The 55,492-nt window shown below is 31.4% G+C and carries 55 protein-coding genes and 1 pseudogene (1 of these 56 only partly in view); 26 read left to right on the top strand and 30 right to left on the bottom strand.

The features are described 5' to 3' along the window. Positions 1-204: 204 nt before the first annotated feature. Positions 205-1,117 (bottom strand): annotated as a pseudogene (locus tag DKT72_RS10215) (IS982 family transposase). Positions 1,118-1,262: 145 nt separating this feature from the next. Here DKT72_RS10215 and DKT72_RS18240 point away from each other — a divergent pair. Next, positions 1,263-1,442, top strand: coding sequence for a helix-turn-helix domain-containing protein (locus DKT72_RS18240; protein WP_220628112.1), 180 nt, complete (start codon positions 1,263-1,265; stop codon positions 1,440-1,442). Between the two features lie 484 nt (positions 1,443-1,926). On the opposite strand, the gene DKT72_RS10195 is transcribed toward DKT72_RS18240, so the two are convergent. The 4 genes from DKT72_RS10195 to DKT72_RS10180 all read right to left on the bottom strand — a co-directional run bounded on the left by DKT72_RS10195 (position 1,927) and on the right by DKT72_RS10180 (position 7,333). Continuing rightward, complete coding sequence (locus DKT72_RS10195) at positions 1,927-2,442, bottom strand: gamma carbonic anhydrase family protein (RefSeq protein WP_111308628.1); 516 nt, start codon at positions 2,440-2,442, stop codon at positions 1,927-1,929. A gap of 98 nt (positions 2,443-2,540) precedes the next feature. After that, entirely contained in the window at positions 2,541-3,275 is a 735-nt protein-coding gene (locus tag DKT72_RS10190) for a LytR/AlgR family response regulator transcription factor (RefSeq protein ID WP_111308627.1), read from the bottom strand. Positions 3,276-3,385: 110 nt separating this feature from the next. Further along, positions 3,386-5,053, bottom strand: coding sequence for a leucine-rich repeat domain-containing protein (locus DKT72_RS10185; RefSeq protein WP_111308626.1), 1,668 nt, complete (start codon positions 5,051-5,053; stop codon positions 3,386-3,388). Between the two features lie 111 nt (positions 5,054-5,164). Continuing rightward, a complete protein-coding gene (locus DKT72_RS10180; protein WP_111308625.1) occupies positions 5,165-7,333 on the bottom strand; it encodes a tetratricopeptide repeat-containing sensor histidine kinase in 2,169 nt (722 codons plus the stop codon). 296 nt (positions 7,334-7,629) lie between these two features. Between DKT72_RS10180 and DKT72_RS10175 the strand changes: the two genes are divergently transcribed. Beyond that, positions 7,630-8,346 carry an SIMPL domain-containing protein gene (locus tag DKT72_RS10175; RefSeq protein ID WP_111308624.1) on the top strand — a complete coding sequence of 239 codons (717 nt, stop codon included), beginning with the start codon at positions 7,630-7,632 and terminating at the stop codon, positions 8,344-8,346. Between the two features lie 33 nt (positions 8,347-8,379). Here DKT72_RS10175 and DKT72_RS10170 read toward each other — a convergent pair whose 3' ends face one another. The 13 genes from DKT72_RS10170 to DKT72_RS10110 form a co-directional block, all read right to left on the bottom strand. Further along, the gene (locus tag DKT72_RS10170; RefSeq protein ID WP_111308623.1) at positions 8,380-8,958 is read right to left on the bottom strand and encodes a PhnA domain-containing protein; all 579 of its coding nucleotides are present in this window, start codon (positions 8,956-8,958) and stop codon (positions 8,380-8,382) included. A 103-nt stretch (positions 8,959-9,061) separates the two neighbouring features. Further along, entirely contained in the window at positions 9,062-9,421 is a 360-nt protein-coding gene (locus tag DKT72_RS10165; RefSeq protein ID WP_111308622.1) for an MmcQ/YjbR family DNA-binding protein, read from the bottom strand. A gap of 11 nt (positions 9,422-9,432) precedes the next feature. Next, on the bottom strand, positions 9,433-9,834 hold the full coding sequence (locus DKT72_RS10160) for a GNAT family N-acetyltransferase (protein ID WP_111308621.1): 402 nt from the start codon (positions 9,832-9,834) through the stop codon (positions 9,433-9,435). Next, entirely contained in the window at positions 9,831-10,184 is a 354-nt protein-coding gene (locus DKT72_RS10155) for a DUF4260 domain-containing protein (RefSeq protein WP_111308620.1), read from the bottom strand. Before DKT72_RS10155 ends, DKT72_RS10160 begins: the two co-directional genes overlap by 4 nt. Before the next feature lie 27 nt (positions 10,185-10,211). Continuing rightward, positions 10,212-11,336: a radical SAM family heme chaperone HemW gene (hemW, locus tag DKT72_RS10150; protein WP_111308619.1), complete on the bottom strand. Its 1,125-nt coding sequence runs from the start codon at positions 11,334-11,336 to the stop codon at positions 10,212-10,214. A 29-nt stretch (positions 11,337-11,365) separates the two neighbouring features. Beyond that, positions 11,366-12,376, bottom strand: coding sequence for an IS1595 family transposase (locus tag DKT72_RS10145; RefSeq protein ID WP_111308618.1), 1,011 nt, complete (start codon positions 12,374-12,376; stop codon positions 11,366-11,368). A 12-nt stretch (positions 12,377-12,388) separates the two neighbouring features. Continuing rightward, on the bottom strand, positions 12,389-12,889 hold the full coding sequence (locus DKT72_RS10140; protein WP_111308617.1) for a hypothetical protein: 501 nt from the start codon (positions 12,887-12,889) through the stop codon (positions 12,389-12,391). Between the two features lie 140 nt (positions 12,890-13,029). Beyond that, positions 13,030-13,581, bottom strand: a complete 552-nt coding sequence (gene ruvC / locus DKT72_RS10135; RefSeq protein WP_111308616.1) for a crossover junction endodeoxyribonuclease RuvC — start codon at positions 13,579-13,581, stop codon at positions 13,030-13,032. Further along, positions 13,581-14,216, bottom strand: a complete 636-nt coding sequence (locus tag DKT72_RS10130; protein WP_162623291.1) for a cell envelope biogenesis protein OmpA — start codon at positions 14,214-14,216, stop codon at positions 13,581-13,583. The genes ruvC and DKT72_RS10130 overlap by 1 nt, the downstream gene beginning before the upstream one ends. A gap of 235 nt (positions 14,217-14,451) precedes the next feature. Then, on the bottom strand, positions 14,452-14,928 hold the full coding sequence (locus DKT72_RS10125; protein ID WP_111308614.1) for a hypothetical protein: 477 nt from the start codon (positions 14,926-14,928) through the stop codon (positions 14,452-14,454). A gap of 41 nt (positions 14,929-14,969) precedes the next feature. Further along, on the bottom strand, positions 14,970-16,085 hold the full coding sequence (locus DKT72_RS10120; RefSeq protein WP_235841688.1) for a tetratricopeptide repeat protein: 1,116 nt from the start codon (positions 16,083-16,085) through the stop codon (positions 14,970-14,972). Between the two features lie 56 nt (positions 16,086-16,141). Then, complete coding sequence (locus tag DKT72_RS10115; protein ID WP_235841687.1) at positions 16,142-18,205, bottom strand: M56 family metallopeptidase; 2,064 nt, start codon at positions 18,203-18,205, stop codon at positions 16,142-16,144. 2 nt (positions 18,206-18,207) lie between these two features. Beyond that, the gene (locus DKT72_RS10110) at positions 18,208-18,567 is read right to left on the bottom strand and encodes a BlaI/MecI/CopY family transcriptional regulator (protein WP_111308612.1); all 360 of its coding nucleotides are present in this window, start codon (positions 18,565-18,567) and stop codon (positions 18,208-18,210) included. A gap of 219 nt (positions 18,568-18,786) precedes the next feature. Here DKT72_RS10110 and DKT72_RS10105 point away from each other — a divergent pair, with 219 nt between their 5' ends. Next, positions 18,787-19,290: a DUF456 domain-containing protein gene (locus DKT72_RS10105; protein WP_111308611.1), complete on the top strand. Its 504-nt coding sequence runs from the start codon at positions 18,787-18,789 to the stop codon at positions 19,288-19,290. Between the two features lie 261 nt (positions 19,291-19,551). Here the strand turns inward: DKT72_RS10105 and DKT72_RS10100 are convergent, their stop codons facing one another. The 4 genes from DKT72_RS10100 to DKT72_RS10090 form a co-directional block, all read right to left on the bottom strand. After that, entirely contained in the window at positions 19,552-20,226 is a 675-nt protein-coding gene (locus tag DKT72_RS10100) for a response regulator (RefSeq protein ID WP_111308610.1), read from the bottom strand. 14 nt (positions 20,227-20,240) lie between these two features. Continuing rightward, positions 20,241-22,274, bottom strand: a complete 2,034-nt coding sequence (locus DKT72_RS10095) for a tetratricopeptide repeat-containing sensor histidine kinase (protein WP_111308609.1) — start codon at positions 22,272-22,274, stop codon at positions 20,241-20,243. 106 nt (positions 22,275-22,380) lie between these two features. Further along, positions 22,381-22,530 (bottom strand): hypothetical protein, encoded by a 150-nt coding sequence (locus DKT72_RS18235; protein WP_162623290.1) that lies wholly within the window; start codon positions 22,528-22,530, stop codon positions 22,381-22,383. 359 nt (positions 22,531-22,889) lie between these two features. Continuing rightward, the gene (locus DKT72_RS10090) at positions 22,890-23,894 is read right to left on the bottom strand and encodes a LacI family DNA-binding transcriptional regulator (protein ID WP_111308608.1); all 1,005 of its coding nucleotides are present in this window, start codon (positions 23,892-23,894) and stop codon (positions 22,890-22,892) included. 337 nt (positions 23,895-24,231) lie between these two features. Between DKT72_RS10090 and DKT72_RS10085 the strand changes: the two genes are divergently transcribed. Both DKT72_RS10085 and DKT72_RS10080 read left to right on the top strand, forming a co-directional pair. Beyond that, positions 24,232-25,143, top strand: a complete 912-nt coding sequence (locus tag DKT72_RS10085) for an SMP-30/gluconolactonase/LRE family protein (protein ID WP_111308645.1) — start codon at positions 24,232-24,234, stop codon at positions 25,141-25,143. A 53-nt stretch (positions 25,144-25,196) separates the two neighbouring features. Next, positions 25,197-26,153: a tetratricopeptide repeat protein gene (locus tag DKT72_RS10080; protein WP_111308607.1), complete on the top strand. Its 957-nt coding sequence runs from the start codon at positions 25,197-25,199 to the stop codon at positions 26,151-26,153. A 4-nt stretch (positions 26,154-26,157) separates the two neighbouring features. On the opposite strand, the gene rsmG is transcribed toward DKT72_RS10080, so the two are convergent. After that, positions 26,158-26,787 (bottom strand): 16S rRNA (guanine(527)-N(7))-methyltransferase RsmG, encoded by a 630-nt coding sequence (gene rsmG, locus DKT72_RS10075; RefSeq protein ID WP_111308606.1) that lies wholly within the window; start codon positions 26,785-26,787, stop codon positions 26,158-26,160. Between the two features lie 135 nt (positions 26,788-26,922). Here rsmG and DKT72_RS10070 point away from each other — a divergent pair, with 135 nt between their 5' ends. Next, positions 26,923-28,023 carry a fatty acid desaturase family protein gene (locus DKT72_RS10070; RefSeq protein WP_111308605.1) on the top strand — a complete coding sequence of 367 codons (1,101 nt, stop codon included), beginning with the start codon at positions 26,923-26,925 and terminating at the stop codon, positions 28,021-28,023. Between the two features lie 26 nt (positions 28,024-28,049). After that, positions 28,050-29,234, top strand: a complete 1,185-nt coding sequence (locus DKT72_RS10065) for a pyridoxal phosphate-dependent aminotransferase (RefSeq protein ID WP_111308604.1) — start codon at positions 28,050-28,052, stop codon at positions 29,232-29,234. A 170-nt stretch (positions 29,235-29,404) separates the two neighbouring features. Here the strand turns inward: DKT72_RS10065 and DKT72_RS18230 are convergent, their stop codons facing one another. The 4 genes from DKT72_RS18230 to trkA all read right to left on the bottom strand — a co-directional run bounded on the left by DKT72_RS18230 (position 29,405) and on the right by trkA (position 32,985). Further along, a complete protein-coding gene (locus DKT72_RS18230) occupies positions 29,405-29,551 on the bottom strand; it encodes a hypothetical protein (RefSeq protein WP_162623289.1) in 147 nt (48 codons plus the stop codon). Between the two features lie 211 nt (positions 29,552-29,762). Then, complete coding sequence (locus tag DKT72_RS10060; protein WP_111308603.1) at positions 29,763-29,963, bottom strand: hypothetical protein; 201 nt, start codon at positions 29,961-29,963, stop codon at positions 29,763-29,765. A gap of 154 nt (positions 29,964-30,117) precedes the next feature. Beyond that, positions 30,118-31,614 carry a TrkH family potassium uptake protein gene (locus DKT72_RS10055; RefSeq protein ID WP_111308602.1) on the bottom strand — a complete coding sequence of 499 codons (1,497 nt, stop codon included), beginning with the start codon at positions 31,612-31,614 and terminating at the stop codon, positions 30,118-30,120. Positions 31,615-31,635: 21 nt separating this feature from the next. After that, positions 31,636-32,985: a Trk system potassium transporter TrkA gene (gene trkA, locus DKT72_RS10050; RefSeq protein WP_111308601.1), complete on the bottom strand. Its 1,350-nt coding sequence runs from the start codon at positions 32,983-32,985 to the stop codon at positions 31,636-31,638. 220 nt (positions 32,986-33,205) lie between these two features. Between trkA and ubiE the strand changes: the two genes are divergently transcribed. Next, the gene (ubiE, locus tag DKT72_RS10045; RefSeq protein ID WP_111308644.1) at positions 33,206-33,931 is read left to right on the top strand and encodes a bifunctional demethylmenaquinone methyltransferase/2-methoxy-6-polyprenyl-1,4-benzoquinol methylase UbiE; all 726 of its coding nucleotides are present in this window, start codon (positions 33,206-33,208) and stop codon (positions 33,929-33,931) included. A gap of 4 nt (positions 33,932-33,935) precedes the next feature. Next, the gene (porT, locus tag DKT72_RS10040) at positions 33,936-34,661 is read left to right on the top strand and encodes a type IX secretion/gliding motility protein PorT/SprT (protein WP_111308600.1); all 726 of its coding nucleotides are present in this window, start codon (positions 33,936-33,938) and stop codon (positions 34,659-34,661) included. Positions 34,662-34,702: 41 nt separating this feature from the next. Here the strand turns inward: porT and DKT72_RS10035 are convergent, their stop codons facing one another. Further along, positions 34,703-35,437 (bottom strand): TrmH family RNA methyltransferase, encoded by a 735-nt coding sequence (locus DKT72_RS10035; protein WP_111308599.1) that lies wholly within the window; start codon positions 35,435-35,437, stop codon positions 34,703-34,705. Positions 35,438-35,697: 260 nt separating this feature from the next. Between DKT72_RS10035 and tamL the strand changes: the two genes are divergently transcribed. The 11 genes from tamL (at position 35,698) to DKT72_RS09980 (ending at position 49,366) form a co-directional block, all read left to right on the top strand. After that, complete coding sequence (gene tamL / locus DKT72_RS10030; RefSeq protein WP_111308643.1) at positions 35,698-38,232, top strand: translocation and assembly module lipoprotein TamL; 2,535 nt, start codon at positions 35,698-35,700, stop codon at positions 38,230-38,232. 127 nt (positions 38,233-38,359) lie between these two features. Beyond that, positions 38,360-39,427, top strand: coding sequence for a class II fructose-bisphosphate aldolase (gene fbaA, locus DKT72_RS10025; protein WP_111308598.1), 1,068 nt, complete (start codon positions 38,360-38,362; stop codon positions 39,425-39,427). A gap of 278 nt (positions 39,428-39,705) precedes the next feature. After that, positions 39,706-40,560: an acetyl-CoA carboxylase, carboxyltransferase subunit beta gene (gene accD, locus DKT72_RS10020; RefSeq protein ID WP_111308597.1), complete on the top strand. Its 855-nt coding sequence runs from the start codon at positions 39,706-39,708 to the stop codon at positions 40,558-40,560. Between the two features lie 148 nt (positions 40,561-40,708). Then, entirely contained in the window at positions 40,709-40,978 is a 270-nt protein-coding gene (gene rpsO / locus DKT72_RS10015; protein ID WP_111308596.1) for a 30S ribosomal protein S15, read from the top strand. Positions 40,979-41,135: 157 nt separating this feature from the next. Continuing rightward, positions 41,136-43,397 carry a polyribonucleotide nucleotidyltransferase gene (locus DKT72_RS10010; protein ID WP_111308595.1) on the top strand — a complete coding sequence of 754 codons (2,262 nt, stop codon included), beginning with the start codon at positions 41,136-41,138 and terminating at the stop codon, positions 43,395-43,397. A gap of 144 nt (positions 43,398-43,541) precedes the next feature. Continuing rightward, positions 43,542-45,059, top strand: a complete 1,518-nt coding sequence (gene gpmI, locus DKT72_RS10005; protein ID WP_111308642.1) for a 2,3-bisphosphoglycerate-independent phosphoglycerate mutase — start codon at positions 43,542-43,544, stop codon at positions 45,057-45,059. 40 nt (positions 45,060-45,099) lie between these two features. After that, positions 45,100-45,510, top strand: a complete 411-nt coding sequence (locus tag DKT72_RS10000) for a BT0820 family HAD-type phosphatase (RefSeq protein WP_111308594.1) — start codon at positions 45,100-45,102, stop codon at positions 45,508-45,510. Positions 45,511-45,599: 89 nt separating this feature from the next. Next, positions 45,600-46,418: a type I methionyl aminopeptidase gene (gene map / locus DKT72_RS09995; RefSeq protein WP_111308593.1), complete on the top strand. Its 819-nt coding sequence runs from the start codon at positions 45,600-45,602 to the stop codon at positions 46,416-46,418. An 8-nt stretch (positions 46,419-46,426) separates the two neighbouring features. Then, positions 46,427-47,209 carry a DUF3050 domain-containing protein gene (locus DKT72_RS09990; RefSeq protein WP_111308592.1) on the top strand — a complete coding sequence of 261 codons (783 nt, stop codon included), beginning with the start codon at positions 46,427-46,429 and terminating at the stop codon, positions 47,207-47,209. A gap of 5 nt (positions 47,210-47,214) precedes the next feature. Continuing rightward, positions 47,215-47,979 carry a class I SAM-dependent methyltransferase gene (locus tag DKT72_RS09985; protein WP_111308591.1) on the top strand — a complete coding sequence of 255 codons (765 nt, stop codon included), beginning with the start codon at positions 47,215-47,217 and terminating at the stop codon, positions 47,977-47,979. 109 nt (positions 47,980-48,088) lie between these two features. Next, positions 48,089-49,366 carry a DUF2254 domain-containing protein gene (locus DKT72_RS09980; RefSeq protein WP_111308590.1) on the top strand — a complete coding sequence of 426 codons (1,278 nt, stop codon included), beginning with the start codon at positions 48,089-48,091 and terminating at the stop codon, positions 49,364-49,366. 10 nt (positions 49,367-49,376) lie between these two features. Here the strand turns inward: DKT72_RS09980 and DKT72_RS09975 are convergent, their stop codons facing one another. Further along, positions 49,377-50,348, bottom strand: a complete 972-nt coding sequence (locus DKT72_RS09975) for an FAD:protein FMN transferase (protein WP_111308589.1) — start codon at positions 50,346-50,348, stop codon at positions 49,377-49,379. Between the two features lie 51 nt (positions 50,349-50,399). Beyond that, the gene (locus DKT72_RS09970) at positions 50,400-50,777 is read right to left on the bottom strand and encodes a DUF8840 domain-containing protein (RefSeq protein WP_111308588.1); all 378 of its coding nucleotides are present in this window, start codon (positions 50,775-50,777) and stop codon (positions 50,400-50,402) included. Between the two features lie 95 nt (positions 50,778-50,872). Here DKT72_RS09970 and DKT72_RS09965 point away from each other — a divergent pair, with 95 nt between their 5' ends. The 6 genes from DKT72_RS09965 to DKT72_RS09940 form a co-directional block, all read left to right on the top strand. Further along, positions 50,873-52,015: a hypothetical protein gene (locus DKT72_RS09965; RefSeq protein WP_111308587.1), complete on the top strand. Its 1,143-nt coding sequence runs from the start codon at positions 50,873-50,875 to the stop codon at positions 52,013-52,015. 67 nt (positions 52,016-52,082) lie between these two features. Beyond that, on the top strand, positions 52,083-52,856 hold the full coding sequence (locus tag DKT72_RS09960; protein ID WP_111308586.1) for a hypothetical protein: 774 nt from the start codon (positions 52,083-52,085) through the stop codon (positions 52,854-52,856). A gap of 9 nt (positions 52,857-52,865) precedes the next feature. Continuing rightward, the gene (locus DKT72_RS09955; RefSeq protein WP_111308585.1) at positions 52,866-53,303 is read left to right on the top strand and encodes a lipocalin family protein; all 438 of its coding nucleotides are present in this window, start codon (positions 52,866-52,868) and stop codon (positions 53,301-53,303) included. Between the two features lie 18 nt (positions 53,304-53,321). Continuing rightward, positions 53,322-54,380, top strand: a complete 1,059-nt coding sequence (locus DKT72_RS09950; protein ID WP_111308584.1) for a hypothetical protein — start codon at positions 53,322-53,324, stop codon at positions 54,378-54,380. A 170-nt stretch (positions 54,381-54,550) separates the two neighbouring features. Further along, complete coding sequence (locus tag DKT72_RS09945) at positions 54,551-55,057, top strand: RNA polymerase sigma factor (protein ID WP_162623288.1); 507 nt, start codon at positions 54,551-54,553, stop codon at positions 55,055-55,057. 7 nt (positions 55,058-55,064) lie between these two features. After that, positions 55,065-55,492: the 5' portion of a tetratricopeptide repeat protein gene (locus DKT72_RS09940; protein ID WP_111308582.1), read on the top strand. The gene runs 295 nt beyond the window's last position; the window shows 428 of its 723 coding nt (coding positions 1-428); its start codon is at positions 55,065-55,067; its stop codon lies off the right edge, out of view.

Genomic DNA, 55,492 nt, shown 5'->3' with positions numbered 1-55,492 from the left:
CAATTAAAATCTATAACTTTATGGTAACTTTAGAAAATTAAACAGTTCTATTCTTGGGAAGCTTACAAGGCTAAATATATGTTAAAAAAATTTACAGAAAAAAATCCACTAAATTTGTTAACTAATAAAAATAATACAACAAAACCTTATCTTGGATTTTAGTTTAAGTAGCCTATTTGAATTTTTAATTAACGTTAATAATGTTTAAGCCGCCCCTAAAGTTAGTTGCTTAGATTGAATCGGGGTTATATTTAAAGAAGGCTTCTTAGGAAAGAAACAGTAGGCTACCAAGGCAGCAATTATGTTAACCAAAAAACCTTTGACAGATCGATATCTAGTATGCTCTATTTTACAAATGTTCTTAAGTTCGTCGTTTACGGATTCAACCAAAGCCCTCTTCCTTAACAGGATAGCTTCCACATCAGAGAGGTTCTGCTTTTTCATGTTATTCCTGACTTTAGTGACAAGCTGAATGCCATCTTGAAATAAAAGCTCAGAAAGGGCCTGTGATATATAGCCTTTATCTCCGAACAATTTACCAAAGGCTTCTTTTGTCATGGACGTCATAAGCTCAATGTTCCTGTCATCCACATTACCCTTGGTAAGGTAAAAGGATAAAAGCTCTCCTTTGTCATTAATGATCATATGGAGCTTGAAGGCGAAGAACCAGCCCATTGTGGATTTTCCTTTTTCTGCTACATTCTTGAATACCCTGTTCTGTTTCTCTCTTTTGATATGACATACCCTGAGAAGGGTAGAATCAATATAATTGATCCCTCTTGATTTGCCCAGACCCCTATATTTTAAATACAACATTAAAGGCAGCAGCACTCTTTCTTGGCGTGCCGTAAAACGTTCATAACTCACTAGATCAGGGAACAGGTCATTTAAATGCTTGCAAACATATTGCAGGCAAAAATGTTTGAAGTTTGCAAACTGTCCAAAATGGAAAAGCAGATAAATGCTCATCATCTCAGAATCTGATAATTTGCCCTTTCTATTTCGCCTTTTAACCTTGGTGTCCACTAATCTTGGATGGTTTGCCATGTTTTGAGTAAATTCTTGCTGAAAAATCATCCAATTTTACAAAGAATTCTGTAACTTTATCTCTAAGCATTTGAGTGTTTTTCATACTATTAATATACTAAATATCAGTCATTAATACAAATTAAAAACACTCTTTTTCTTATCCATTATTCACGTTATTTAAGTTTTATAAAATAAAAGCTACCCCATAAATGACAAAACCAAATGTCGTTAAAATGTCAGAACTAAACCGCTATCAAACTTTTGATGATTTTCTAAATTTGATAAAAATTATTAATATGAATTCAATAGGAACTAAAATCTTAGAAATCAGAAAATCTAAAGGACTCACTCAAGAAGAATTAGTTGAACTTTCAAAAGTTAACTTAAGAACCATTCAAAGAATTGAAAAATAATGAAAATGAGCCAAGAGGCACAACATTAAATTTAATTTGTTACTGTGATGTTCTTGAAATAAATAGTGATTATTTTACCAATAAAAGAGAACCAAGCAAAGGCAAATTTATTGGTTCCTTAATAATTAACGGCATATTTCTAATTCTCTTAAATTTACTTTTGATGGCAATCATCGGGTTCTTGATTTTAGACTCGAACGCAAATATTAATAGCCGAATTGGAGCTTTCTTGTTAAGTTTTTTCATTCCTTTCTTTATTGTACTACTTTCAGAAAAATGAATGCATTTGAAAGAATGTTTAAATTCGGAACTGGTTATTTGACTTATATTATCCTGCTAATTATAGTTCAAAGGTTTGAAGAAGGGTTTCGTCTTGGATTGAGAACTGGTTTATATCTTTGTTTAATAATTTCAGTTGGAGTTTTATACTATGGAAAGATATTATTGAAATTAATAAAATAAATCCCTGCATTTGCAGAAATAGTTATTCCTTAAACCAACTTGAATATTTAATATAGTTGTTTGCTATTCTATCAATCTCACCAGAGATAAGCTCTTTGCTAATGTCTTTAACCTTTTTTGCAGGAACACCTGCATAAATACTGCCTGCTTCTACCCTTGTATTTTTTGTAACCACGGCTCCTGCTGCTATAATACTATTACTTTCAACAACACAATCGTCCATAATAATACTTCCCATACCAACAAGTACATTATCGTGAATGGTGCAACCGTGTACAATGGCATTATGACCAATAGATACGTTATTTCCAATAGTTGTTGGCGAGGTTTTATAAGTTGCATGAATAACAGCACCGTCTTGAACATTTACTTTGTTACCCATTTTAATAAAGTGTACATCACCACGAATGACGGCGTTAAACCAAACGCTGCATTGGGTTCCCATAACCACATCGCCTACAATCGTGGCATTTTCGGCTACAAAACAATCCTCTGGTATTTGAGGAGATTTTCCGTTTACTGGTTTTATTATTGGCATATTGAACTGATTATTTATTATAATTTATTGTTTATTGTCTATTTTAAATATTATGAATAGATATTAAAGATTCCTATATTGTGCCTCATGGTAAACTATTACTTAAAATAATCCAACAACTCTGATTTTTTAGAGGCAGAAACCATGATTTCCTTTCCATTACTAAGCACCACACTTCCTCCTTTTCCTTTTAAATATTTAACCACCTCGCTAACGTTGATTAAATAGGATTTATGGACACGTGCAAAATTACCACCATTTAAAGCATCTTCAAAATATTTAAGTGTTTTGCTTACTAATTTCTTTTTATTGTTGCTTAAATAAATTTCTGTGTAATTATCGTCTGCCTTACAATATAAAATATCGGACGTATTAATAACTTCAAAACCATCTTGTACCGGAATCGTAATCTTACCATTTACAGTATTTGCTTTGGGAATTAACACTTGATTTTGAAGGGCATTCTCTTTGGTTTTAATTTCGGAAACATAGTTAACGGCTTTAATAAGCTCATCAATGGATATTGGTTTCATCAAATAATAAGAAGCATGTGCGTTCAAGGCTTCCATGGCATAATGATTATAAGCTGTAACAAACACGGTTTCAAAATTAATGTCTTCAAGTTTGTCCAATAAATCGAACGCATTGCCATAAGGCATTTCAACATCAAGAAACACCAAATCCAAATTATTGTCATTTATTAAAATAAGTGCTTCATCAATATTGGAAGCTTCTCCCAGAATGCTAACGTTTGGACAGTATTTTTTTAGATAATTTTTTAGAATATCCCTACTGGTTTCTTCATCTTCTACGATGATGGCGTTTAATTTCATGCATTTAAATCTTTACCAAAGATAATCAAACTGATTTCCGTTACAGTTCAGTATGTAAACCCGTAAAAAATTAATTTTTCAGGTTTTCATACCTACTTTATTTTATTGGATCAATAAAGAATCTTCCAATTGAAATCATTAATTAATTCATTTGCAGCATCAATTAAAGTCTGTGATACTACATAATTATTATTCAAGGTATATAATTGTCCGTTAAAAATATTATTCGTTTTCACATTTGTCAACAATTGAGAATAGAAGGCTTCCATATTAGCAATATCGTTAATTTGATTGTTCGTCATGAAAATGGAAGACAGCAAGGGACTATTTGAAATGTCAATAAATTCTATAAAATTATTACTAATGCCCATAAATTCTATTTTAGAATTGAAAGATAAATCTAAATTAGTTAATTGATTATCAGTTAATTCTAAAAATATTAATTCTTTATTTGCCGATAAATCTAAATTTGTTAGCTCATTTTGCCCCAGTGATAAATCTCTTAATTTTAAGTTATAAGTCAAATCTATGCTGGATAAATTATCATTAGATAACCCTAAATTTTCTAATTCTGGATAAATTGACATATCCATATTATCAAGATTTAATTGTTTCATATAATTCAATTTCAATTTTTTGAGTTTTGTATGTAATCCTATATCTAAGCTGACAAGTTGTGGATTATTTGACAAATCTATATTCTCTAACTGCAGATTATTCGATAAGTCCATAACGGTTAACTCGTTATGATATAAATGTAAAAGTTTTAGTTGTGGATTATTAGATAAGTTTATACTACCTAATTTATTATTACCTAATAATAATTCTTTTAATAAAATGTTAGAGGATAAATCAATACTTGTTAACTTATTATCGGAACTTATTAAACTTAAATATTCTAAGGATTTATTAGAAGATACATCTAAGGAAGTCAATTGACTAGAAATTAATAAAATTCTTTCTAAAGATTCTAACTTTGACAAATCGATATCTACTAAACCTTTATTATTAATTACCACTGATTTAAGAGCATTAACATTACCCTTTATAGTCACCATATATATACCTTTCTCAGAATAGTTGTGTATTAAATCTGAAACAGGTATGTAAAAATCTTCATTTTCATCACCCCAATCAATTATATACTCATACTGGTCTGTGTAAGTATCAACATTCATAACTATACTGGTTAATTCATCTGTTTGATCAATAATAAATGTAAATTCGCCAACAGTAGCAAAATCCAAATCTGTGTATCCAAAATCCTCTAGGTTCATATTAAAGGAACTTAATACTTCAACATTTATTTCATTATTTGACGACGAACCAACTACTAGTGAAAAAGGCAAAGCATTTGTTACACTAGAGGTCAATAAAGATCCTTCTTTAGGACTAAGAAAAATAGCATTATCTAAAGCATCTAATACTATAAATTCCGTGATAGTATAAGTTCCAAAATCTAAGGAAATTGGACTACTTACATAACCATTATCTATTGCACTAATAGTTAATTTTTTTCGGTTATAAAGAATATTATTAGATGCATCTTTTATTGTAACAATTACTGTAACTGCATCATCCATTTCTTTTTGATATGCTACTTTGCTTGTTTTTTTATTTTCTAAAACATTTTTGTTTGTAACTTCTCCTACTTGAAACAAAAATGATACATCTTTTTTCTCTATTGGTTCTACTGTTGATGAAATATCCTCCTTTCCACACGAAATTAAAATAGAAAAAATTAAAAATGTGAAAATGTAATTTAGACGTTTTTTCATAATTAGTTTGTGCTTAATGTCATGCAATATACACAAAAATAATAAGTATGATTTTTTAACTATTTAAGTAGTATTAATCTACATTGAGGTAGTTATAATTTGTGAAAAAGATTAATCTTTTTTAAGCGTTACAACAACTTTGGTCCCCGTATCTTCATCATCTTGAAAATCATCAATAAACACATCTACTTTATCTTTATACATGGTATTTAAAATAGACACGCGTTTTTTAATGTTACCCATACCTTTGGAATGTTGTTTTTGCTGATTTTTAGTTTTTAATGCTTTCGATTTTTCTCTACCTATACCGTTGTCTACAATGGTTATGGTAATTTCATCCTTTTGGGTTTGTATTATTGAAATAGATAAATGTCCTTTACTTTTTTTATAACGCAACCCGTGCCAAACAGCATTTTCAATATAAGGCTGTAATAACATGGGCGGAATTACAAAATCTTCAATATTTATGTTTTCATCTATATAAACCGTATAATCAAACTTGTCTTGAAACCTAAAATGCTCCAACTTAGTATATAATTCCAACAGCTCAATTTCTTTTTTCAAGGGAATAAAATCTTCTTCACTATTCTCTAAAACGGCTCGCATCAACAAGGAAAAATCTGAAAGATATTTATTGGCAGTACGCTCATCATTGGAGGCTATGAAACTATTCACCGAATTTAATGCGTTAAAAATAAAATGGGGATTCATTTGACTTCTCAGTGTTTTTAAAGCTAACAAATTATTTGCTAACCGTTGTTGCTTGATATATTTAAACATTAAAAAAGCCGTTAGCAACAACAACAAAACGCCACCAATAAGAGAATAAATAATGAGTTGCTGCCGTTTTGTTTGTTCGGTAGTTAATTGGTATTTACTTTCAGAAAGTTCCCTGTCACTTTCCAAACTTACAATCCTATTTTGCTTTGCTATCAATTCTTTGCTAAAACGGGCTGCTTGCGAAATTTCCTGTTCTTTTTTTACATACACCTTATCCACCAAATCCACATACTCCTGATAGATGCTCAATGCTTTTTTATAATCACCAGCATCTCTGTAAACATCAGAAAGTCTTCTGGTAGCATCTTTTTGCACAATAAGATCTTCTTTTTTATCAGCCTCTACAATACTTTTTTCTAAGTAGGGAATAGCATTTACATAATCTCCTTGTAACGCATAAGCACTCCCAATTTTATAGTTTTGTTTTTGTGGTGTTAAAGCATTTTCGTTACCTAAACCTGTTTCCTTTTCTTTACCTACTTTTTCAATGTCTTTTAAGGCTTCTTTTCTTAGTTGAATTTCACCGGAATAGTTACTAATAGCATTCTGAAAATCAGCCACTTTCACTTTCTCTTCTGCCGCTCTTAGTTTATTTTCAGTATTAGCTAATTTTAATGATCTATTGAAATAATCTTTTGCAACTTCGCTATTTCCACTAGCATTATAGGCTTCACCTATTTTGGAATTTAGATCGGTGGTTTTTGCCGAAATTTTATTGGTTTCTGCAACTTTTAATCCTTCTTTATAAAAACTAATGGATGCTTTATAATTTTTGGTGAGTAAATTAACATCACCCAAACCTTCATTAAGAGAAACAAGTTGCCAATTTGAAAGATCCTTTTTTGAAATACTAGTATATGTTTGAATACTTTCTTGATAATTTTTATTGAGCTGAAAAGCCTTTGCTAGTTTCAATTTAGTTTCATTCGATGGAATATTCTGAAGACTTATTCGATAATTGGCAACCGCCAAATCATATTGTTTCCAATATATATAGATGTCACCAATAACATCATAAACTTCAGCATTTTCTTTTGCAGAACTGCTCTTTGCTAAAGCATCGGTAATAAATTGTAAACTCTTTTTCGCATCTTTTTTCAAATAGGTTTCCGCTGAATCTAGAAGTGATTTAAATAGCTCTTTGTTTTGCGATTTTGAATTCGCAATTGATTTAGATTTAGAACCTTCTATGTCGTTTGATTCAACCAAAACCATAATACGTTCATTATCTTGAATCGTGTAATAAACAGTTTCAAAATCTTGATGCTTAATAATAAGTTCATCTCCTTTTTTGGCTTCAATTTTAAACTCTCCAAAAATATCTGTAGTGGTATAAGAGCCTCCATTAACTTCAATGTTAACGTTTTTAATGGGGTTTCGACTATCTTTTTCTAAAACAGAGCCTCTTACTGTAAATTTTTCAGTATTATTTTGTGCCTGCAAAAAAGCACCAAAGCAAAGTATAAAAAAAACACTTAAGTATTTAACAAATAGTTTCATATGTAAATACGTATTGATTTTTTATTTGGCATATATTATTCGCATATGTTAATTAGTGCTTGGTGTCCATTTTCGGACATGCTTATTTCATATACAACTTAAAAACAGATAAACTTACGCACTTTACTTGGTATAATAAAATGCTGTTTTTATAATTTACTCCCATTTACAACATGGAACCATATATTCACTCATTAATAAGGATCATTCACGAACCAAACCTTTTGTTTTACTCATTGTTCTTTTTTTAAGAAAAAAGTTGTTCTTAGATTTACTTCATAAAAAAAAACCATATTATGAAAATTACAAGAACACTTTTATTCGTATCCATTTTAACATCATCTATTTCATTTTCCCAAAACGGAGAAAAAAATTTTATTGACCAACCTTATATCGAGGTTACTGGGAGCATGGAAACCGAAGTCATTCCTAATGAAATCTATTTAAATATTACGCTTAACGAAAATGACAAAAAGGGAAAAATAAGTATTGAAGACCAAGAGAACCAAATGATTTCTGTATTGAAATCGCTTGGCATTGATTTAGAAAACAACTTCTCTATTTTAGATTTTAATGGTTATTACCAAAGAAAATTTTTTTCCGAAAATCAAGTTACCAAAATCAAACATTATGAACTAATTGTAAATGACGGAAAAACACTAGGAATGGTTTATGAAGCCTTAGACCGAATTGACATCTCTAACATTTCAATTACAAAAACAGATCATTCTGATATTGAAAACATTAAAAGAGACACTAAGTTAAAAGCTTTAAAAATTGCCAAAGAAAAAGCTGTAGGTTATGCCAAAGCTATTGACCAAGGTTTAGGAAAAGCATTATTTATTCAAGAATTAAATAATGATATAGTGACACCATTTTATAAAAATAACACCTATATGCTTAATGAAGTAGTAACAGCTAGCCAAGGAATAGAAAAAGACAAGATCCAAGATTTGAATCTAAAATCAATTACTGTAAAAGCTACTGTATTGACTAGATTTGCCCTAAATTGAATAAAACAAAACCCCGAAATATCGGGGTTTTGTCTATGTTTTCTTTACATATTTGGTAATAATCACAATTTGCTGTCCATCAACTTTGCCTTCAATATAATCAGCATTTTCATGATCTAACCGTATATTTCTAACAGCCGTCCCTTGCTTGGCAACCATACTAGACCCTTTCACTTTTAAATCTTTTACCAAAACCACAGAATCTCCCGCTTCTAAAATAACACCATTTACATCTCGATGAATAATTTTTTCACTATCGTCCAACCCTTCATTTGTAACTTTAGCAAAAGCTAATGTGTCATCATCCAAATACATCATATCTAACAAATCTTGAGGCCAACCTTCTTTTTTTAAACGAGACAAAAGTCTCCAAGCAACTACTTGTACTGCTCTATATTCACTCCACATACTGTCATTTAAACAACGCCAGTGATTTGCATCTGTTATGTCTGGATTCTCTATTTGATCTATACATGTACTACAAGCCAATAAACTACCATCAACACCACCAGCCGAAGTCGGAGGTACTTCATAAATTTTTAAACCTTCAGTAGCCGCACATAGCTCACATTTATTTCCACTTCTATCTTGTAATTCTTTTATTAAACTCATGGTTTTGTTTTATTTTGCAATATTACAGTTAAAGGATTGTTTCTACAAATTTAGAACGTCTTGTTATTAGGTTAAATTTATAAAATGCCTACCAACTCGTTTATTATAAAGTATCTCTTAGCTTTTTAGGCATACTTTTAACAACCATATCATAAGAGTGATCTATTAGCTCAAAAATGAGTTTTTGGGATAATTCGCCTTTATGAATTTTTACAGTATTCCAATGCTTTTTATTCATATGAAATCCAGGTTCTATGCTTTCATATGCTGCTCTGAGTTCTTCAGAATAATCAGGATCTGCTTTTAAGTTTATAGATGCGTTACCAGATTCCCAACTTTTTAATGACACCAATAAAAACATTTTTCCTAAAACTTTAAAGACCAATGTATCTTCATCAAAAGGAAAATCTTCGGTTACACCTTTTTTATTTAAACAATATTGATAAAGTTGTTCTATATTCATTTTTTAAAGTTTTATTTGAGAATGCGCTCCATTCCTTTTTCGGGGTGCTTCAATTCTGTAAACCCAAATTGTTTATAAAGCCCATGAGCATCCAAGGTTTTTAACATCCAAACTTTACAAGATTTAAGTTTGGGCTCTTCATTGATAGCTTTCATTAATTGTTTTGAATAACCGTTCCCTTGATATTCTGGTAAAATAAACACATCCATTATATAAGCGAAAACGGTATAATCGCTTAACACACGAGCAAAACCAATTTGTTTGTCTTCAAGATAAACCCCAAAACACAAAGAATGTTCAATGGTTTTTTTAATCTCATCAATCGTTCTTCCTTTGGCCCAATAAGAAGTCGTTAAAAACTGATGAATTATATCAATTTGCAGCTTGCTTTTTTCTGTAGAAATTTCTATCATGAGTTTCCAATTTTCCCTAAATGTGTATCATGAAATGATGAATTATATTTTAAACCATATCCGAAAATTCTATCTAGTGATGCATGAGAAAATAAAATTATCCCAATAAGTTGAATTAATTCATTTTCAACATAAATTCCAAATAAATAGACAAAAACAGCGATCCCTTTATGATGCAGTAGATTGTAAGTTAATGCGCCTATTTTGGGATTGACAACATAACCTGTCATGCCAATATCTGGTGTTAAAATTAAAACAAAAAACCACCACCAACTAAATTGCAATGTTGTAAAAAAATAAACACCTAAAATAAACATAGCCAATTCTTCAATCTTTAAATTAGTTTTCATATCGTTATTTTAATCAATTAAATAGACTTAAACTTTAAACAATTCAGAAGCAATGCCATCTACCAAAAACTTTCCTTTTTGAGTAACTTTTAAAACATCTTCTTCCATAATTAATAACCCTTCATCAATAAATTTTTGAGATGATTTTTTTAAATGCTTTAAATAATCTTTTCCAAAATCACTTTCAATTTTATCAAAAGAGATACCCCAAATGGTTCTTAAACCAGTCATAATATATTCGTTATACTTATTTTCAGTGGAAAGTATTTCAGTTTCTTTGGGCAATACCCCATAAGACATGGAATTAATATAAATGGAATTGTTTCTCACATTCCAACTTCGTTCATTGCCATTAAACGAATGCGCTGAAGGACCAATACCTAAATAGGGTTTTCCATGCCAATAGCTGGTGTTGTGCTTTGAAAAATAATCTGGTTTACCAAAATTGGAAATTTCATAATGTACAAAACCTTGCTCTGCTGTTTTTTTAATTAAATGATTGAAGTGTTGAAGCGTCAGATCTTCATCGATTGGTGGATAGTTTCCTTTTTTTATAAAACTATCTAAAGCCGTATTTGTTTCAACTGTTAAGGCATAACTTGAAATGTGATTAACACCAAAACTAAAAGCCATTTCCAAATTCTCATTCCATTTATCTAAACTCATATTTGGAATTCCATAAATCAGGTCAATGGTAATGTTGTCAAAATATTTAGTGGCTTCTTTTAAACAATTTTTAGCCTCATCGGCATTGTGAGCACGATTCATGCTTTTTAAATCTTCTGCAAAGAACGACTGAATCCCAATACTAAGTCTATTTATTTTACTTTTTGAAAGCTGTATGATTACATCTTCAGATAAATCGTCTGGATTGGCTTCCAAGGTTATTTCTGGGGTTTTAATAACCTTATAGTTTTTATAAATAGCATCAAGAACGGCTTGTAATTCGTAGTTTTTCAATAAACTTGGTGTGCCGCCACCAAAATAAATAGTTTCAATAAATCGTCCTTGAAGTTCGGCTTTTCTGAGTTCCAACTCTTTTATTAGAGCATCCACAAGTTCTTCCTTTTTCTTTAAGGATGTAGAAAAATAAAAATCGCAATAAAAACATGCTTGCTTGCAAAATGGGATATGAATGTAGATTCCTGCGATGACTTATGATTTAATATTAAAAAACGGAATTATAAACTATTTGGGATAAATTCCTTTTTAGGGGTTTTCATCGCATTTGTTATTAACGTTTCAAACATATCGTCTATTTTTCGGTTATTGTATTTAAAAACTGCTTCCGCAACATATTTTGGCAAGTGTTTTAAACTTACTTGATGGTGCTGTCCTATTATCTGCCTGCGTATTATAGCCCAAAAACTTTCGATTGAGTTTGTATTTATTCCTTTGTATGAATATAGTTTTTGGTGGTCGATTTTAACGTGTTCAATTATGGTGTCCATTTTTGAATAACCCTTGTATTCATCGGAAATCAAAACGGAATCGTCAACGTCAACATATTTTTGAACCATTGCTTTTAATTCCTTAGCGGTTACATTTTGGGTTACTTGCGCCACAACATCTCCGTTTCTTTCAACTATTCCTATGACTGGAATCTTGGAAGTACCACGACCTCGTTTAGGATTCAATGCAGATTTTGCAGGGTTGCCCTTGCCTCGTTTGAACGTTACGCCCACTTCTTTAAGTTCACTTATCCTTTCGTCAAGTTTTGGGATTGATGTCTTTTTAAAAGGTTTGTCGGTTTGTCCGTCGTTGAACTTTCGGGGTTTTCCACCAACATACATTTCATCCATTTCCACTATATCGTCAAGTTTAATAGTGTCGTTTTCAATACTCATTAAATCCCTCATTTTGTGGTACATCTTTAATGCTGTTGGATAGCTTATGCTTAGGTTTCTTTGAAGCTGTAAGGCTGATAGTCCTTTTTTGGCATCACAAACTATTGAAAATGCGAACATCCATTTTTTTAGCTCCATGTTCGTACTGTGCAATGCCGTATCTACCGTTACGGATGTCGATTTTCCACATTCATAACATTTGAAACGCAAATCCTTTCCACGCTTTGAAAGTCTTGGGGAATTACAATAGGCGCAAAGTGGTTTTTCGCCCCAACGGTTCATCTCGAAATACTTGACGGCATCAAGTTCGGTCGGGAACTTCTCGGAAATTTCAATTATGTTCATTTATTCTTTTTTTTAACCTTCGTAATTCAGTTTTTTATAAAAAGATGATGACGTTTCTTTGCCATAATTTCCGCATTTCCAAGTCTCAAACATTGAATTATATTCAATTATTATTTTTTCTTTTGATTTAGCTTCTTCATGGAAAAGACGTTTTTCGTTTTCGTTAAATTCTGAATAGGTTGGTATCTTTAATTTTTTTTCTGTTTCCAAAAGCCTATCGTTGAGTTTTTTTATTTCGGAATTATAAAAGTTTATGATTGAAATCGTTTCGTAATCCCTAAATTCTTTTAATGCTATTATTTTGTTTTTCAAATCCCATGTTTTGAATATTGAAAAAATTGAATAGCCAACAAGTAATGCTACTGTTATTTCCATTTTCGTTATTTTTGTATTAAAAACAAACTCTTTGATTATACCGTAATAAAAAATTACGGTTGGAATTATTATAATTAATATATTTCCTATAAGCGAGTTTGTTGTATTGTTTAAAATTTTTGTTGTTAAAGTTTTCATATCTTGGCGTTATTAGTTTGACGCTAAGATAGTTAAATTGGGTGTTATCCCAAATAGTTTATAATTCCGTTAAAAAAATTCAACTAGTATGAGCAAAAAAGCACTTCTTAAAGGAGCAAACAACGCTACAAAAAAACAAATCAACCAATTTTTTTAGGATTCTGCTTTACAAACGCATCCCAACCAGTATAGCTTTTGCCACTCTCCACTTTGCCTTCATTATAAAAATGGCAAACAGCAGCCGCTAAACCATCCGTAGCATCCAAGTTTTTAGGAAGAGCTCTAAGTCCTAATAAACTTTGAAGCATTTTTGCGACTTGTTCTTTACTGGCATTTCCATTACCTGTAATGGCCATTTTAATTTTTTTTGGGGAGTATTCTGTAATAGGAATTTGCCTGGATAAACCAGCTGCCATAGCAACACCTTGCGCCCTACCTAGCTTTAACATACTTTGTACATTTTTTCCAAAGAAAGGAGCCTCTATAGCAATTTCGTCTGGGTGATGTGTTTCAATCAGTTCTATAGTGCGCTCAAAAATAAGTTTTAGTTTTAAATAATGGTCATCATACTTTTTTAAATCCAACTCATTAAGTTGAATGAACTGCATGGATTTCCCTGTGACTTTTATGAGTCCGAAACCCATGATGGTTGTGCCAGGGTCTATCCCTAATATAATTCTTTCGTTAGCCATTAATTACAAAAACAGTTGTTGCTAAGTGATACTGAGACACCAATTGAGACATACATTAAATCACCATTAAAAGAAAACCCATCTATATTAGGATTGTAAATATCCTTATTTGAAAGTGATAATGCATAAGACATATCGGCATAAACTGAAAATGATTCTGAAATTCCATAATGTAATTCCATTCCTGCCAAAACATTTAAAAATGTATATTTATTTTCTGAAAAATTGCCTAAAGGTTTTGTAAAACTTATTCCTGGTCCTGCATGGACGACCGTTCTAAATCTCTCTGGAATAAAAGGAAATATATCTGTAAAATCATAAGCTAATTGGGCATTAATTCGAGTGTAATTCAATTTAAATTCGAACGAATCTTCACCATTCACAGATCTATTATATCCTAAATCTAATTTAGCCCCTAAATTTTTAGCATATATATGCTGTAACCCTATGTTTAAAGACGGGAAATTAATGTATTTACTATAATAACCGTCGTTTTTTCCATCATCAATTGGATTATTAATTCCAAGTGCTAATTGAAGCTGCCATGTACCGATTTCAGATTGCGAATAAGTTATTGATGAAACTAAACTCATCATTATAAATAATACTATTTGAGATTTCAAATTTGAAGCCATACCATAATATTGGTTAATTTGTATGCATTAAGGTTACACAATCAATAAGTAGTCTAGCAAAGCTAAACAATTCTTTTTTGTGCTTATATAATAATGTGGATAATGGATAAAAAACTTCATTTTTTAATCAAAAGTATATTTTTAAAGGTACCATGTTGAGTTTTTTTAAATATCTTTTTTAGAGTTTATGTCGCCATTGTAAATTTTCAAGGATATACTTGAAAGTGAAGACCTTTTAGTTTACATTAATTATAATTGGTAATGTAAACTCGGTTGTTACCTGTTGTCCTCGTTTAAGCGCAGGAAATATTTTTGGCAAAGAATCTAAGCTTTCAGTAAGCAGTTGCTTTATTTTTGGTATTTCATTATTGGTTAATGAATCTATTTTAGTGTCCAAAAGAATCAAAGTACCCGTACGGGTTACTTTAAAATTCAAATTAATGGTGTCATGAATATCTTGTGTTACTATAATGGCATCTTTCTGTAAATAACTGGTAATAAAATTGGTTAATGTTTGCTCAAAACATGATTTTTTTTCTTGTTTTGTAGATGTTGAATCACACACAGAAAATGTTGGATATTCATCTACATCCTTCCAATTGAATGTTTGTAATTCTTCCTTCAAAATAGTTTCAGAAGACACTTTTTTTACATTAAAATACTCGCATGAATTGAGCATCAATAATAAAAGAAAAATACAAATTTGTTTCATGGATCAAAACTGATGCCGAAAAGTACGATTTTTTTTAGATTTTAATCCTTTTCCTCCCCTGCCTTAATAAATTTTTCATTTTTTAATTCACTAATTCTGTTGGCAATATATGGACTATAGCTATCATCTGAAGGAAATCTTTTTTTAAAATCTTCATAAGCCTGTATTTTGGAATCTATGTCGGCATAATACCTATCTTTAGTTAAAACCAACATAAATTCAGCATTGATATTTTCAGGATTTTCTTTTATAGCTTTTTTTAAAACGGCTATGGCTTCATCATGCTTTTTTTGACTATTTAAAACAACTGCCAATTTAGAATATTCTTCATCCAAAGGATTATCCAGCAATTCTAAAGCTTGCTTCATATAATTTTCCGCATTAATAAAATCATTATTTTCATAATAATACTTGCCTATCAAAAACATTGATTCGGCGTCATCAGGATTAATTTCTAAAGCTAATTTCCTTTGCTCAATGGCTTTTTCAAATTCATACAACTTATAATAACAAGAACTGAGTTGTACATGAACAAAATGTGAAGATTCACCTAGTTCAACTAGCTTTTCAAACCAAATAGCTGCATATTTATAATTTTGTTTCAAATAATAATTTTGAGCTTTTAAGCTTATGAGTTCTAAATTATTTTCATAGGTCTTTAAACCAATGTCTGCATAATCTTCTGCCAATTGATTTTTTCCTTTTTGAAGATAATATTTAGCAATCTTATATATGGATTTTTGATGTGTGGAATCTAATTCGAAAGTAGAACGATAACTGTCAATAGCTGAAGAATCATTTAATTTTTCTAAGACAATACCTAATTGGTAATGGTAATTTGGATTTTTAGTATCTGCAGCTACCAAATCTTTAAAAACAACCGAAGCTTCTTTATATTTTTTTGTTTGCGAAAGTAATATGGCATATTCAAATTTTATTAAAACATCATTAGGGTTGGCATCAATATATGCTTCATAATTTTTTAATGCTTCATCATAATTTCCAATGGCAACATAACATTTTGCGATTTTGTTGTAAACTTCTTTTGGCATATTATATAGTTTATATTGCTCAATAGCTTTTGAGTAGTTTCCTGATGCATATAAATTATCTGCTAAGTTTAAAACCGAAGTTTGAGCTTCGGTTTTAAAAAACATAAGTATTGATAAAAAAATTAAAATCGATTTTGTCATTTACTTATAATCAATTACTATTACTTCTTTTCTAATTCAGGTTCATCGTCTTGTACTGCAAACATAATCGGTAAAGCATATGGAACCATCACTTTCTTTCCTCTTTGCTCGCCAGGAATCATTTTTGGCAAGGTTTTAATAACACGAATCGTTTCAGCTTCTAAAGCTGGGTGGGATGCTCTTGCCTTAATATCTACAATATGGCCTTCTGTGTCAATTTTAAAAAGAACCGTAATACGCTGCCTTCCTGTTAATCCTAAATCTTCAGCCACTTTTGTATTGAAATTTTTACCAACGTGTTCAGAAATACGGTCTGAAGTACATTTCTTTTTCTCATCATTGGATAATAAATCTTCACATCCTCCGAATACTGGTACTTTTTCCACTACGGCATAAGGAACTTCTGTCGAATCCGAGTAATCTTTATCAGAATCAATTTGTTTGGTTTGGAAAGAAGTTACGGTTTCAGTTTCATTATTGTCAGCAACCATAAACACGATTGGTAAAGCATATGGCACAACAACTTTTTTCCCTTTTTGTTTACCAGGTATCATTTTAGGCAAGGTATTTATAACACGATTGGCTTCTGTTTCTAAAGCAGGATGAGGTGCTCTTGACTGTACGTCTTTAATATTTCCCTCTGTATCAATTTTAAAAAGAACCGTAATACGCTGCCTTCCTGTCAATCCTAAATCTTCAGCCACTTTTGTATTGAAATTTTTATTTACAAATTCTGTTATTTTATTAGATGTACACTTCTTTTTATCTTCGTTTGAAGCTAAATCTTCACAGCTTGGGAACACGGGCACTTGGTTCACCTTAGCAAAACTGACTTCCATATCCATGTCTCCAAAGACAACAGCTTTTGAATCATCAATATTATTTGTTTTACTTACATCATTTGACCCAAAAAGCCAACTATTTTTTTTGCCATCGATATTATTAACATGTAATTGTGTAAAATAGTCCCCTGTATCTAGCAATTTCTTCTTGTCATTAAATTTTTCTTTCTCTTTAGTTGTCAAATTATCTACATCAACAACAAATAATCTTAAAATGCCTTCTTTAATATCTTTCTCTAGTAGTTTCTTTGCTTCATTAGGATTTTTATTTTCTAAATATTCTTTATAAATTTTTTCTTTTAACCCTTCATCATAGAATGTTTGAAATGAGTATTCTGTGGCTATAATTTTTTCTCCACTAGGTTTATTCTGCGCATCACTAGATGTATAAACCAACATCCCAATAACCATGGGAATGAGCAAAGCATACTTAAGCAAATGAATTTGTTTTGATTTTGATTTTTGTAACATAACGATTCGTTTTTTGATTAATGATTGTTTATAAAATGGATTGATGAATGATATATTTTGAGTCTGAAAAACTTGGGATAACAAGTTTTGATAATATTGTGTTTTGTCTTGATGTTTTACAACTTCTTGGTCAGCAATAAACTCATGAAGCGTCATGATTCTATTTTGATACATATATACTAAAGGGTTAAACCAAAAGAGAATACGCATCACTTCAAAAAACAATAAATCTAGCGTGTGTTTTTGTTTAACATGAACCATCTCATGTTTTAAAATAGCTTCTTTATCGTTGTCGTTTAAACCGTCTCCTAAAAATATATAATTGAAAAAAGAAAATGCCGAATTACTATTTAATAGGTTTACAATAAGCAAATGACCTAACTTCATTTTGGGATTTTTATATAACAATATTAACACTTTCACTAATTTAAAAAGAAGTAAGATGGTAGCTAAAATCATACCCACATAAAATAAGTTTTCCCAAGTCCAAAATGTTTTAGATTTTATGACTATAGTCTCTAATTGTATTGGATTTTGGTTTGATACTTTTGCATTACCAATTATAACCTCTGGGAGATTTATAATATATTGTTGTGGAATGACATTTTTAAAGACTTCTAATCTTATAAATGGAATAAAAACAGACAGTAATGCAGTGGAAAGCAAATAGATTCTGTTCCAATTAAAAAAGGTTTCTTTTTTTAAAAATGCATCATAAATCATTAAAAACACCAATTGAAATGCAGCAACTTGTATAATGTATGGTACCATGACTATTCTTTTTTATTAATCTCCTTTAAAACAGATTCTAACTCTTTTAAACTGATATCATTTTTCTTCACAAAAAAAGACACCATGCTTTTAAAAGACCCTTCAAAATAATTATCAACCAATTTATTTATAGATTGATTACTATAATCTTGTTGCTGAATTAAAGGGAAATACACATGCCCCTTACCTTCTTTTTCATAACCTACAAAACCCTTGTTTTCTAGAATTCTAACTATGGTTGATACAGTGTTATATGCAGGCTTTGGCTCTGGAAATTTTTCAACTATTAATTTCACATGGGCTTTTTTAAGTTGCCAAAGTATTTGCATAATATCTTCTTCTGCTTTTGTTAACTGTTTCATCTGTATATTTTTATCGTTCTATTTCTAATAAAAACAACATTCATTGTTAATATTAATTTCAATTAAATATTCGTTAATGAATGTATCATTTTTAAATGTATTTTTATAACTAATTATTTAGTTGAATAAAACAAATATAACTAAAAAATTAGTTTAAACTAAATTTTTAGTTTAAAAATTGATATTAATAGTTTTTTGTAATTACATTGAAAATTTGATATGGATATTATTTTAATCATTATTGCGGCCTTATGTATGATTTTAGGTCTTCTTGGTAGCTTTTTACCCATCTTACCAGGTCCATTTAGTAGTTGGGTTGGGCTACTACTATTATATTTAACTAAAGCCATACCAATGTACATAACTTTAATTGTTATTACGTTTATTATTGCTGTAGCAATTTCGGTTCTAGACTATATCATTCCATCTATGGGTACTAAACGATTTGGAGGCACAAAAGCTGGTATTATAGGTACTTCAATAGGATTGGTTGTTGGTTTGTTCGCCCCCATTCCTGGAGGTATTATTATCGGTCCATTTATTGGGGCATTCATTGGTGAGCTAATAAATAAAAGTAATTCTAAAACTGCTTTAAAAGCTGCCTTTGGCAGTCTTATTGGGTTTTTAGCTTCTACGATAATAAAATTTATAATAGCAGTTATTTATTTGGGATTATTTATTTCAGTTTTATGGGATTATAGACAAGTAATTTTCGCGTCTTAAAAAAGAAGAAGTCCCATGGGTCTCTCACCTCCACGGGACTTATGTAAATTGCTATTATCAACATAAAATATTGAGGGATCAATTAATTTGAAGTGTTGACCTCACAAAGATAATTAATACTTTTCTCTAATAGCTGCGGAAAAACCGCAATCTAATTACGGTTAAAATAGAATTATCAAGTATAATCTAGGATTTAAGTGATTATAAAATTTTCATCTTAAAAAACTTTAACATTCTATAAGAGGAAATATATTACTTTTTCTAAACAAAACCTCTTTTTCTAGCTTCTTCGAGTAGTGTTTCGTCTTCTCCATCTTCAACTAAAAACAAATCTTTAAGCTGTTTTTTCCGTTTTTCAACCGCACTTAAAGAAATATCTAAATGAGCTGCCAAATTTTTAGTTTTAACGCCTTGTGACAATAAGTGAAGTATTTTTCTGTTTTTTTCATCAATAATAATATCGGTAGTAATAGATTTTCGAATATGGCTATTTACTGTACCACTATAAAATGGCGGATTGTTAAGTACCGCTTGAAATGCACTTGCCAACTCGCTAGATGTCAAATCACTTTTTATTAAAAATCCCTCTGGATCTATAGTTTTTATAATGTTATGAATCCTAAAGGACTCATTAAACATCGTTAAAATAATAATTTTAGCTTTTGGCAAAATATTGCGGGCATATCCTGCCAAATCTTCCCCTGATTGCATGGAGCCGTCTTTAGATGCTGGCAAACTAATGTCGACAAATAATACATCATAAGGCAAAGCTTTTTCAAGAGATTTGTCCATAAAGTGTATAGCCTCATCACAATTATTGGCAATATCTATATACAATTCTTGATTAGACTTTTTAGTAAATTGCAATGTATTTTGATACCCTTCAATAATCATAGGGTGGTCATCAATCATCAATATTCTAATTTTTTCTGACATAATTTAATGGTAGGTTAAATGGGGATATTAATTTTAATGGTTGTTCCGTTACTTTTTTCTGAGTTAATATTTAATGTGGCGTTAATTTCCTTAATTCTTGAATTTATATTTTTAAGACCTATTCCTGATTTTGTTTTATTAACATCAAACCCAGAACCATCATCTTTTATAGATAAGCAAATTACATTATTTTTTAATTTAAAGCTAATTTTTACCGTGTTGGCATTTGCATGTTTATATATGTTATGTAACGTCTCTTGTATGATTCTATATATGTGTATTTTACTTTTATTGGGTATTTCATCCCAATTAATAGATCCATCATGGTTTATTTTATACTTTAGTTTGTAAACACCCGTTTGAGTCTCCACCAAAGTATTGATAATATCCACAAACCCGGAACCCGAAACAAAATCAGTATTCAAATCATGAGATACTTTTCTAATATCTTGTTCAATTGTTTTAAGCTCATTAATATATTGACTCCTTGTATTTATAGCATCTACAGTGGTTCCCATATTTAGACTATCTAGACTTAATCTTGTACCAAATAAACGGCCTAATACACCATCATGTAATTCTTGAGAAATACGTTTTTTCTCTAATGTTCTAGCTTCTTCAACACTTTCATTTTGATTTAACATGAGGTTATATATTTCTTCGTTGGCTTCTTGTTGCTTTTGAATAAACTTTAACTCTTTGTTTTTGTTTCTTTGGTGAATAACTATGTATATTAAAAATGAGCTTATGATTAACACAATGGACGTTATTAATAACCACATGCGTTCTCTTGATATTTTGATGTTTTCCTTTTCAATTTTATCAGTTTCATACTGTATCCTAGTAAACTTATTTCTAGTAGCTCTTTCCTTTTTTATTAGACTATCGTTAAGTTTTATGTACTCATTATAATATTTTACAGCAATGCTATCATCTTCTACCTCGGCCAAAACGGAATATGATTCTAATAAATCATCTGTATAATTTGGATAAGAAATATCTTTTGCTCTATAGGCGTAATACTTTGCCGAATCTTTTTGATTTTTGAATTTATAATATTTAGCTAAGTGCTGATTAATGACGATGGTTTTATAGCTATCTTGAATACTATCACAAATTTTTAATGCTTTAAGGAACAAACCTGGAAGTTGCTCATAATTTTTAGACAAAAACCTAGTGTGCGCATAATTATCAAGTACAACTGCATAAAAACCAGGTCTTTCAGCTATCAATTTTTTATTCTCAAAAATCTCATTGTAATATTTAATTGCTAAATCGTAGTTCTTAGAACTTTTATAAACATTGGCTAAATTATTTATTTGATTATCAATTAATACGTCATTATTACCTTTCAATTGTTTTTTTAATTGTATAGCTTTTAAATTATACTTTATAGACTCATCAAATTGGGAAAGCTCTTTGAATATAATACCCAAGTTATTATAAAAATAGGACTTGTATCTTACAACCTCATCTGATTCATCTAACTGATCAAGCAAAGAGATTCCTGTTATTGAAGTTATTTCACTACCAGCATAATCCTTATCATTTCTTTGAAGTAAAGCAATATCCAGAAGCACTAAAGCTGTAGCATAGTTATCCTTAAGGTTTGTATATAATTTTTCAGCTTTGTTATTATAATAATAAGCACTATCTATAGATATATCATAATAGTAATAACCTAAATTCTTGTTTATATCTGCTAGTGATAAAGAATCATTTATTCCTATGGCTATCTTTAGTGCTTTATGATTATCCTTCAATAATAAAGCATTGTTGTAATCTATATTTAATTTTAAATTTTTTTTATTGTCAAAATAAATTTTGGATAACTCTAAATAACTTTTTAGCTTTAGGGAATCTAAATCATATTGTTCCGAAAGTTTTTTTGCTTGTTTTGCATTTTTTAATCTCAATTTAATATCCAATGTATTCTTATTTGAATTTATCAAATGAAATTTAATACTGTCAATAATGGATTTGGTATCTTCTTGAGCAAAAGAAACACACGAAAAAAAAATCGCTAAAACAAAAATTTTAAGATTCAATGCAATTACATATAAGGTATCTCAAATGTATCTATAATTTTTCTTTTTTTAAAGAGAAAGCCTTTATCTTAAGATAAAGGCTTTAATTATGTTTAGTAAAGTTATATTATCTTTCCGTAACATCACCATCTCCACCAATAACAACATTTGGAGTTGGATCGCCTAATAAATCATCTTCATTTAAATCTTGTTTTGTGCATGAAGATAACGTTGCGAAAAGCACTGCTACTAATAAGGTAAATTTTAGGGATTTCATATTAATTCAATTTTAAGGTTACACAGTTATTCTCTATTTATTTTAAAAAAACTTACAAGGATTTTGAAACCAAAATCTTTGTTGAGGGAAAAAATGGATAATTAACTTAAAATCGAATGCACAAAAAATGCAAAGATTTTTTAAAATTTAATTTTTGAGGGAAGTGACAGTTACGTCAAAAACGGATTAATATCTTAGGAACTGAGAGAGATTACTAGAACATTCGCTAAGATGCTGTAAATGTATGTCAAAACAGTAGGTAGGATACAAAAAAATCGATTAAATAGATATTTTAAACGATGAAACGTATTTTTGATGTCAAGTTATTAACTTTTGGGTGTTAATAACTAATTTTGAAATTACAATGTTGACCCACTCTTAATTAAACTTGTTTTTATAATTCGAGTAGAAACATCATTCTCAGACATATTTTTATTTTGTAATCGTCTAATCAACAATTGAGCCGCATTGGCACCTATATCTTTAGCATGCTGCCTAATACTTGTTAATCGTGGTATAGAATGGTTAGAAATATATTTACTTGAAAATCCTATTACAGAAATATCCTTCGGAACATGCAAGCCAAAACCAATGGCTGTATTAATGCTTATAACACCCGATGCGCTATCGGCTGCAATCACACCATCGATTTTGTTGTTCTCAAAAAATAGTTTAATCTTTAATTGTGAGTCTTCCATTTTAGAGATTTTTAAAGCTACAGGAAGTTGATTACTACTCTCTAATATAGCCTTATTATAACCTCGCTCTCTTAATTTGCCAACACTTAAGTCATCAATACCACTTATAAAAGCAACATTTTTTCTTCCCTCAAGCAACAGGCTTTTAGTTGCATTATAAGTAGCGTCAAAATCATCAACTATTACTTTATCACATAAAACATCATGTGCAACACGGTCAAACATCACAATTGGCAATCCTTGACCAATGGTTTTTTTAAAATGTGCTATTTCATTTTTAACTTGTGTTTCTTGTGCCACACATAAAATAAAACCATCTACACTGCCATTAGCGAGCAGTTGTAAACCATCTTTTTCTTTCTCTAAAGATTCGTTCGATATACATGTTATAATGTTATATCCATATTGTGCCGCTTCTCTTTCAATACCAAACAAGACTTTAGCTAAAAAATGATTAAGAATATCTGGTATAATAACCCCTATTGTTTTTGTTTTATTCTGTTTTAAACTTAAGGCCACTTTATTAGGTTTGTAGTTATATAAGTCAGCAAGTTCCTTAACGCGCTTAATAGTTTCTTCACCTATTTCCTCACTATTATTAAGTGCTTTTGAAACGGTGGAAATAGAAACATTTAATTCTTTGGCTAATTGTTTAAGAGTGACCATATAATATACTATAATAAAGTGTTGCAATTTACAAAATTACTAATACCAAATATATTACTAATAAAGAAGTTAAATTATCTTGTAAGTCAAAAATAAAATGGCGTATACATTACATATACGCCAAGTGCCATTAACTCCTAAAATCTTAAAACCAGAATTTTAAGAAGCAAATATGGTAGTATTTCAAATAATTATATGTAACATTTATTACATTAACAAAAAAAACTCTCAATAAGAGAAATCTCATTTTATAGAAATAAATGATATTATGCTTTTTAAATTAATTGTAGAATTAAATTTATTAGTTTTATTGCGCCATAACTTTAAACAAGAAAAAATGATTAAGCTAAAATTAATAACATTAATTACAACAACGCTGTTTATTAATTGTTTTTCTCAATCTGAAAGAAAAGAATCAATAATAGCTCCTAATGCAAAATTAGAATTAATTAAATCTGATTTTAAATTTGATTTTACAGAAGGCCCTTCTGTCGACAAAAAAGGTCGTGTTTATTTTACAGATCAACCTCAAAACAAAATTTATATTTGGGATGAAAAAAAAGGAGTAAGTTTATATTCAGATGATGCCAAAAGAGCCAATGGATTGTCATTTAACACTAAAGGAGAGTTATATGCTTGTGCTGAAGAAACCAACCAAATAGGTTATTTTGATAAAAATAAAAAATTCCATGTCATTTTTGAAGATTTTGATGGAAAGCATCTCAATGGCCCCAACGATTTATGGATTGCTCCTAACGGAGGAATCTATTTTACAGATCCTTATTGGCAAAGACCTTTCTGGACAAAAGACCATAAAGAAATTCAAGATACCAGAGGTGTTTACTATATAAACCCCAAAGGCTTAACTACTAGATTTTTAAATGATTACAAAACACCAAATGGCATCATAGGAACCCCGAATGGAAAAACACTGTATGTAGCTGATATGGGAGCAAGGGAAACCTTTAAATATGATATTCAAGCAGATGGTTCTTTAACTAACAAAACATCATTTGTAAAATACGGAAGCGACGGTATGACTATCGATAACCAAGGTAATATTTATTTAACAACTGCAAATAAAGTTTTAATTTTTAACCTACAAGGAGACCTTATTGAAGAAATTATAATTCCAGAAGCCCCAACCAATGTTTGTTTTGGAGGTAAAAAAGGTAATATACTTTTTATTACAGCTAGAACTACCAATTATATATTAAAAATGAATGTGAAAGGGGTAGACAAGGCATAACCAAAAAGTTTATAATTTTTATTTAAATAGTTCGTTTATAAAACAAAAAAGCCATGCAAAAATGTTTACTTATTGCACTCATAGTTCCCTTACTATCTTTTGGTCAAGTAAATAAATTATTAAGGCAAGGTTTAAAATCCACAAATTTTAATGAGCAAATTGAACTATTTACTCAAGTTATTCAGTTAGAACCTCAAAATTTAGATGCTTATTTTTATAGAGGACTTGCAAAATACAACTTAGGAGATTATAATGGAGCCATTTTAGATTATACAAAAGTAATATTCTACAAACCAGATGCCGACACCTATTACAATCGAGGAAATTCTAAGTTTGCTTTACAAGATTATTTAGGAGCAAAAGAAGATTACATAAAATCATTGGAACTCGACAAACAACTCACAAATGCACTTTATAATTTAGGATTGTCAAAAGCCTATTTAGGCGAATTTAAGGAAGCTATTTTAGATTTCAATAAAATCACAAATGAATTCCCTAACGATTTTAAATCCTACGAACAAAAAGCCATGGCTTACATGGAGCTCAAAAATTACGAAGAAGCCTTTAAAAACTATGGATATGTTATTCTTCTAAACCCAAATAGTAGTGCTTTTTATAATCGGGGTTTGGCTCTTTTAAGCATAAATTACTATAAAGAAGCAAAAAACGATTTTTATAAAGCCATACAACTAGATAAAAACAATTTACCTTGTTATTTTTATATAGGTGTTACCCATCTTTTTTTAGGAGAGTTTGTTCCTGCTGTTACAGCTTTTACTGAATCCATTAAATCGGATGCTTTAGATTTTGATGCTTATTTAGGTATGGCAATGACCCAGTTTAAGGCTAACAATAAAGTAGAAGCTAAAGTAAATTTTCAAAAAGCAAAAAGTATTATTAATCCAAATGCTTTGAATGATGGTAGCATTGAAGTATTCAAAGACACCTATTGGTACAAAAACCAATTTTTTTACTTGAATGGCATCTATAAAGAATTAAATGCTTTATAAAAGATTACGCTTTATATTTTAAAGGCAAATACACGAGTTTTTTGGTTTCATAAAAATCTTCAGAAAAATAATCACTTAAACTATAAATTTCAATAGTCTTGTAGTCTTTTAACTCGTCTTCTAAATCACCGCCTTTTAGATACAAAATGCCGTTCTTAATAGTGTGTTTTTGCTCTTTGGCTATTTTTCCTTTAGTCCAATGTACAAAAGTTGGCATAGCCGCTACAGCTCTGCTAATTATAAAATCATAAGTATCATTAATTTCTTCAACCCTGCTATTGGTCGTTTTTACATTTTTTAAACCCAATCCCTCAACAACCTCATCAACAACCCTTATTTTTTTTGCAATGCTATCGACTAGATGAAATGAGGATTCTGGAAAAAGGATAGCCAACGGAATACCCGGAAAACCACCTCCTGTACCAACATCCAGAATCTTGCTTCCTTTATTAAATTCAATAAACTTTGCAATTGCTAAAGAATGTAAAACATGGCGTAAATAAAGTTCATCAATATCCTTTCTTGAAACCACATTAATTTTTAAATTCCAATCTTTGTAAAGCTCTTCCAATAGAGCGAATTTTATAATTTGGTCTTCTGTAAGGTTTGGGAAATATTTTAAAATAAGCTCCATTAATGTGAAATTTTTAACAAAAATATACTTTTTATATACATAATTTTACTAAAAAACGTTATAACTTAAACGGCATTATGTCTATCTTTGCACGGTTTTAGTTTTCACATATAAACTAAGCATTAATTTAATAGTATGAACAAACAAACACTTTCATTTTCAAGAGTAGATTCTGCAAATTTTTTTAGAACACTAAATAAACGTGTTAATGAGTATTTTAAAGATAACAACATTAAGCGTACCGGAAATTGGACAATTTGGTTAAAAACCATAGTCATGTTTGCTTTGTTTTTAACGCCTTATTTCTTACTACTAACATTAAATATACCTGGCTGGGCGCAACTATTGCTTACTATTGTTATGGGTATTGGCATGGCTGGCGTGGGGATGAATGTGATGCATGATGGTAATCATGGATCTTTTTCAAATAAAGAATGGATAAACCGTTTAATGGGAAGTAGTATTTATATTCTTGCTGGCAATACTTATAACTGGAAAGTCCAACACAACGTTTTGCACCACACATACACAAATATTCATGGACATGACGAAGATTTAGATGCCGGACGAATTTTACGTTTTACTGAACATTCTGAATGGAAATGGCATCATAGATTCCAACATTATTATTCTGTTTTACTTTATGGATTGTTAACCATAAACTGGGCCATTACTACAGATTTTTTACAAATGAAACGTTATATGAAACGTAAATTGTCTTATGGAAAATTTCCTAACCCAACGTGGAATTGGAGTAAATTAGTTATTTCAAAGGTGATATATATTAGTATTTGGATTGTGATTCCTATGCTGATTTTAAGCATTTTTTGGTGGAAAATACTTATTGGATTCTTTATTATGCATTATACGGCTGGTTTAATTTTAAGTGTGGTGTTTCAATTAGCACATGTTATGGAAGATGCTGAAATGCCTTTACCAGAAGCAGATGGCATCATGAAAAATACTTGGGCTGTACACCAACTTAAAACGACAATTAACTTCAGTACAAAAAACAAATTGGTTAATTGGTTTACAGGAGGTTTAAACCATCAAGTAGAACATCATATTTTTCCACACATTAGTCATGTTCACTATACTAAAATATCTAAAATAGTTAAGGAAACCGCTAAAGAATTCGACTTACCTTATAACGAATATCAAACAACACGCAAAGCCATTATCGCTCATTTTAAACATTTGAGAGATATGGGTACTAAACCAGCTTTACAAGTATAAAATAACCACTTTTATTAATTTATTAAATGCAATTACTATCCGATAGAATTTTAAACATGGCTACGTCTGCAACTTTAGCAATGGCCGCTAAAGCGAGAGAGCTAAGAACTGAAGGGAAAGACATCATTGGCTTAAGCCTTGGTGAACCAGATTTTCACATTCCAGAATTCATTAAAGATGCTGCCATTCAAGCTATTAATGAAAATTATAATTCTTACTCGCCGGTTGATGGTTATGTAGAATTAAAACAAGCCATAATTACTAAGTTTAAACGTGATAACAATTTAACTTATACACCTAATCAAATTGTAGTTTCTACAGGTGCAAAGCAATCTCTTGCCAACATTGCAGCTGTATTAACCAATAAAGGTGATGAAGTTATTATGCCTTGTCCATATTGGGTTAGTTATGCCGATCTAATAAAATTAAACGATGGTATTCCTGTTGAAGTCCCAACAACTATTGCTACAGATTTTAAAATGACTCCAGCGCAATTGGAGGCTGCCATTACACCAAAAACTAAAATGATTTGGTTTAGTTCACCATGTAATCCAAGTGGATCTATCTATAGCAAAGCCGAATTAAGAGCTTTGGCAGATGTCCTTGTTAAATATCCTAATATTTATGTAGTATCTGATGAGATTTACGAACATATAAATTATGTAGGCAAACATGCAAGCATGGCCGAATTTGAAGATATGTACGACCGTACCATTACTGTAAACGGTGTATCTAAAGCATTTGCTATGACCGGATGGCGTATTGGATATATTGGTGCCCCAGAAAAAATAGCTCGCGCTTGTAACAAAATGCAAGGGCAAATTACAAGTGGCGCCAACTGTATTGCACAACGTGCGACTATCACGGCGTTAAACGAACCACCATCAAGAGTTCAATACATGATTGATGAGTTTAAAGTGCGTCGCGATTTAATACTTAGCTTACTTAACGACATTGAAGGTTTTAAAACGAATGTTCCAGAAGGAGCTTTCTATGTGTTCCCAAATATTTCTTATTTCTTTGGAAAAACAATAAAAGGCATAACTATAAATAATGCCTCTGATTTTTCCATGTTTTTATTGGAAAAAGCTTTGGTTGCAACAGTTGATGGTGAATCCTTTGGAAATCCAGATTGTATAAGAATCTCTTATGCTGCTTCACAAGAACAAATTATTGAAGCTATTAAAAGAATAAAAGAGGCTGTTAGTTAAAATAGCTAACATGCCATATAAATTTCAAAAGCTGCTAAAGTTAATTAGCAGCTTTTTTTATGTGAAAAAAATAAGGAATAATAATGTCAAGGAAATTGTTATTATAAATAATATAACTCGCTTTATTCTATTTTGTTTATTCTCAAATTGAATTTTTTGTTTTAATATTTTTAATTGTTCTGGAGTTGCTTTTGGAAATTTTCTAATTTCAACAAATAACTTCCTTCAAATCCTTTTCTTTCTTTTCGCTTTGCTAATTGACCTCTATTTAGTTTTAATGAATTATTGGCAGCTGCTATTGAACCTTCTCCTCCCATAATTTCTAGGTTTTAAATTGAACAAATAAGTAACAGATTGATTTTATTTATATGTATAAGAAAAACTATCTTTTACTATAATCACAATCAATATTAAAAAGCAGCGCTATAAATGATAAGTAGTCTGTTTTACAGAAACGTTACAAGGAGAGGTTTAAAATTAACTGAAAAATTATGTAAGTAATAATTCCAGACAGTAATATTTTAAGATTTAATATCTATCTATAGTGTTAATAAAACTAACTGAAGTTATTAATATCCCTAAACCCATAAGCAAGTATGAATTCATAAGATTCTGATCTTCAATTTCTAATGAAAATATTAATGAAGCATTCGAAGGAATTAAGGAAATCCCATAAACAAATAATGCAACACCCAATACCAATAGAGTAAATTTTATAGTTTTGTCCATAATTTTTGTTTTATAATTTAATAGTTGATACAACTTTAAACAAAGGTAAGGTCGAATCACACCTAATCTATTATATAATTCTTACAAAATGTTATAGGATTTAATGAAATTATTGAGAATATATCCTCGCAATTATTAATTTTTCAGAATTTTTTCACCTATTCCTCCAAAAAAATGGCGTGAATAAAATAAGAACAGTAAACAGTTCTAAACGACCAATAAGCATAAGGAAAGAAGCCCACCATTGTGCCAAAGGAGGTAGTGCCGAATAGTTATTTACAGGTCCAAAATTGCCTAGTGCTGGACCAATATTCCCTAAACTAGATGCCGATAATCCTACCGAAGATTGAAAGTCTATTTGAAACATAGAAAACACTAAAGCTCCAACGATAAAAGACAACATATAAAGAATAAAGAATGCCAAAATATTAAAAACAATAAATCTGTTAATAGCCTTTTTATTATATCTAACAGGCACTATGGCATTGGGATGAAGTGTACGTTTAAATTCTAAAAAGCCATTTTTAATAAGAATTAAATGCCTTACGACTTTTACCCCACCCGCTGTACTTCCAGCTGAACCACCCAAAAACATTAGTCCGAAAAAGAAAACCACTAAAAAAGGAGTCCACAAAGTATAATCTGCGGAAATAAATCCTGTAGTGGTAATAACTGTTAATACTTGAAATAATGCATGCCTAAAAGCACTTTCACCTTCACCCCAAACCATTGGATGGCTTATTGAAGATATGGACATATTTGATTTAAAATAAATAATGAGTGCCGCTATTATGGTAAAAACAACTACAAACTTAAAATACAGCTTAAATTCTTCATCATTGATTATTTTTTGAACCTTTCCTTTAAAAGCAAAGTAACTGAGGACAAAGTTTGACCCAGCTAAGAACATAAATAAAATAATAATATACTGAATAATTGGTTGATCATTCCAATATGCTACACTGGCATTCTTTGTTGAAAATCCTCCTGTCGACAAAGTCGCCATAGAATGATTGATAGCATCAAAAAAGGACATGCCTGCTAGATTAAGAAACAATGTTTCCGTAATAGTATAGCCAAAATAAATTAACCATAGGCGCTTAGCTGTATCAGTAATTCTAGGGTGCAATTTATCCCCACTAGGTCCAGGGGCTTCAGCCGCAAAAAGTTGCATGCCTCCAATTCCTAACAATGGCAAAATAGCTATGGCTAATACAATAATACCCATACCACCTATCCAATGCGTAGTGCTACGCCAAAACAAAACCCCTTTAGGTATTATTTCGATATCATTTAAAATAGAAGCTCCAGTCGTAGTGTAACCAGACATGGTTTCAAAAAAAGCATTTGTGAAATTTGGGATGCTGTCCGTTAACACATACGGCAACGTTCCAAATAATGACATAATAATCCATCCAAACGTAACAACTATGTAGCCTTCCCGTTTATTAATTTCTTTTTTATGGGTTCTAGTTAAAAGCATTATTACCAAACCAACAACCGAAGTTAAAAGGCCAGCAAGACATATTGGAAGTGTTACTCCATCCTTATAAATAAAGCTCACTATTCCAGATAACAGCATAAAACCACCATTAAACACTAATAGCAATCCTAAAAAATGAAAAATGATTTTAAAGTTTAGTTTCAATATGCAATGGTTGTTTACAACTTATTAAAGAAATAATTTTTCAACACGTTTTATAGATTGGAGTATGCAACAGACAACAACGCGATCGCCTTCCTGAATTTTAAAATTACCAAGTGCTATCATTCCAACACCATTTCTAATAACCCCTCCAATAATAGCTGAACGGGGAAAATCGATTGATTTAATTAATTTATTACAAACTGCTGAGGATGCCTTTACTTCAAATTCTAATAATTCTGCATTTAAGTTGTTAAGTTTGGTCATAGCCACAACCTCTCCTTTTCGTATGTATCTAAAAATATTATTGGCAGCTAATAATTTTTTATTAATTAATGTATCAATTCCAATAGAATGAGATAGTTCAAAATAGTCCATATTTTCAACCAGCGCAATGGTTTTCTTAACACCTTTAGACTTAGCAACCAAACAAGACATGATGTTGGTTTCTGAATTCGTACCCACAGCTACAAAAGCATCCATCTCGCTAATATTCTCCTCATCTAATAAGTCAACATTTCGCCCATCACTGTTAATCACCAAAACTTTCGTTAATTGTTCCGCAAGATCAAAGGCTCTGTCCCTATTTTCTTCAATGAGCTTGACATTAAAATCTTTTTCACTTAAATATCTAGCCGTTTTAAATCCTATTAAGCTACCTCCTAAAATCATAACATTTTTAATAGCTCTATTCACTTTACCTGTGAGTCTACAAAGTTCGTCTCCGCCACCTTCTGAAGTTATAAAAACCACCGTATCGCCACGTTTAAACTTCGTATCGCCTCGAGGTATGATAGTGAATTGAGTTCCGAATCGCTGAATAGCAATAGGCACAAAATGTATTTCTGGAAAAATTTCGGCAGCTTCTTTTACGGTTTTGCCAACAAAGGAAGCAGACCTAGAGAGTGTTAATCCCGCCATGGTAAGCGCTCCATTTTCAAACTCATAATTTTCATTGAAAGAGGATTGTTTTAACGATAATTCAATTTCTGAAGCCGCTAGAGCCTCAGGTGAAATAAGCTCGTCAATGCCAAACTTCGTAAACCCAACTTCATCCTTATGGTTTATAAACTCAGTATTAGAAATTCTGGCAATCGTTTTTTTAGACCCTAATTGTTTTGCCAAAACACAAACCGTAATATTTGTTGTTTCACTTGAAGTTACGGCTATAAATAAATCGGAGTTAGCGACACGCGCCTCTTTTAGAACAGCTATAGACGTTGCATCACCTTTTATAACTCTAATATCTAAATGATTATCTGCATATGCCAAACTTGTTTTGTTCGTGTCTATTAAAGTAATCTCTTGAGATTCATAAGACAACAATTTAGCTAAATGAAACCCAACTTCACCTGCACCAGCAATAATTATTTTCATTTGTTAATTCATAATAAGAAAAACAAATATAGCATAAATTAAATATTACCATTTCACAATTATTTATAACAATGTTATTTAGCACTTTTTTTAAAGAATTATTCTCTTAATTATGGTAATTTTATATTTATGTATTGAATAACCTCAATAATGCTATTTTGACTTTAATAGACATTTAAAAGCTGAAATAAATTATGTAGGTTTGCCAAAAAATAATACTTTGTCAAAGATAAAACCATACAAAAATAGCGATTTAGGCAAAAAAGAACAGGTCACAAAAATGTTTGATACCATTTCTGAAGATTATGATGGTTTAAACCGGGTCATTTCTTTTGGAATAGATATAAAATGGCGAAAAAAAGTAGTCCAAATAGTAAAAGAGACCAATCCTGAGACCATTTTAGATATTGCCACAGGAACAGGTGATTTAGCGATAGCTCTTTCAAAAACGAATGCCACCAAAATTATTGGATTGGACATTAGTAATGGCATGTTAGAAATTGGAAAAGAAAAAATAAAAAAACAGGGGTTAGATAACAAAATAGACATGGTGTTGGGCGATTCTGAAAACATGCCTTTTGAAGACAATACCTTTGATGCTATTACAGTTGGCTTTGGTGTTAGAAACTTTGAAACACTGGAAAATGGCTTAAAAGAAATACACCGCGTTTTAAAACCTGGAGGTTGCTTTGTTATTTTAGAAACATCTATACCTACAAAAACGCCTTACAAACAAGGCTATAATTTTTACACAAAAAACATATTACCTGTTATTGGACGTATGTTTTCAAAAGATAAAAGTGCTTACAAATACTTAAGCGATTCGGCTTCTGTTTTTCCTTATGGTGAAGTTTTAAACAATATTTTACGCAAAAGTGGGTTTATTAGTGTTAAAGATTTACCCCAAACATTTGGTGTAGCTACCATTTACGTGTCATCAAAATAATTTTATGAAGCACCTTTTTATATTATTGTCATTTTTATTTGTAATACAAACTTCCAATGCTCAATTATTCAGAAAAGAAAAAGTGAGTTATGATGCCAATCAAGGCAGAGGTTCTACCGATAATAATTTATTAAGATGGGGGTATTTTTTAGGACTTAATAGCTACGATTTTAATTTTGATTACAATGAAGATTTAAGAGACATTTACGTTAAAAAAAGCACTGGTTTTAATGTAGGTCTCATAGGAAACCTAAGAATCAATGATTATATTGATTTGCGTATAGAACCCGGTTTATTCATTACTACACGAGAGTTATATTACAGTCAAACCTATTTTTCGGGTAGCACAACTAGCTCAGATTTAACACGTGAAGTAAAATCTACATACATACATTTACCTCTATTAGTCAAATTTTCCACAAAACGCATAAACAACTTTAAGCCTTTTGTTGTTGGTGGGTTTTCAACAGCACTGAACCTTTCTAGCAATGAAAACAATCCAAATGACAATAGTAACAGGCAATTTAGAACGACCAAAAACACGTTGTTTTATGAGTTAGGTTTTGGCATCGATTTTTATCTATATAACTTTAAATTCACACCTTCCATTAGAGGTGCTTTTAGCATTAATGATGAGCTGGTACCAGACAAAGACCCAAACAGCCCGTGGACAAGCAATATTAACAGTATGAAAACCAGAGCGGTCTTTATAAACTTCACTTTTCAATAGACTTTGGCTAATAAGTCGTGAGTTGGTAAGTCGAGTAGCTACTAAACAACAAAATTTCTCCTAAATTCACTAAGTAAAATAGCGGTAGCAGTTGCTACGTTTAAACTTTCGGTAGCTTGAATTTTACCAAATCTAGGAATCGCCAATTTTTCTTTAACAAGAGATTCTATTTCTTTTGAAATACCATTGGCTTCATTTCCTAAAACCAAAACACCTTTTTTTGGTAAACTCACATTATACACATTCTCACCATCCATAAAAGTTCCAAAAACAGGAATATCAACTTCTTTTAAAAACATAGGTAAATCAATATAATTAATATTGACTCTGGTTATAGACCCCATAGTAGATTGAATGACTTTAGGATTAAAGCAATCTACAGTTTCATTACTACAAACTAAATCTTTAACACCAAACCAATCGCATAACCTAATAATAGTTCCTAAATTCCCAGGGTCTCTTACATCATCTAAAACCACTATTAATTCATTTGTGTCAATAGGTTCTGATGTCGGTATTTTAAAAACGGCTAATGCTCTATTTGGTGTTGTTAAGAAGCTAATACGTTTTAAATCTGCTTCGGAAATTAAAATTTCATCTTTGACATCAATATTGAAGCTTTCGATCGTATAAAGTGTATGAAGCAACAAATTGGAATTCAACAACTCTTTAATGGTTTTAATGCCTTCAACAACAAAAAGACCGTACAACAATCTATACTTTTTTTGCTTTAAACTCGTTATTAACTTTATTTGATTTTTAGATAATGATTGCATCAAAAAACAATTGATTTATTTTAATTTATAAAGAAAATGAAAAAATACTAAAACAAAGCTTTACACTTTCTTTATTTAATATTTTCTAAGCAGAAATAACCCTATTTATAAAATATTGAATACTCCAAAATGCTAATTAAAAAAAATAGAAACAAACAGATGAAATATTAGTATTTTTGAATTCGTATTGAAAAATAGTTTATATCCCTTTAAATTGGTTTCACCACTAAATTGTACAACTTAATTAATTGAAATTTCATTTGAAAAATCAACTCTCAAAAATAGTATTATTTATTATTGCTACACACATAACCTCATGTGATAGTACAAAAAGAGTTGCTGAAAATGATTATTTACTCACCAATAATACGGTTTATGTAAATGGTGAAAAAGACAATAGCGAGACCATAAACAATCTTATTTATCAAGAACCAAATCAAAAAATTTTAGGATTCCCTTTACGCCTTCAATTTTATAATTTGGCACGACCCCACATAGATTCTATTATTAATACTGGTCTTGATAAAAACCCTAAACACAGACAGCACTTAGAAAATCTTTTATCTAAAAAACAATTAGATAAGTATATACAATCCCGAATTGGATTTAATAACTGGATAAAAAAAACAGGAGAAGCCCCTGTAATAGTTGATGAAGAAAAGGCTAAAAGATCGGTAAAGCGGCTTCAGGATTATCATACAAATAATGGATGGTTTGATGTTAATGCCACTTATGATATTCAAAAAGAAGAGAATAAACGCGCTCAGATTGAATATAGAGTAGAAACCGGCAAAGCATTTATTATTGATTCTATTTCCGAACAAATATCAACACCAATAATAGATACGCTTTACAACAAATCCATTAAAAAAAATGCTTTCATAAAACAAAACGAACAATATAAAACTACAAATTTTGAATTGGAGCGTAACAGAATTTCTAGTGAATTACGTAATATGGGTTTATATCATTTCAACCAAGATTACATCACTATGGAAATTGATACCATAGGCACCAATAAAAAAGTAAATGTTGTTTTGCAAATTCAAGATAGAGCTATTAGAACTCCAGATTCCATACGACGAGAACCCTTTAAAGTTTATACTATTAGTGATGTAAAGATAATTACAGATTATACTTTTGAAAATAATGGCAAACCATTTCAAGACTCCATCTCATACAATAGCTTTAAACTCTACAGTTACGGAAAAATGCGTTACCGCCCAAAAGCACTCACAGATGCCATGTTTATTTCTCCAGGCGAGACTTTTAGTGATTTAGCTAGAACACGAACTTATAGATATTTGAATGAATTGAAAACCTTTAAGTATCCAAATATTGAATACACAGAGAATTTGGATAATACGCTAAGCACTGTAGTTAGTTTAACACCCTTAAAAAAATTCAGTTTAGGTTTTAGCACTGAAGTGTCTCAAAGTAATATCCAATCAATAGGTTTTTCGTTAAATCCTAGCTTATTAATTAGAAATATCTTTAGAGGTGCCGAAACCTTTGAAATATCTGCCATTGGATCCATAGGTGCTTCAAAAGGCGCTTCAAATGATAATAATGTTAATGATCCTTTTTTTGATATTATAGAATATGGTGTCGATTTAAAATTAACCATTCCTAGATTTTTCACTCCTTTTTATACAGAAAGCATTGTTCCAAAATACATGTCACCAAGTACGCGAATTAGCTTATCTACGACCAGCCAGACCAATATAGGCTTAGACAAACAAACATTTAATGGTATTTTAAGTTATAATTGGAGACCATCTGCAAAAGTAACAAACAGGTTAGATGCCTTTAATATACAATATGTCAGGAATTTAAACACTAATAGATATTTTGAGGTTTATAAAAATTCATTTAATTCATTAAACCAAATTGCAAGAGAGGTCAATTATATTAATGCTGATAGTTCTTTAGTCATCCCCAATGAAACAGATGCTTTTATAGCTTATACCTTGGATAATCCAACACCTGGCAACATCTCATCCAATCAATTAAAAACAGTAAATAGTATTAATGAACGTAAAAACAGATTAACAGAAAACAACTTAATTATTTCATCAATTTTTAGTTTGACTAATGATGAACGAACTAATTTATATGATGATGATTTTTCGATTTTTAGGTTAAAATTAGAATTAGCTGGGAATCTTCTTTCTACGGCTTCCAACCTTATAGGACTCAAAAAAAATGATAATAATCGTTATGAGATTTTCAACGTAGCTTATTCTCAATTTGTAAAAACAGAACTAGACTACGTAAAACATTGGAACTTAGGCAAAAAAAATATTCTTGCTATGAGAACTTTTTTCGGCATAGCTATTCCTTATGGAAATTCCGATAATATTCCATTTTCTAAAAGTTTTTTTGCAGGAGGGCCTAACGATAATCGCGCTTGGACAGCTTATAATTTAGGTCCCGGAAGTTCCCAAACTTTAAACGAATTTAATGAAGCGAATTTAAAATTCTCATTCAGTGTTGAACAACGTTTTAACTTATTCCAAAACTTAAATGGTGCGGTGTTTGTCGATGCTGGCAATATTTGGAATGTTTTAGACAATGTCACCACAGAGGGGGCTACTTTTAAAAATTTTAGCTCGTTAAAAGATATTGCGGTTGGCTCTGGTCTGGGTTTACGTTATGATTTTAGCTTTTTTGTATTTCGTTTTGATGTTGGTTTTAAAACCTACGACCCTTCTTACCCAATTAACAATAGATGGTTTAATGATTATAATTTCAGAAATGCAGTTTATAACATTGGTATAAACTACCCTTTTTAGTCTATTTACTAAATACTTACACTACAACGTTTTCGACTCTTTTAGTGTTTTAGGATGGCAAAATCAGGACTATTTATTTAAAAATTGATTACTTTTGACTTAAATTTATTAATATAAAAATATAAACATGGGACATAACATAAAACCAGGAGTTGCTACAGGCAGCGAAGTTCAAGCTATTTTTAAGCATGCCAAAGAAAATGGTTATGCTTTACCAGCTGTAAACGTAATTGGTTCAGATACTATAAATGGTGTATTAGAAACTGCCAAAGCATTAAACGCACCTGTTATCATACAATTTTCAAATGGTGGAGCGCAATTTAATGCCGGTAAATCATTAAATAATGATGGTCAAAAAGCAGCAATTGCTGGTGCTATCGCAGGAGCAAAACATGTTCATATATTATCTGAAGCTTATGGTGTACCTGTTATTCTTCATACGGATCATTGTGCTAAAAAATTATTGCCTTGGGTAGATGGAATGTTAGATGCTAGTGAAAAACATTTCGCTGAAACAGGCAAGCCACTTTTCAGTTCTCACATGATTGATTTATCTGAAGAACCTATTGAAGAAAATATAGAAATATGCAAAAAGTATTTGGCTAGAATGAGCAAAATGGGCATGACTTTAGAAATTGAACTTGGTGTTACAGGTGGTGAAGAAGATGGTGTTGATAATAGTGATGTTGATGATTCTAAACTTTACACACAACCAGAAGAAGTAGCTTATGCTTACGAAGAATTAAGTAAAGTAAGCAGCCAATTTACAATTGCGGCAGCTTTTGGTAACGTTCATGGTGTTTACAAACCTGGAAATGTAAAATTAACACCAAAAATTTTAAAAAATTCTCAAGAATATATTTCTAAAAAATATGGTGTTGAACATAACCACATAGATTTTGTATTCCATGGTGGTTCTGGTTCAACTGTTGAAGAAATTCGTGAAGGCATTAGCTACGGTGTTATTAAAATGAACATTGATACAGATATGCAATATGCATTTATGAGCGGTATTCGTGATTATATGAGTAGTAAAAAAGATTACTTACAAGGACAGATTGGAAACCCTGAGGGTCCAGATTCTCCAAATAAAAAATACTACGACCCACGCGTTTGGTTACGTGCTGGTGAGGTTACATTTGTAGAGCGCTTAAAACAAGCCTTTGCAGATCTTAATAACGTTAATACACTATAAAATAGATTTATTATAAACGAAAAAATCCTGTAATGACGCAGGATTTTTTCGTTTATATAATCCTATAAATTAACTATATAAAAAAATCAATTAATAAAAAAAGATTGCTCTCATTACTAAATTAAAATAAAGCCTTAATTTTGTAGTCAGGCTTTTGCTTTAACATGTTATTTTACACCTAGAGTTTATTAAAATAATTTATCAATAAGCCTAACGAAAATACCGATATATAAGGTTTTTTTAAATCTAAAATCGTAAATCTAAAATTATCAATCACTATGTCTTGGTTTAAAAGGAAAACAAAAGGTATAACTACAACAACCGAAGAAAAAAAGGACACCCCTAAAGGTCTTTGGTACAAATCTCCAACAGGTAAAATTGTGGATGCGGAAGAACTAGAAAGAAATTTCTATGTAAGTCCAGAAGATGGTTATCATGTTCGTATTGGAAGTCATGAATATTTTGAAATACTTTTTGATAATGATTTCAAAGAATTGGATGCTAATTTAGAATCTAAAGATCCCCTAAAATTTGTAGACACCAAAAAATATCCTGAAAGACTAAAGGCTGCTCAAGAAAAAACACATTTAAAAGATGCTGTTCGCTCTGCTGTTGGCAAATCCAAAGGAAAAGATTTAGTCATAGCTTGTATGGATTTTGCCTTTATTGGTGGTTCTATGGGAAGTGTTGTTGGTGAAAAAATTGCTCGAGCTGCAGATTATTCTTTAAAAAATAACATTCCATTATTAGTCATTTCAAAATCTGGTGGTGCCCGTATGATGGAAGCCGCTTTGTCATTAATGCAATTAGCAAAAACATCCGTAAAGTTAGCTCAATTAGCCGATGCTGGCATTCCTTATATTTCATTATGTACAGACCCAACTACTGGAGGCACTACAGCATCTTTCGCTATGCTTGGCGATATTAATATTGCCGAACCTGGAGCCTTAATAGGTTTTGCGGGTCCTAGAATTGTAAGAGATACTACAGGTAAAGAATTACCTGAAGGGTTTCAAACATCTGAATTTTTATTAGAGCATGGCTTTTTAGATTTTATCACTCCTAGAAAAGAGCTTAAAGATAAAGTAAATCAATACTTAGATTTAATTTTAAATCAGCCTTTAAGAGCTTAAGGACAAAAACATAACTTATTGACCTGATTGATTTTCAACCAATCAGGTCTTTTTGTTTAAAAGATTTGCAAATCATTAAAAATTACTATATTTGCCGCTCGAAAGATAGACTTTCGTGTACATAAAAATTATTTACAACAATATTAGCATGTATTTAGATCAAAAAGAAAAAGAAGCCATCTTTACTAAACACGGTAAAAACAGTAAAGACACAGGTTCAGCAGAAGGACAAATTGCGTTATTTACGCTTAGAATCAACCACTTAACAGAACACTTAAAAAAGAATCGTAAAGATTATAATACAGAGCGTTCATTGGTTAAACTAGTAGGAAAGCGTCGTGCTTTATTAGATTACTTAACTAAGAAAGATATCTTAAGATATCGTGCCATAGTAAAAGAATTAGGATTAAGAAAATAATAAAAAGAGGCTTTTCAGCCTCTTTTTTGTTTTGAATATAACTCCGCGAAGAGTATAAAAGCGCATTGAAGAAGCTTATTATAGTTTTTCATTGGTCACAAACAACAACTACACACAACAACACAATGACCATTGTTTAATTAGAATTAAAAAATTTATGATTCCAAAAGTTTTTAAAGAGGTCATTGACCTTGGTGATGGACGTACAATTTCCATCGAAACCGGAAAATTAGCAAAACAGGCTCATGGTTCTGTTGTTGTTCAGTCAGGAAAATGTATGTTGTTATGTACAGTTGTTTCAAATTATAGTGCCAGTCCTGGTATTGACTTTTTACCATTAACAGTAGACTACCGCGAAAAATTTGCTGCTGCCGGTCGTTACCCAGGCGGTTTCTTTAAAAGAGAAGCAAGACCAAGTGATGGTGAGGTATTAACCATGCGTTTAGTAGACCGTGTGTTACGCCCATTATTCCCAAAAGATTATCATGCAGAAACACAATTGATGATTCAATTAATGTCTCATGATGAAAATGTAATGCCAGACGCTATGGCTGGTTTAGCTGCTTCGGCTGCTATTCAGTTATCTGATATTCCTTTTGAAACACCTATTTCTGAAGTAAGAGTTGGTCGTATAGACGGTCAGTTTATCATCAATCCAACCTATGCCCAATTAGAACAATCTGATATCGATATGGTCATTGGAGCGTCAGCCGATTCAGTAATGATGGTTGAAGGTGAGATGAAAGAGATTTCAGAAGAAGAAATGGTTGAAGCTATTAAATTTGCACATGATGCTATTAAAGTACAATGTGCTGCTCAAATAAAATTGGCTGAGGCTTTCGGTAAAAAAGAAACTCGCGAGTACGAACCTGAACCTGAAGATGAAGCGTTAGCTAAGAAAGTACACGATTTAGCTTATGATAAAGTATATGCTGTTGCAAAAAAGGCCTCAGCAAAACATGAACGTGGGGCTGCTTTTGATGCTATAAAAGAAGAAATCAAAGCAACATTTACAGAAGAAGAATTACTAGAAGTTGGCGGTTTAGTGTCAAAATATTTCTATAAAGCTGAGAAAAAAGCAGTTAGAGATTTAACCTTAAATGAAGGGTTACGATTAGACGGTCGTAAAACTACAGACATCAGACCGATTTGGTGTGAGGTTGATTATTTACCATCTACACATGGTTCCTCTATATTTACTCGTGGAGAAACTCAAGCCTTGGCAACCGTTACTTTAGGAACTTCTAGAGAAGCAAATCAAATAGACATGCCATCGTTTGAAGGCGAAGAGCGTTTCTATTTACATTATAATTTCCCTCCTTTTTCAACTGGTGAAGCCCGCCCATTAAGAGGTACCTCTCGTCGTGAAGTTGGACACGGAAACTTAGCGCAACGTGCTTTAAAAGGTATGGTGCCCTCAGATTACTCATATACAGTAAGAGTAGTTTCAGAAGTATTAGAAAGTAACGGATCATCGTCTATGGCAACAGTTTGTGCTGGTACTATGGCACTTATGGATGCTGGTGTACCTATTAAAAAACCAGTTTCTGGTATTGCTATGGGTTTAATTACCGATACGGAAACAGGAAAGTATGCTGTATTGTCTGATATTTTAGGTGATGAAGATCATTTAGGTGATATGGACTTTAAAGTAACTGGTACGGCTGATGGTATTACGGCTTGCCAAATGGATATTAAAGTAAAAGGTCTTTCCTATGAAATTTTGGTAAATGCTTTAAAACAAGCACAAGCAGGACGTTTACATATTTTAGGAAAACTGGTAGAAACCATTGCGCAACCAAATGCAGATGTGAAACCACATGCTCCTAAAATGATAACCAGAATTATTCCTAATGCCTTTATTGGTGCATTAATTGGACCTGGTGGAAAAGTAATTCAAGAGCTACAAAAAGCTACTAAAACAACTATTGTTATTAATGAAGATCCAATTACTGAAGAAGGTATTGTTGAAATTTTAGGAACAAATCAAGAAGGTATTGATGCTGTTTTGGCGAAAATTGACTCATTAATGTTTAAGCCAGAAGTTGGTGGTACTTACGAAGTGAAAGTAATAAAAATGCTAGATTTTGGAGCGGTTGTTGAATACACACAAGCCCCTGGAAATGAGGTTTTATTACACGTAAGCGAATTAGCTTGGGAACGCACTGAAAATGTTACCGACGTAGTAAATATGGGTGACGTTTTTAATGTGAAATATTTTGGTGTAGATCCAAAAACACGCAAAGAAAAAGTATCTCGTAAAGCATTGTTAGAAAAGCCAGAAGGGTATGTAGCAAGACCACCAAGAGAAAATAACGACCGTGGTGGACGTGATAACAGAGGCGGCAATCGTGATAATCGCGGACGCGATAATCGTCGTGATGACAGAAGACCAAGAGAAGACAGAAAAGAAGATTAAGTTCTCTTTATTCTTATAATATAAAAGCTGCCAAATTTATTTTGGCAGCTTTTTTTATGAAGAAACATCAAAGTTTTAGCCTTTAGTTTTTAATCTTTCTTGTCAAACTTCCGTATCTTTGTACCAATAAAACTCCTAATGAAAATGAACAAAAAAGTCATCCTTATGATTCTTGATGGCTGGGGAAAGTCACCAGACCCAAAAGTATCAGCCATAGACAATGCCAATACACCTTTTATAGATTCTTTATATACAAAATACCCTAACGCATCTTTACGAACCGACGGTTTACATGTGGGCTTACCAGAAGGACAAATGGGAAATAGCGAAGTGGGTCATATGAACCTGGGTGCTGGGCGTATTGTGTATCAAGATTTAGTAAAAGTTAATTTAGCTGTTCAAAACAAAACATTAAATACTGAAAAAGTAGTGGTTGACGCTTTTCAATATGCTAAAGACCATAATAAAAGTGTTCACTTTCTTGGTTTATTAAGTGATGGAGGTGTGCATTCGCACTTTTCACATTTATATGGCTTGGTTGATGCTGCTAATGACTTTGGTTTGAAAAAAACCTTTGTTCATGCTTTTACAGATGGTCGTGATGTGGATCCGAAATCTGGTGCTGGTTTTATTTCAAATTTAGAAAATCATTTAATTAATACTCCAACAAAACTAGCCACCGTTACAGGGCGCTATTATGCCATGGATAGAGATAAACGTTGGGAACGTGTAAAATTAGCCTATGATGCCATAGTAAATAGTGTTGGTGAGAAATCATCTAATGTTGTGGCTTCTGTTGAAAAGAATTATGAAGATGATATTACCGATGAATTTATAAAACCAATCATTGCTGTTGATGCTAACAATAATCCTATTGCTTCCGTAAAAGAGGATGATGTGATTATTTTCTTCAACTTTAGGACGGATAGAGGTCGTGAACTTACTGAAGCTTTGTCACAACAAGATTTCCACGAACAAAACATGCATAAACTTAATTTGTATTATGTAACGCTTACCAATTATAACGATGCTTATAAAAACGTGAAGGTTATTTTTAATAAAGACAATCTAACTGAAACGCTTGGTGAAGTGTTGTCAAAAAATAATAAAAAACAGATTAGAATTGCTGAAACGGAAAAATATCCACACGTAACATTTTTCTTTTCGGGTGGACAAGAAAATCCGTTTGAAGGCGAAACCAGAATTTTAAGGAATTCACCAAAAGTTGCTACCTACGATTTAAAACCGGAGATGAGCGCTTTTGAATTAAAAGATGCTTTAGTTCCAGAACTTGAAAAAGGTGATGTTGATTTTGTATGTTTAAACTTTGCTAATGGGGATATGGTTGGTCATACGGGTGTGATGGCAGCCGCTATTAAAGCTTGTGAAGCAGTAGATGCGTGCGTGAAAGACGTTGTAACCACAGCCTTAGATAATGGCTATACGACCATACTGATTGCAGACCATGGTAATTGTGAAACCATGATTAATCCTGATGGTTCGCCCAACACAGCACATACCACAAATCCAGTACCTATTATTTTAATTGATAACGATTTAAAACATATTCAAGATGGTGTTTTAGGTGATATCGCTCCTACTATTTTAAAATTAATGGGTATTGAACAACCAAAAGCAATGACAAGACATTCCTTAGTTTAACATAGAAAAATTTTTTTTTAATAAATCAAACCCCAGATTGATGAATTTTAATGATGCTCTTATCATTGCTGTTGATTTTGATGGAACTATCGTTGAAGATGCCTATCCTAAAATTGGTAAGCCCATCCTTTTTGCTTTTGAAACCTTAAAAAAACTTCAGGAAGAAGGACACCGTCTTATTTTATGGACGTATAGAAGTGGAGACAAACTTGACGAAGCTGTTAAATTTTGCGAAGAACATGGTATCCATTTCTATGCCGTGAACAAGAGTTTTCCTGAAGAAGAATTTGATGGCGCAGTTAGTCGAAAAATCCATGCCGATTTATTTATTGATGATAGAAATGTGGGAGGCTTTATGGGCTGGGGTGAAATTTATCAATTACTTGTAAACTCAGACGCGAGTCCTATTCCAATAGAAAAGAAAAAAAGTTTTTTTGATTTTTTAAAATAATTTTCCTCATAACTAAAAATTTCACCTCCATACTATTCATCATTTATAACATTTTTATTTTAAGTATCTTTGCCATTATTTTTTAAAAGATGATTGTAGTAAAAACAAGAGAAGAGATTGAATTAATGCGTGAAAGTGCATTAATTGTTTCCAAAACATTAGGAATGCTGGCTAAAGAAGTTAAACCTGGAGTCACCACAAAACAATTAGATACACTAGCTGAAGATTTTATTAGAGCGCAAGGTGCCTTACCAGGCTTTTTAGGGTTGTATGACTGCCCTTCTACCCTTTTAACCAGTGTGAATGAAGCCGTAGTTCATGGTTTACCTACAGATATTCCCTTAAAAGAAGGCGATATCGTTTCTATAGACTGCGGTGCTTTAAAAAATGGATTTTATGGCGACCATGCCTATACTTTTGAAATAGGTGATGTGGCTCCAGAAACAAAAAAACTCATTCAAGTCACCAAGGAATCATTATATGTTGGTATCAGAGAATTCAAAACAAACAATCGAGTGGGCGATGTTGGTTTTGCTATTCAGCAGTACTGTGAAAATCATGGCTATGGCGTGGTTAGAGAATTAGTTGGCCATGGTTTAGGGAAAAAAATGCATGAAGATCCAGAAATGCCAAACTACGGAAAACGTGGGAGAGGTAAAAAATTTATTGAAGGCATGGTGGTTGCCATCGAGCCAATGATAAATATGGGTACACATCGTATAAAACAACTTAAAGACGGTTGGACCATCGTAACTCTAGACGGTAAACCAAGTGTACATTTTGAACATGATGTTGCCATTATTGATGGTAACCCGGAAATACTTTCCACCTTTGCCTATGTGCATGAAGCATTAGGCATAACTTCTAATGAAGAAGACGAATTTAGACAAAAAACTTTAGTTCTTTAAAAATCCATATGACCCCAATAAAATTTATTGAAAACGAACTTGAACCTTTAAGAGCTCAACTTAACAATCATAAATTATATAGTGCATTAGAATCTATAGACGATATTAAAATTTTTATGCAACAGCACGTTTTTGCTGTATGGGATTTTATGTCGCTTTTAAAATCACTTCAAAATCATTTAACGACAACAACGATCCCATGGACTCCTGTTACTAATCCTGAAACTTCGAGATTTATTAATGAAATCGTTTTAGGTGAAGAGAGTGATATCAATGAGTTAGGTGAACCAAAAAGTCACTACGACATGTATTTAGACGCCATGAATCAAATAGGTGCTAGTACAACTCAAATTAAAGATTTTGTGAATTTTATAAAAGAAGGGAATTCTGTAAATGATGCTGCTATGCATGTGAATTTGAATAATGAAACATTCAAATTTATCCAATTCACTTTTAATGTTATAGACACTAATAAACCACATGTTATTGCGTCTGCATTTACTTTTGGAAGAGAAGATGTTATTCCAGATATGTTCTTTCAAATAATAAATCAATCTAAAACAAAAGATAATTCATATAGTAAATTAACCTATTATTTGAAGAGACATATAGAACTGGATGGTGATGAACATGGTCCTTTATCATTAAAAATGATAGAAGCATTATGCGGGAATGACGACCTTAAATGGGCTGAAACTTTGCAAACAGCCAAACAAGCATTAGCTCACAGATTAGCTCTTTGGGATGCAATTTATAAATTAATAAATTCAGCAAAAAAAGTTGAAGCTTAAAATTCTTGAAAAAACTTTTCAAAATAGTTCTAAATACCATACCTCGACCTTTCTTAATAAGGCTTAGTTATATTATTAGACCCATTTTGGCGTTTTTTTTAAAAGGAAATACATTTACCGACCCCATTGATGGCAAACATTTTAAAACCTTTCTTCCTTATGGCTATGGTAACCAACGCAATAATGTACTATCGCCTTCAACTTTAAGTTTAGAAAGGCATAGGCTATTGTGGCTATATTTAAAAAATGAAACCGATTTTTTTACTGCCAATAAAAAAGTATTGCACTTTGCTCCAGAACAGGCTTTTTACAAACGTTTTAAAGGCATGAAAAACCTGGATTATACAACAACCGATTTAAATTCGCCATTGGCAGACGTAAAGGCAGACATTTGTAACCTTCCATTTAAAGATAATGCGTTTGATATTATTTTTTGTAATCATGTATTAGAACATATTCCTAATGATACCAAAGCCATGCAAGAATTATATCGTATTTTAAAAGTTGGTGGCATGGGCATTTTTCAGATTCCGCAAGACTTAAAACGTGAAACTACTTTTGAGGACAATACCATCATCAACAAAAAAGAACGCGCTAAAATTTTTGGACAGTATGACCATGTGCGTGTATACGGCCTAGATTATTTCGACAAATTAAGAACCATTGGTTTTAAAGTGGAAGCCGTTGAATATACAGCTAAACTTTCAGAAGAAGACATTATAAAATACTGCTTAGCCAAAGGTGAAATTATTCCTGTTTGCTATAAATAAAAACATTAAATAGCATTAAGTTTAGTATCTTGAAAAGATATTTAAAATATAATCGGATTAATTCCGATAAAAATTTTGGGTTCTTTTCCAGTCACATTAAAACGAATACATGCTTAATCAATTAAAATTCATAATTACTAAAACATATCATTTAAAAGATAAAATTGCATTTTATCCTAGTATCATAGCTTTATCGGGAATCGTATTTTCTTATGTCATGTTCTATTTAGAGAAAAATGGCATTAGTAAATATTTATTGGAGGTCGCTCCAGAAATAGTTGTAAATAATACAGAAACTTCAAGAACACTTTTAACCACTTTTATAGCAGGACTCATTTCAATAATGGTATTCAGTTTTTCTATGGTTATGATTTTATTGAACCAAGCCTCTAACAATTTTTCTCCGCGTCTATTACCGGGGTTAATTTCAAACAAAAGGCATCAAATCATTTTAGGCATTTATATTGGAACTATTATCTATTGCATCATCATATTAGTATCTATCGAAGAAAACAGCAATAAATATCAATTACCAGGTTTCTCTGTATTAACTGCTATATTTTTAATGCTAAATTGCTTGGCAGCCTTCATTTATTTTATTCATTCCATATCTCAACAAATACAGATTAGTCATATTATGCATGAGATTTTCAAGATTTCCAAAAAGCGCCTCATAGCACTTATTGAGAAAGAAAACGATGCTAAAATTGAATTTCCCAATACTTCTTCATTTAAAACATACCATACTCCAAAAACGGGTTATGTTACAAATATGGCTCTACATAATATAGCCGAAATAGCTAAGAAGCATGAAAGTAAAATTGCAACTGAAATTATTAAAGGTATGTTTGTTTTAGAGGGAGAAGCCGTTTTTAAGTCTGAAAAAGAACTGGATGAAGAGACGGTAGACCAAATAATGAGTCAATTTAGCTTTACAGATAATGAATTAGTAGAAGACAATTATGTACTGGCTTTTAAACAGCTTACCGAAATAATTGTAAAAGCCATGTCTCCAGGAATAAATGATCCTGGAACAGCCTTGAATGCTATTGATTATTTATCACAACTTTTTTCTATTAGACTAGATAAAAAAGATTTGAGTTACACATTTATAGATGAAGAACCTTGGGTATATATAAAAACCATAAATTTTGAAACATTACTTTATCAAGTCATGGTAGCTATTAGAACCTATTGCAAACAAGATGTTATAGTGGTTCAAAAATTAATTCAATTGTTGTTTTTATTGAAAAAGAAATCGAAAAAAGAAAATTACACAAAAGCTATCGAAGAAGAAATTAATTATTTGAAAACAGATATTAATTTAGCTATTAAGAATGAAAAGGATTTAGAATTTCTCAATAAACTTATCGGAAAAAATGATTGATTTTCTAGCTTTAATTAGGAAATCCATTCAAAGCTAAGGTTTCAAATTCCTTTTTGTCGTTTTCAAAAATTAAAAACACTTTTAATTCTGGATGGCTTTTTAAAAATGCTTTTATTTTTTGTATTCCCATCGCATCAAAAGCGGTAGCATAGCCATCGGCTGTTTTACAATCTTTAGCAATAACAGAAATGCTCAATAAATTTGTTTTACTAGGATAACCCGTTTTAGCATCGATGATATGTGCATAACGATTACCATTGTCATCCACTTTAAATTTTCTATAGGTTCCAGACGTTGCCATACATTCATTATGCAATGGAATAGCTTTCATAATGGATTGGGTTTGGTCAAAATGGGGCATCTCCACGCCCACTTTCCAATCCGATTTTTTTTCAACATTAATCCCTCTGGTTCTGATCTCACCACCAATTTCTACCAAATAATTATCAATATGCTTACTTTCTAAAAACTCACCAATAACATCTACGCCATAGCCTTTGGCAATCGCATTAAAATCAATAAAAGTGCCTTGGGGCTTTGTTATTTTATGGCCAACTAACTTGACTTTATTTAAACCAACTGAAAGCATTAAGCTATCAATTTTTAAACTATCCAGATTGATTATTTTTCCTTCGGGACCAAAATCCCATGCATTTACAACAGCTCCAATAGTGGGGTCAAAAACACCTTCAGTTTCTTTATAAATATCTTGCGAAGCTTTAAAAACCCTTATAAAATGTTCATCTACTAAAACATCTTCATTTCTATTTAACTTTGAAATATCTGAATTCTCTAGATAAGTGGACATGGATTTATTAATGATATAGAACAAACTATCAAACTCCTTTTCAAAGTTAATTTCAGAATTATATGTAATATGATATGATGTGCCAAAAACAGCACCTGAAAGCTTGGTATTAATCGATTTATTTTCACAAGAAAAACAACCCACTAAAATTAATAAAGTTAAAATTCTGTTCATATACTATTAAGATTATGTTTACGAGATTCCTGTTTTTGCAGGAATGGCAAGTTAATTCAAATTAGTTTCTAAAACCTGAATACCATTGTATTCTATTAGGTATTCTTCGTTCAAATAAATGGGAAGGTCTTCTCCTTTTGGATTGCCAATACCAACCCCCGCATATAATACCTTAGCATCTTGCTCTCTAGCATGTTTTTTAAAAGATTCCATCCAAATCACATCATAATTATTGGGGTTTTCTGGTAATATAACAGCTCTTACTATTACGAAATAATACTGTTTTTTTTTATCCATGCAAACAAACTGCGGATGCTTTTTAAGCTTACTATTAATAGCAATAAAATCAAACCCTCTTGATTCTAATTCCTTACCAACATGATTCATGGCTAAATTGTGTAGTTCTTGCTTTGTAAGTGGTTTGCTCATAGTGCAAAAGTAAAATAAATGTTCTGATTGATGATGACATTTATAATGCATTTCGATATAACAATAAAAACAAACTTTTAACACCTTAAGTTATTATGAAAGCATGTCATTTTATTTACACGTTAAGTCTATTTCTAGTTTTTTCTTCTTGTGGACAAAAACAAAATACGGACGCTTCAGAGATTGGTTATGATTTTGAAAATTATCAAGAAGATATCGACAGCCTTTATACTGAAAATATTAATACACAAAAAATGAATATTAAAATAAAAGGTTACCAAATAATAAACAAACAGTTTGGAATTCCTGTTGGCACCATGCACATTCCTGATTCATGGGAGATAGTTGAAAAAGACAAAGTTCTATTTGAATCACTTGACCGTGTTAAGGTTTTTATCGAATCCTTCAAGTCTTACTACTTTTCTAACGACCAGCAAGTAAACTATTTGTATTCTCAACAAAACAACATTGAGATAAAACCAGTTAAAAGTTTGGACAGGCTATTAAAAGAAGATATAATACCCGTAGTTCAATCTCAAGGTCTTAAATGGGTTAATCAATTTTCTTTACCAGAACTGGCTCAATTTGACAAACGTTTTGACAGCTACCTTTATAAATCTATTCCAGAAAACAAACAATTCCAATGTGTTGTTGCTGAATTTTTAGACAAAAATGGTATTAAATCTATGTGCATAGTACGTTATTACACCTGTTATTATTCTGATGCTGGCGGTGTGGGCTGGGGCTATACTTTAAATGTTATGGAAGCCCCAAAGACCGTTTATGAAAAAGCCAAAAAAGATTATATAAACGCTTTAGTAAACTTTCAAATAAATCCGCAATGGGTTCAGGCCAATAACCAGTATTATGCCCAACTCACTCAACAAAGCACAGCAGCACACCAAAAACGCATGGCTGCCATTAAATCGTATGGGCAAACCATATCAAACAATGGAAACACATATAGTTCCATATTAGATAGTAACCATGAAAGCTGGTTGCGAAGAAACGGGATGAACGATGCTGGACATTCTAATACCATTAATGGGGGCGTTTGGGAAAGAACCACCGTCACAAACCCCAACACGGGCCAAGGCTATCAAGTTGAAGGCAATAATAACTACTACTGGGTCAACAATAATGGGGAATATATAGGCACCGACAATTCTCTTTACGACCCTAGATTAGATAACAATGTGAACACCCAAGATTGGTCTCAATATGATATTGAAAATTAAAAATTTAAAAACTGATGACATGTCAATATCAAATCGATATAGAATAAAACTTTATAATCAATAAAATATGAAATCAACAAAACTCTTCTTTTTAATTTTAATCGCATCAAGTATTATTTCTTGTAGTTCAAATGATGATAATGCCGCAAATTTAGCGGGTGCCACTTCTATACAAGGATGCCTAAATGTAGTTGGACCTACTGCTGTATATTGGGACGCCGCCAACGGCATTCCTACACCATTTAAAAATATTCCAATGGTGGCAAATCCTCAAGGGACTTTTAACCATCCAGATGTTTTTACAAACATACGATTTACAGTACCCCAAGGGTATACAGCAACACCTTTATCTGTACAAAATTTAGCGTTTGGTGTAGACTTAAGGAGATCTAACAATGATGTACAAAATAAAGTATTATGGCGATATTATCCATTGGTTTCCTTTGCGACATCAAATATTGATCAAATAAGAGCTTTTGCAATCAATGATTTTTTAGTAAATGAGTATGGTTTCAATGGTACTCCAACTGTGGATTGTTCGACTCCAAATCAAACGGCAGACTTTGGAGGAATCACTAGAACTGTAAGCAACAGAGCTATTAGGTTTGGAAATACCAGAGCTATTATTTCTATTGCTGTTGTGCCAACACCTCTTGGAAGCTCTGCTTCAATTTCAATCTCAGCTGGACCTATTAATGAATACGATGATTTGGTAATGAATGTATTTTTCCCAATTACATTTGAATTACTACTCCCTGACCGAGAAACACTTTCTGATAGAGATGGCGACGGAGTTCCAGATATATATGATAGAGAACCCGATAATCCTAATGTTCAATAAAGTAAAGTCATGAAACATCTTGTTATTTTCATTTTACTCCTTTTAAGCATTCTAAGTTCTTGTTCAAAAAAGGACACTAATGATGAGCCATCTAGTTCATGTCCAGAAACCAATACATCTCTGCCCCTAATTCTTGGTGAGTGGCAATTTACAGGAACCATCATTAATGGTGAATTATTGATTGAAGATTGCGATTTACTAACAACTGCAACTATAGACAAACATCAATTTAAATGGATAAATTATGGTGGAACCAACTGTTCTGAAATTACACATTACGATACTTGCTATGCTATTGAGGGTAATAAGGTGATTTATATAAACGAAGAAGATGGTAACGGCGAACCTTTTTACCAAGAAATAGAAACTTTAAATGAGACCGAACTTGTTTTAAAAAGACAAACCAATACTGATGTCGTAACTGAAAATTTTAAAAGAATAAACTGATTATAAAAATTAATAAAAATGAAAAACATAATTAACATGCAAATCAAGCATAAACTGCTTTTGTTATTATTATTTAATTACTTAATATTTTCATGCAGTAGCAACAACAGTCCAAATGAAGAACCAACTACATCTGGCACAAATGTATATGCCGTGGGTTATGAGATCAATGGCAATATCCATGACGCAAAACTATGGACAAATGGGAAAGCAAGCGTACTACAAAATAAAAATCTACCCGGAGATGCGAATGCCGTGTATGTTAGCGGAAACGATGTCTATGTTGCTGGGGAAGAACTTTCGGGGAGCAACTATGTTGCCAAAGTATGGAAAAATGGTACTGGTACAAATTTAACCGATGGCTCACAAAACGCAAACGCAAATTCTGTATTCGTTTCTGGCAACGATGTTTATGTGGGTGGTTACGAGATGTCCAATATAGGAAAGGCTGCAACTATTTGGAAAAATGGTGTAAAAACAAACATCTCAAATGGTATACAATCTCATATTTCATCCATAACTGTTTCAGGAAGCGATGTTTATGCCGTTGGCTGGCAAACACCAGTTTCTCAATACTTGGCAACTATCTGGAAAAACGGCATAGCCACCAAGCTTACCGATGGCACAAAATATGCCATAGCAAACTCCATTTATATATTTGGGAATGATGCATATGTTGCCGGAGTTGAAGAAAACAACTTAGAAAAAAAAGTTGCCAAAATATGGAAAAACGGTGTAGCAACAAATCTTTCAGACGGCACTAAAAATGCTGAAGCATTTTCTGTATTTGTAGTTGGCAGCGATGTTTATGCCTGTGGCTTTGAAAATAATGAACCAGGTCAACCCATTGCTATATTATGGAAAAACGGAATTGCTACAGCCCTATCAAACACTTCTTCCTCTGCATTGGCGCATGCCATTTTTGTAATGGGTGATGATGTATATGTTGTTGGTGAAGAAACTATAAACAATGTAAAAGTTGCAAAACTTTGGAAAAATGGCGTAGAATCAAATTTGTCTGATGGCAAAAATTATGCCTCTGCAAATTCGGTTTTCGTGAAATCAAACCAAGATTAAAACATACACAAAAGCTAATGGTCGAATTATTAATCATTTAATAGCTAAGTATTGTACTGAAGGCAAATAATTTATATATTTCCTCTTGTTATTTTTTTATGGGGGAAATAAATAAATCAAAACATCAGTCGCAATTAATTAGCGCAATAAAAAACAACGATTCAGTTGTATTGAAATCGCTATACACATCAAATTACAATAAAATTGAATTGTTGGTTTTAAGAAATAGCGGGACAAAGGAAGATGCTAAAGATATTTATCAAGATGCTTTTATAGCTGTTTGGAATAATATTAAGAATAACACTTTTATCCCCGTGAACGAAAGAGCCGTTCAAGGATATTTATACACGATTGCAAAAAATAAATGGATGGATATTTTAAAGTCTTCCCGGTTTAAAAAAACACAATATGGCTTTAGCAACCCATCTTTAGTTGACAAAAGTGACTATGTTGAAGACGTAACCGATAAAAACCTAGAAAACGAAAAACTAGTTTCTACCATGGAAGCCTTTAAAATCTTAGGACAACCTTGTAAAGAACTATTAACAATATTCTATTTTGAAAAAAAATCGTTGCGTGATATCGCTATTCAATTACAAATTGATGAAGCTTCTGCGAGAAACAAAAAATATCGTTGCATGGAAAAATTGCGAAACATGGTTATAGCCCCTAAATAATTAGAAATTGAAAGAAAAAAGCAACATATCACAAGAATTACTAGAAACTATAGAATGTTACTATAACAATTCTATGGACCGTGATGACCGTATTATTTTTGAAAAAAAACTTCAAGATAGCCCTGAATTTAAAGAACAGGTTGAAGATATAAAAACCATGCTTTTAGGCATTGAAACCCAAGCATTAAAAGAACAGCTAGATGATTTTCATAAAGAAATACCACTTGAGAAAAATAAAATTCGCTTTTTACAACCCCTAAAAATAGCTGTAGCAGCCGCTATAATTATTGCTTTTGGATGTTTTTGGTTTTTTAGTGGTTCATCAAACCAAAAACTATACGCAAAATATTTCACCCCTGACCCTGGTTTACCAACAACCATGAGCAATAGTGATGACTTTGAATTTTACGATGCTATGGTAAACTACAAACATGG

The organism is Confluentibacter sediminis (genome assembly GCF_003258355.1).
Taxonomy (GTDB): domain Bacteria; phylum Bacteroidota; class Bacteroidia; order Flavobacteriales; family Flavobacteriaceae; genus Confluentibacter; species Confluentibacter sediminis.
This window is presented reverse-complemented; position numbering and strand designations above follow the sequence as displayed.

Excerpts from the sequence above, each read along its gene's own strand:
- DKT72_RS10175 (WP_111308624.1), top strand. The coding sequence starts at position 7,630 with ATGAAAATTACAAGAACACTTTTATTCGTATCCATTTTAACATCATCT.
- DKT72_RS10160 (WP_111308621.1), bottom strand. The coding sequence starts at position 9,834 with ATGATAGAAATTTCTACAGAAAAAAGCAAGCTGCAAATTGATATAATT.
- DKT72_RS10000 (WP_111308594.1), top strand. The coding sequence starts at position 45,100 with ATGAATTTTAATGATGCTCTTATCATTGCTGTTGATTTTGATGGAACT.
- DKT72_RS10140 (WP_111308617.1), bottom strand. The coding sequence starts at position 12,889 with ATGAAAACTTTAACAACAAAAATTTTAAACAATACAACAAACTCGCTT.
- DKT72_RS09990 (WP_111308592.1), top strand. The coding sequence starts at position 46,427 with ATGACCCCAATAAAATTTATTGAAAACGAACTTGAACCTTTAAGAGCT.
- DKT72_RS10120 (WP_235841688.1), bottom strand. The coding sequence starts at position 16,085 with ATGTTTTTTAAAACCGAAGCTCAAACTTCGGTTTTAAACTTAGCAGAT.
- DKT72_RS18230 (WP_162623289.1), bottom strand. The coding sequence starts at position 29,551 with ATGGGAGGAGAAGGTTCAATAGCAGCTGCCAATAATTCATTAAAACTA.
- DKT72_RS10060 (WP_111308603.1), bottom strand. The coding sequence starts at position 29,963 with ATGGACAAAACTATAAAATTTACTCTATTGGTATTGGGTGTTGCATTA.
- DKT72_RS10145 (WP_111308618.1), bottom strand. The coding sequence starts at position 12,376 with ATGAACATAATTGAAATTTCCGAGAAGTTCCCGACCGAACTTGATGCC.
- gpmI (WP_111308642.1), top strand. The coding sequence starts at position 43,542 with ATGAACAAAAAAGTCATCCTTATGATTCTTGATGGCTGGGGAAAGTCA.
- DKT72_RS10170 (WP_111308623.1), bottom strand. The coding sequence starts at position 8,958 with ATGAGTTTAATAAAAGAATTACAAGATAGAAGTGGAAATAAATGTGAG.
- DKT72_RS10080 (WP_111308607.1), top strand. The coding sequence starts at position 25,197 with ATGCAAAAATGTTTACTTATTGCACTCATAGTTCCCTTACTATCTTTT.
- rsmG (WP_111308606.1), bottom strand. The coding sequence starts at position 26,787 with ATGGAGCTTATTTTAAAATATTTCCCAAACCTTACAGAAGACCAAATT.
- DKT72_RS10190 (WP_111308627.1), bottom strand. The coding sequence starts at position 3,275 with ATGAAATTAAACGCCATCATCGTAGAAGATGAAGAAACCAGTAGGGAT.
- DKT72_RS10090 (WP_111308608.1), bottom strand. The coding sequence starts at position 23,894 with ATGGTCACTCTTAAACAATTAGCCAAAGAATTAAATGTTTCTATTTCC.
- DKT72_RS10155 (WP_111308620.1), bottom strand. The coding sequence starts at position 10,184 with ATGAAAACTAATTTAAAGATTGAAGAATTGGCTATGTTTATTTTAGGT.
- DKT72_RS18240 (WP_220628112.1), top strand. The coding sequence starts at position 1,263 with ATGTCAGAACTAAACCGCTATCAAACTTTTGATGATTTTCTAAATTTG.
- DKT72_RS09970 (WP_111308588.1), bottom strand. The coding sequence starts at position 50,777 with ATGAGCAAACCACTTACAAAGCAAGAACTACACAATTTAGCCATGAAT.
- accD (WP_111308597.1), top strand. The coding sequence starts at position 39,706 with ATGTCTTGGTTTAAAAGGAAAACAAAAGGTATAACTACAACAACCGAA.
- map (WP_111308593.1), top strand. The coding sequence starts at position 45,600 with ATGATTGTAGTAAAAACAAGAGAAGAGATTGAATTAATGCGTGAAAGT.
- ruvC (WP_111308616.1), bottom strand. The coding sequence starts at position 13,581 with ATGGCTAACGAAAGAATTATATTAGGGATAGACCCTGGCACAACCATC.
- DKT72_RS09955 (WP_111308585.1), top strand. The coding sequence starts at position 52,866 with ATGAAACATCTTGTTATTTTCATTTTACTCCTTTTAAGCATTCTAAGT.
- rpsO (WP_111308596.1), top strand. The coding sequence starts at position 40,709 with ATGTATTTAGATCAAAAAGAAAAAGAAGCCATCTTTACTAAACACGGT.
- DKT72_RS09975 (WP_111308589.1), bottom strand. The coding sequence starts at position 50,348 with ATGAACAGAATTTTAACTTTATTAATTTTAGTGGGTTGTTTTTCTTGT.
- DKT72_RS10110 (WP_111308612.1), bottom strand. The coding sequence starts at position 18,567 with ATGAAACAGTTAACAAAAGCAGAAGAAGATATTATGCAAATACTTTGG.
- porT (WP_111308600.1), top strand. The coding sequence starts at position 33,936 with ATGAAGCACCTTTTTATATTATTGTCATTTTTATTTGTAATACAAACT.
- DKT72_RS10085 (WP_111308645.1), top strand. The coding sequence starts at position 24,232 with ATGATTAAGCTAAAATTAATAACATTAATTACAACAACGCTGTTTATT.
- DKT72_RS18235 (WP_162623290.1), bottom strand. The coding sequence starts at position 22,530 with ATGAAATCCCTAAAATTTACCTTATTAGTAGCAGTGCTTTTCGCAACG.
- DKT72_RS09980 (WP_111308590.1), top strand. The coding sequence starts at position 48,089 with ATGCTTAATCAATTAAAATTCATAATTACTAAAACATATCATTTAAAA.
- DKT72_RS09965 (WP_111308587.1), top strand. The coding sequence starts at position 50,873 with ATGAAAGCATGTCATTTTATTTACACGTTAAGTCTATTTCTAGTTTTT.
- DKT72_RS10070 (WP_111308605.1), top strand. The coding sequence starts at position 26,923 with ATGAACAAACAAACACTTTCATTTTCAAGAGTAGATTCTGCAAATTTT.
- DKT72_RS10065 (WP_111308604.1), top strand. The coding sequence starts at position 28,050 with ATGCAATTACTATCCGATAGAATTTTAAACATGGCTACGTCTGCAACT.
- DKT72_RS10185 (WP_111308626.1), bottom strand. The coding sequence starts at position 5,053 with ATGAAAAAACGTCTAAATTACATTTTCACATTTTTAATTTTTTCTATT.
- DKT72_RS10180 (WP_111308625.1), bottom strand. The coding sequence starts at position 7,333 with ATGAAACTATTTGTTAAATACTTAAGTGTTTTTTTTATACTTTGCTTT.
- DKT72_RS10130 (WP_162623291.1), bottom strand. The coding sequence starts at position 14,216 with ATGGCTTCAAATTTGAAATCTCAAATAGTATTATTTATAATGATGAGT.
- DKT72_RS10115 (WP_235841687.1), bottom strand. The coding sequence starts at position 18,205 with ATGGTACCATACATTATACAAGTTGCTGCATTTCAATTGGTGTTTTTA.
- DKT72_RS10195 (WP_111308628.1), bottom strand. The coding sequence starts at position 2,442 with ATGCCAATAATAAAACCAGTAAACGGAAAATCTCCTCAAATACCAGAG.
- DKT72_RS10035 (WP_111308599.1), bottom strand. The coding sequence starts at position 35,437 with ATGCAATCATTATCTAAAAATCAAATAAAGTTAATAACGAGTTTAAAG.
- DKT72_RS09950 (WP_111308584.1), top strand. The coding sequence starts at position 53,322 with ATGAAAAACATAATTAACATGCAAATCAAGCATAAACTGCTTTTGTTA.
- DKT72_RS10105 (WP_111308611.1), top strand. The coding sequence starts at position 18,787 with ATGGATATTATTTTAATCATTATTGCGGCCTTATGTATGATTTTAGGT.
- DKT72_RS10100 (WP_111308610.1), bottom strand. The coding sequence starts at position 20,226 with ATGTCAGAAAAAATTAGAATATTGATGATTGATGACCACCCTATGATT.
- fbaA (WP_111308598.1), top strand. The coding sequence starts at position 38,360 with ATGGGACATAACATAAAACCAGGAGTTGCTACAGGCAGCGAAGTTCAA.
- DKT72_RS10165 (WP_111308622.1), bottom strand. The coding sequence starts at position 9,421 with ATGAATATAGAACAACTTTATCAATATTGTTTAAATAAAAAAGGTGTA.
- DKT72_RS10010 (WP_111308595.1), top strand. The coding sequence starts at position 41,136 with ATGATTCCAAAAGTTTTTAAAGAGGTCATTGACCTTGGTGATGGACGT.
- trkA (WP_111308601.1), bottom strand. The coding sequence starts at position 32,985 with ATGAAAATAATTATTGCTGGTGCAGGTGAAGTTGGGTTTCATTTAGCT.
- DKT72_RS10125 (WP_111308614.1), bottom strand. The coding sequence starts at position 14,928 with ATGAAACAAATTTGTATTTTTCTTTTATTATTGATGCTCAATTCATGC.
- DKT72_RS09960 (WP_111308586.1), top strand. The coding sequence starts at position 52,083 with ATGAAATCAACAAAACTCTTCTTTTTAATTTTAATCGCATCAAGTATT.